Here is a 57,671-nt window from a genome sequence, read left to right on the forward strand (position 1 = left end):
AAAACGTTGCGGACTTAGGTGGAATTGCTGCAGCTCTAGAAGCTGCTAAGAGAGAACCAGACTTTTCAGCTGAAGAATTCTTCAACAACTTTGCGCGTATCTGGCGTATGAAAGGTCGCCCAGAGTTAATGAAACTTATGGCTAGCGTTGATGTGCACGCGCCAGCTAAACTACGTGTCAATGTCCAAGTACCAAACTTTGATGACTTCTTTACAACCTATGATGTCAAAGAAGGCGACGGTATGTGGCGTGCACCAGAAGACCGTGTGATTATTTGGTAAAGTAAGTCCTTAACCAAGTATCATCTTGGGATTAATGATTCATTTTTAAAGTTTATCCATTTGATAATACAATACTACCGAGGTTAACATGAAGAAATTTTTAATGATGCTTTCAGCTATTCTTTCGATTTCAGTTTTGGCATCTTGTGGTCTCAATAAAAATAATAGCAATACAGAACCTTCGTCTGCACTATCATCTGTATCCGAAGACGACAAGACTAGTGCATCAACAGAAGCAAAGACTGAGAATACTAGTGACTCTTCGACCAAGGCGTCACAATCGACTGCTGAAAATAAGAAGGAAACTGGACCAGATTTGTATAAAGAAGTGATTGAACGTTATACTCACTATACAGATCTTTTACATCAAGGGAATAGAGAAGATTTCGAAGAGGAAATCAAACAAAATGATATTGCTTCAGAGGAATATGGTCTGATCTTTTCACGAATGGATTATCAAAATGCACCAGACTTTAAATATGCTCTTGTTGATTTGAATAAGGATGGTCAAGACGAGTTGCTTATTGGGTATGAAAAAGTTGTTTCAGCCATTTACTATTTGGACAATCAAAAACCTAGTTTACTTCACACTGCTTATGTCCCTTCTGCAGGAGGTTTTCGTTCAGGATTTGTCATTTACGAAAATGGTCAAGTCTGTTATGCAGACTGGCATTCAACCCATCCAGAAATGAACCTGGCTCTATATTCGTTTGATAAAAAAGGAGTGCAGAAGGTTAAAGAAGCGACTCTTCAAATTGGTGGCAATGAGAAAGCAGAGCAAGTTTTAGATATTTCTTCTGAAAAGCTTGATTTGGCTAACATCGACTGGAAAGAATTAAATCCCGCCAATTAGTTTTGAATTATTTTTCTAGTCAATTTTGATTCTACCGAGCAAGTAATGATGTAAAAATTGAAGCTACAAAAAACCAAGGATGTTTGTCCTTGGTTTTTATATTTTAGAAAAATGGATTAAATACTTTTTCGTGAGAAATGGTCGTAGCTGGACCATGTCCTGGATAGACATCGTAGTTTGGGAGAGTGAAGAGCTGGGTTTGGATACTATGAAGGAGTTGTTCCATACTACCTGTAGGTAGATCTGTTCGGCCAATAGTTTCACGGAAAAGAGCATCACCCGTTAAGACTAGTTGGGCATCCGGAAAGACAAAGGATACTCCACCGATAGAGTGACCTGGAGTTGGGAGTACTGTAAAACGAAACTCCTCAATTTGATATTCTTCATGAAAGACAAAGGTCTGTTCAGCTGGTCTACATACGACGTCTGCCATATCATCATGACGAGGGAGACCTGAGAGATTGTCAACAGGAGTATAGAGCCAAGATTCTTCGCTTTCTGCCACATATACTGGAGGATTTCCAAAAGTATTTCTGACCAAGTCCAGACTCAAGATATGATCGTAGTGAGTATGGGTCAATAGAATCGCACAGACTGGCTTGTTGATTTTCTCGATAGTCTTGCGAATGGCCTCCCAATGGCTACCTGGATCGACTACAATCAGGTGTTGGTCTCCTTCGAGATAATAAGTGTTTTCATAGGCAACAGGATTTACGGTTTTATGGATTTTCATAGGATTTCCTCTTTCAAAGAATTTACAGTTTCTAGTATAACACAGAAGGACAAAATAAGGAATCAACAAGAAAGTCCCTCCACAAAGGAAAGGACTTTTAACTTTTTAAAAATGATTTTTCCAGGCTTGGAAGCGTGCATCTAGTAGGAGTTGTGTCAGGTTTCTTAAGACTTCAACTTGCTCGGGCTCTAGAGTTTGCGCCTGGGAAACTAGTTGACGAATGTGCTCGATGGCATTTTTAGAAGATAATTCATTAATGGAGCTAATTCCAGACTCTAGGATAGTTCCAAAGAAGAGATCAAAATAAAGTTCTAATTCCTCATCGGGAACACTATCCACCCATTCTTTAAGAGTGTCTTTGATTTGTAGACTTTCGCTACTGATTGCCTCTAGTTGGACAAAGTGGTGTCCTTCAGTTAGCCAGCTGAAAGTATTGTGTTGAGCGATGCCACCGAGAGCCGTAGATTTGACGACTGTAGGAGTATCAGGAACTTCCAGCATCATGCCAATGACAGAACCTTGTGGGACGAAACGATGAATTTTTGGAATCACTTCCTGATAGCCTGTGGTTTCAGTCAGTTCAGCTTGGAGGCCAGGGGCATCATAGGTATAAACTGCGGATATTTTTTCTTGCAACTCAGGTTGGATTTGACTAGCAGCGTAGACGGCTAGATTCCCGCCTTTAGAATGTCCAGCAACCATCACTTTCTGTTTTGGATGTTGGGTAAAGAAATCTTCCAAATACTCAAGAGCATGCTTTTGGGCAGGGATTTCCTTCATGTAGGTCATGTGGAAATCTTCCTTCCAGCCAATAATACTGTCGTCTGTGCCACGAAAGACAATGAGATAAGTATCTAGGTTCAGACGATAGGTCATAGCAGCGAACTGTTTCTGTTGCTCGGTATCAATTTCGTTAATAAAGTTTGATAGCTTGCTATTTTTAAAACGTTTGTGTTGGGCAAGCTGGTCTAAAAGTTGCAGACGTTCTTTATTAGTCAACATGGTGCTTTCTCGAGGAACACGGATTGCGACATCGCTTAAACGATTGACAGGCTGGTCCAATAGGTTATCAAAAGGTAGATAAGTCAGCTCTGTAAAAGCAAGTATATCTAGTTCATTTAAGGGAAGATCATAAAAAGAATCGTATTGAACATCAGTTAGGTAGTCAAAAATATTGGCCATGGAAACTCCTTTCTTAACTTTTATCATATCAGATTTGCATCAATTTCGCTAGTAGTGAGAAGAATTTTGCTATAATATAAAAAAAGGAGGAGCAGATGCACAAGATTTTACTAGTAGAAGATGATCCGGTAATCCGTCAACAAGTTGGGAAAATGCTCTCCGAATGGGGTTTTGAAGTAGTCATGGTAGAAGACTTTATGGAAGTTCTAACGCTATTTGTTCAGTCTGAGCCACATCTGGTTCTTATGGATATTGGTCTTCCCTTGTTTAATGGCTATCATTGGTGCCAGGAAATTCGCAAGATTTCAAAAGTTCCTATTATGTTTCTGTCCTCCAGAGACCAGACTATGGACATCGTGATGGCTATTAATATGGGAGCAGATGATTTCGTGACCAAGCCATTTGATCAGCAGGTCCTCTTAGCCAAGGTACAGGGATTATTGCGTCGTTCTTATGAGTTTGGGCGGGATGAGAGTCTATTTGAATATGCAGGAGTTATCCTCAATACCAAGTCTATGGATGTGCATGTTAATGGCAAAGCTATCAGTTTAACCAAGAATGAATTTCAGATTTTACGTGTCTTATTTGAGCATGCGGGAAATATCGTAGCGCGTGACGATTTGATGAGGGAGCTCTGGAATAGTGACTTTTTTATCGATGATAATACCTTGTCCGTAAACGTCGCCCGCTTGCGTAAGAAATTGGAAGAAGAAGGTTTGATTGGTTTTATTGAAACCAAGAAAGGAATAGGGTACGGATTGAAACATGCTTGATTTCAAAAGTTTTTTTCTAGCTTATATCCGTTCACGCAGCCGTTTTTTCGTGTTTATTCTCTTACTTACAGGTTTACTTTTTCTCTTTGAGGTCTTATTTGATAACCAAGTGCCTTACTTTAACTATTTCTTCTTTCTATCTACCTTTTTGACACTTCTGTTTTTGGTCTATGATTTCTTGATAGAATTGCAACGCTATCGTAAGGAATTGTTTTACGGAAAAAGAGAAGCCAAGTCACCAATGGAGGCACTACTAACTGAAAAATTAGAGAAAAGTGAAGAGGAACTCTATCAAAAAAAATCAGATGCGGAAAACCGCTATAATAATTTGGTGGATTACTATACACTCTGGGTTCATCAGATAAAAACTCCAATTGCGGCCAGTAAACTCCTCGTGAGCGAGGTGGCAGATCGCCAATTGAAGCAACAGCTAGAACAGGAGATTTTTAAGATTGATTCCTACACCAACCTCGTTCTCCAATACCTACGCTTAGAGAGCTTCCATGATGATCTGGTGTTGAAGAAAGAAAATGTGGAGGATTTGGTCAAGGAAGTTATTCGCAAATATGCCATTTTCTTTATCCAGAAAGGATTAAGTGTTAATCTGCATGACTTGGATAGAAGCATTGTGACGGATAAAAAATGGTTGCTAGTAGTCATTGAACAAATCCTTTCAAATAGCCTCAAATACACAAATGAAGGTGGAATTGAGATCTATATGGAAGATCAAGAACTTTGCATCAAAGATACTGGTATTGGCATTAAAAACAGTGATCAATTGCGAGTTTTTGAACGCGGATTTTCAGGCTACAATGGTCGCATGACCCAGCAGTCATCTGGACTTGGGCTCTACCTGACCCAAAAAATTAGCCAAGAATTAGGACATCAAATCCGTATCGAATCTGAACTTGGTCAAGGGACGACTGTGCGCATTAAGTTTTCAGAAGTAAACCTACTGATTGAGTGAAAAGAATTACTAAGAGCTTGGAAGAATCCTTTCAGGCTCTTCTTTAGACCTTGTTATGGTAAGAAAGCAGGCTTCAATCAGATAAAAAATTGTAATCTTACAAAAATGTAAGATTACAGACCTCTTTTGTAAGGTTATGTTATGGCAAGTCCTCTTTATTTGGAGTAAACTTATAGCATAAAGAAAAAGGAGAGAAACCATGAAAACAATCTTACAGAAGAAACAAACAAGTAAACCAAGTCCAAAAGAGATCGAGCGGGTTCAGCTCGGTTGCGCTATTATGCAGGCTCAGTTTCAACTAATGGGATATTAAAAAGGAGATTATCATGACACTATTAGATGTAAAACACGTTCAAAAAATTTATAAAACTCGTTTCCAAGGCAACCAAGTAGAAGCTCTAAAAGATATTCACTTTACCGTAGAAAAAGGCGACTACGTTGCCATCATGGGTGAATCTGGTTCTGGGAAGTCTACGCTACTCAATATTCTTGCTATGCTTGACAAACCAACTCGTGGTCAAGTCTTTCTAAATGGAACTGACACAGCGACCATTAAAAATTCAGAAGCTTCAAGCTTCCGTCGTGAAAAGTTAGGCTTTGTCTTCCAAGACTTTAATTTGTTAGATACGCTTTCTGTTAAAGACAATATCTTACTCCCTTTGGTATTGTCTAGAAAGCCTATTACAGAAATGATGAAAAAGTTAGTAGTGACAGCTGAAAATCTTGGCATCAATCAATTGCAGGAGAAGTACCCTTATGAAATCTCTGGTGGACAAAAACAACGGGTAGCAGTTGCACGCGCCATCATCACAGAACCAGAAATTCTCCTTGCTGACGAGCCGACAGGAGCTTTAGACTCTAAGTCATCTGCAGCCCTCCTTGATATATTTGATCAGATTAATGAGCAAGGGCAAACCATTCTCATGGTAACCCACTCAACAGCAGCAGCTAGCCGTGCTAAACGTGTCCTTTTCATCAAGGATGGCATTCTCTATAACCAAATCTACCGTGGTGAAAAGACTGATCGTCAGATGTTCCAAGAAATCTCTGACACCTTGACTGTTATGGCAAGTGAGGTGAACTAGTATGTTTCGATTAACCAATAAGTTGGCCATATCCAACTTAATCAAAAACCGCAAACTCTATTATCCGTTTGCTTTGGCTGTCATTTTGGCAGTCACTATCAGCTATCTCTTTTACTCTCTGACCTTTAATCCCAAGATTGCGGAAATCCGTGGAGGTGAAACGATTCAAGCTACTCTTGGATTTGGTATGTTTGTCGTCACCCTTGCGTCAGCCATTATCGTCCTCTATGCCAATAGTTTTGTCATGAAAAATCGTTCTAAGGAACTAGGAATTTATGGCATGTTGGGCTTGGAGAAGCGCCATCTGATTAGTATGACTTTTAAGGAACTCTTGATATTTGGGCTTGTAACAGTCACTGCTGGGATTGGGATTGGTGCCCTCTTTGACAATCTGATTTTCGCTTTCTTGCTCAAACTGATGAAATTAAAGGTTGAACTGGTCGCTACCTTCCAGATGAAAGTTGTCATTACAGTACTTGTTGTTTTTGGCTTGATTTTCCTAGGCCTCATGTTTCTAAATGCCCTTCGAATCGCCCGCATGAATGCCCTCCAGCTTTCACGTGAGAAAGCTAGCGGTGAGAAAAAAGGTCGTTTCCTACCTCTCCAAACTATTCTTGGTTCGATTAGTTTAGGGATTGGCTATTATCTTGCCCTTACGGTAAAAGATCCCCTTACAGCTCTCACAACTTTCTCCCTAGCTGTTTTGCTGGTTATCTTTGGAACCTATCTCTTGTTTAATGCAGGGATTACCGTTTTTCTTCAAATTTTAAAGAAAAACAAGAAATATTATTACCAACCAAATAATCTCATCTCAGTGTCTAACTTGATTTTCCGTATGAAGAAAAATGCGGTTGGACTAGCAACTATCGCTATTTTGTCAACAATGGTTCTGGTAACCATGTCAGCAGCGACTAGTATTTTCAATGCCTCAGAAAGCTTTAAAAAAGTTCTAAATCCTCATGATTTTGGGGTTTCAGGGCAAAATGTTGAAAAAGAAGATTTGGACAAACTCTTGAGCCAGTTTGCAAGTGACAAAGGTTATACGATTAAAGAGAAAGAAGTGCTTCGTTATACTTACTTTGGTGTTGCGAACCAAGAAGGAACTAAGTTAACCATTTTTGAAAAAGGACAAAACCGTGTCCAACCCACAACAGTTTTCATGGTATTTGACCAAAAAGATTATGAAAATATGACTGGTCAAAAACTGTCTCTATCAGGAAATGAGGTCGGACTCTTTGCAAAGAATGAGGGAGTTAAAGAACAGAAAGCTCTAACTCTAAATGATCATCAATTTTCTATAAAAGAAGAATTTAATAAAGATTTCATTGTCAACCATGTCCCAAATCAGTTTAATATTTTGACTGCTGATTACAATTACCTTGTTGTGCCTGATTTACAAGCCTTTTTGGATCAATTCCCAGATTCGGCTATCTATAATCAGTTTTACGGTGGCATGAATGTAAATGCCAGCGAAGAAGAACAACTCAAGGTCGCTGACGAGTATGAAAAATATCTACAAAAGTTTAATGCTCAATTAAACACTGAAGGTAGCTATGTTTATGGTAGTAATCTATCAGATGCTAGTGCTCAGATGAGTGCCCTCTTTGGTGGTGTTTTCTTTATCGGTATTTTCCTCTCTATCATCTTTATGATTGGAACAGTACTCGTTATCTACTATAAACAAATCTCAGAAGGTTATGAGGATCGTGAACGCTTTGTCATTCTGCAAAAAGTTGGCTTGGACCACAAACAAATCAAGCAAACCATCAACAAGCAGGTCTTGACTGTCTTTTTCCTCCCTGTAATCTTTGCTTTTCTACACTTGGCATTTGCCTATCATATGTTGAGTTTGATTCTCAAGGTTATTGGGGTAGTAGATACAGCTATGATGTTAAGCGTAACACTTTCAATCTGTGGTATCTTTGCCCTTATCTATGTTCTAATCTTTATGATTACTTCAAGAAGTTATCGTAAGATTGTTCAAATATAAAAATAAAGGATATAATGTAAAGTCTGAAAGTAATTTTGACGGAGGAATCCTAGATTATATTGGATACTCTATCTTAGTAGCCATAATTTGCGGGTTTACCTTGGGGATCACAACATCTTGGGAGATTTGCATGATACAAAATTGGAAAGCCAAACACACTCATGTTTAAACATTAAACTGCATCTTCTTATATAGGAGATGCAGTTTTTTGTTCTTAGAAAAAAGTAACTGGAATTTTTTCCTTTCTCTATCTTTTAAATTGATTGAGTTCTTCAGAGAAAGGTTGTAAAATTTTTGATATAATATCAAGGATGGACTGTGATGGGGATAGTTAAAAGATAATGTTCAAAAGAATGACAGGTGAGAATTAAAAATATGTAAGATTGGACAGATGTCTCTCTACCATCGTCTATACAGAAACAAGATTATATGAAATAAAAGGAGTAACCAATGACCGGAAACTATTCAACACGTGAATACCGTGAAAAATTATATGATGATCTTCATGTTCGATTAAGAGATACACTGATTTTGATGTGTTCGATTTTCATTGCCTCTATAGGTCTAAATATGAATTCAACAGCTGTCATTATTGGAGCCATGCTGATTTCCCCTCTTATGACACCGATTGTTGGACTGGGATTCGGTTTAGCTATTTTTGATACGCGTTTAATCAAGCAATCTCTAGAGGTTTTATTTACTCAAGTATTGGTCAGTTTGCTTGTCTCGACTCTGTATTTCTGGATTTCTCCCTTATCTTATGCAAGTAGCGAATTGATTGCACGAACCTCTCCAACAATTTGGGATGTTCTCATTGCTATTGCTGGTGGGATAGCAGGTGTTATTGGTTCAAGGAAAAAAGAAGCAAACAATATCGTGCCTGGAGTAGCTATTGCAACAGCTCTGATGCCACCTATCTGTACTGCAGGCTATGGTTTAGCTAATGGAAATGTACGATTTTTATTTGGGGCTCTTTATCTTTTCTTGATCAACTGTGTCTTTATCATGCTAATCAACATTGTTGGAACAAGAATTATGATGAGAAAATCTCCCTTAAGTTCATTTAAAGAGCTAAACATTAAAATGAGAATTGGGTTGATCTCCTTGATTGTATTATTGGTTCTTCCAGCCAGCTATTCAGCGGTCACTCTGACGATGGATCAAGCGCGAAAAGAAGGGATTAAACAGTTTGTAGGAAATGAGTTCGCCAATCATACGATCATTAATCAAGTTTACAAGTCAAGTAATAATGAATTGGTCTTGACAGTTGTTGGAGATCCGATTTCAGAAGAAGAATTAGAAACCATTCGCCAAAAGCAGGCCTCTTACGGTATTCAATCTGTTCAATTGAAAGTCAATCAAGTCCATAATTCGACAAAATTAGATAGTGAGACGACCAAGGAATTTTACGAAATCATTAACCAGTATATCGATCAAAAACTCTCTGAAAAAGATTCACAAAAAGACCTCGTAAAAGAAAATGAGGCAGACAAGGACTGAGGATAGTCAACTTATCTAACTCATGGAAGCAAATCTTGGGAGGATATCCTATATCCAAAAGTTAATGGATAGAAAGGATTGTTGATGAGGATACTATTTGTGGTGGTTTGATCAATCACTACGAGCTTAAGTTAAATAAAATATAAAAAAGCAACAACTGGAATAGTTGTTGCTTTTTCTTACTGAAAAATGTTTCCCAGACAGTGATCGTTTTATTTTTCCACACGAGATTTATTGGCGATATCAGCTAGGATAGCTGCTACAAACTCATCTACTGGGACAGTGTTGGTTTCTTTTTGTCCATAGCGACGAACGTTGACAGTTCCGTCTTCCATTTCCTTATCACCAACGATCAATTGGTAAGGAATCTTGCTAGTTTGTGAAGCACGGATCTTGAACTGCATTTTTTCATTGCGTTCATCCACATCAGCACGGACACCACGGTCACGGAGTTTCTTAGCCACTTCCCAAGCGTAGTCCACGTGTTTTTCGTTAGATACTGGGATGAGGGTTACTTGGTGTGGTGCAAGCCATGTTGGGAAGGCACCCTTGTAGTTTTCAATCAAGATCGCTGTGAAGCGTTCCATGGTTGAAATAACCCCACGGTGAATCATAACTGGACGGTGTTCTTCACCATCAGCTCCGATGTATTTAAGGTCGAAGCGTTCTGGAAGCAAGAAGTCAAGCTGGATAGTAGAAAGGGTTTCTTCTTTTCCAAGGGCAGTCTTAACCTGGATATCCAATTTTGGACCGTAGAAGGCAGCTTCACCTTCAGCTTCAAAGTAGTCAACACCCATCTCATCAAGGGCAGCACGAAGCATGGTTTGGGCATTTTCCCACATTTCATCGTTATCAAAGTACTTGTGAGTATCTTGAGGGTCACGAAGAGAGAGGCGGAAACGGTATTCATTCAAGTTGAAATCTTCATAAACATCGATAATCAACTGAAGAGCACGTTGGAATTCTTCTTGGATTTGTTCTGGAGTCACAAAGAGGTGACCGTCGTTAAGAGACATTTCACGTACACGTTGAAGACCAGTAAGGGCACCTGATTTCTCATAGCGGTGCATCATCCCGATTTCAGCGATACGGATTGGCAATTCACGGTATGAGTGAACATGGTGCTTGAAGACTTGGATGTGGTGTGGACAGTTCATTGGACGAAGGACGAATTCTTCCCCATCTCCCATATCCATAGTTGGGAACATGTCTTCTTGGTAATGATCCCAGTGACCAGAAGTCTTGTAAAGTTCTACAGAAGCAAGCGGTGGAGTGTAAACGTGTTGGTAGCCAGAAGCCAACTCTTTATCGACGATGTAGCGTTCTAATTCACGACGGATAGTCGCCCCATTTGGCAACCAGAATGGAAGTCCTTGTCCAACTTCTTGAGAAATCATGAAGAGGTCAAGCTCTTTACCAAGTTTACGGTGGTCACGTTCTTTGGCTTCTTCACGCATTTGAAGGTAGTTTTTCAAGTCTTTCTTGTCAAACCAAGCTGTACCATAGATCCGTTGCATCATAGCGTTGTCGCTATTTCCGCGCCAGTAAGCACCAGCTACATGGAGAAGGTGGAAGATTTGGATGCGACCAGTTGATGGGACATGTGGGCCACGGCAAAGGTCTACATACTCACCTTGACGGTAGATGGTCAAGCCACCCTCGTCTTCTGAGTGTTCTTCAATTAATTCAAGCTTGTATGGGTCATTTTTGAAGATTTCACGGGCTTCATCTTTGGTTACTTCTTCACGAATAGATGGGAAGTTTTCTTTAACGATTTTTTGCATTTCTTCTTCGATACGAGGAAGATCTTCGTTAGAGATTTGACCAGCTTGGTTGTCAGTATCGTAGTAGAAACCATCTTCGATAGCTGGACCGACACCCAAGTGGATATCTGGGAAGAGACGACGAGCGGCTTGGGCAAACAAGTGTGCAGCTGAGTGACGCAAGATGTCAAGAGCGTCTTCGTGATCAGGTGTCACGATTTCAATGCTTCCATCTTCAGTGATCGCACGAGTAGTGTCGATGAGTTTGCCGTTAAATTTACCAGCAAGAGCTTTTTTAGCAAGGGAATTGCTGATGGATTGGGCAATTTCAAAAGTTGTAACGCCAGATTCGAATTCACGAACAGCGCCATCTGGGAAAGTAATTTTGATCATGGTTTTCTCCTTATATTATTAGTTATCAATTATTTTTATAGCAGAAGTGTTTCCCTATTTTTGCAGACTTAAATCAAGAAAAACAAAAAGCGACATCCTCGAAAGGACGTCGCAACGTGGTTCCACCTTCATTTATGTACAACAAAAACTGTTGACACCTCTGATTGGCTCTAACGTGGCCACCGTTTTATGTTTGCATAAAAGATAGTAGAGTAGTATCAGTTTAGACTTCCTATGCGTTCTCAGCAACCACGCACTCTCTAAAAGAAAGATTCTAAGTGACTTGTCTCTATGCATTATTATAGCATGATTGCGAGATTTTTCAAGGATTTTGTGAAAGTTTTTTGTTTTTCAGTTTTTGAACCAGATACCTGATAATGGCACCAATAACTGTACCTAGTATAATAAGAATTTCATAGGCTAGGAAATAAACAATGATAAATTCTCTGAAAGGAATGATAGTAAATCCATAGAGTAAGCAACTACCTAAAAGCCAATGAAGTGAAAAACCAAATCGGTAGCTATAAAGAAGAGAGACTATAAAAACTACAACAGGCGAAATGATGAATATATTTAAAAGATAGAGCTCCGTTAGTTTTGGATTCTGTAATAGTAGTATAAATAATCCATAAAGTGGCCAATAAAAGAAAAATATGACCAGATAGTAGGGGAGATATTGCGAGAATTTACGCATGGTAATCACCTCACTTTTCAAGCTGTCACCTTAGATATCCTTCCTATAACTATTATAGCACTTTTGCGGTAAGAATAGTAAATCAGTTGACAAAGAACTTAGTTCTTGGTAGAATAAGAACTGTCGTAAAGACAAATAACTTCTTCTTGGTTACAGGCATGCCAACCTGTCACTCGGATGAAGCCAAATAAAAAGGAGAAACATCATGGCAATCTCAAAAGAGAAAAAAAATGAAATCATCGCACAATATGCACGTCACGAAGGTGACACTGGTTCAGTAGAGGTTCAAGTTGCTGTTCTTACTTGGGAAATCAACCACCTTAACGAACACATCAAACAACACAAAAAAGACCACGCTACTTACCGTGGTTTGATGAAGAAAATCGGTCGCCGTCGTAACTTACTTGCATACTTGCGTAAAAACGATGTTAACCGTTACCGTGAGTTAATCAACTCTCTTGGACTTCGTCGCTAATCTTGCGACTAAAACGTTTCTATACTTCGTTGGCTTCGCCTCGATGTACCATCAGTACAATCTTCGGCTTGTCGCCTAGTCTATAAACGTTTTATCCAGCAAAAATCAAGCCTTCTGACTTCAGAGGGCTTTTCTTTTTTCCGTGTTTAATTAACAAGATACAAAGGCCGTCAAAAGCACAAAGCAAAAATAGGAAAATTGACGAAGAAACTTCAGTTTCTAGGAGATTTTATCTTTTTTGCTAAGTGCTTAGGCCGTGTTCAATTGAGCATATCTTGAAATAAGGCTACTCGATTGGGTAGTCTTTTTGTTTTTTATGGATTTTAGCCCAAGCTCAAATTAGCTCTCTGACTTCAGAGGGCTTTTTTCTATATTTTTCTAGTCTTGTTCCTGATTTGGAAATGTGGTATACTAATTATGAAAATTGTCTAAATTTTTAATATTTGATTAAGGGAGGGTTTCATGCTTTCCAAATTTTCTGGAAGCCATCAAAACCTGCGATATTTTTTTCTCCTTGCTATTTTGCTCGGAGCACTGGGAGTCTCTCTGTTTTTAGCTGTTTCGATGGGTTCTGTTCAAATTAGTTTGAGTGATACCTATCGGATTATATTCAGTAAGATGGGAGCTCCGTTGGATATAGGAGACATTTCGAAGTCAACACTTGCTATTGTTTGGAATATGAGATTGCCACGGGTCTTTCTAGGTTTGATAGTTGGTGCAGGCCTTTCCATGTGTGGTAGTGTGATGCAGTCAACAGTCAATAACCCCATTGCTGAACCTTATGTGTTAGGGATTTCAGCTGGGGCAACCTTTGGTGCGACTTTGAGTATCATTCTTGGATTTAAGGTCATGATTGGTATTGGTTCATTCATTGGCGCACTTTTGGCAACAGTTGCAGTCCTTCTGATTGCTTCCATGCAAGGCAGGATGACAACTTCCAGTCTCATTTTATCAGGGACGGTAGTTAATGCACTCTTTTTGGCTTTTTCAAACTTTATTATCTCAATCGGTGCCAATGCTGACAGTGTCATGACGATTAAGTTTTGGACCATGGGTTCTCTAGCAGGAAGCTCCTGGGCTCACTTAATCCTACCAACAGTAGTCGTGGGAATAGCCTTTTTGTTTTTCTCTACTCAATATCGTGTTTTTAATGCCATGATGATGGGTGATGAGGCAGCCTTGACTTTGGGGATTCCTCTACGTTTTTACTGGTATCTCTATGTGGCTATTGTGGCTGTGCTGACAGCTATCTTGGTATCAACCTGTGGGATTATCGGTTTTGTCGGTCTTATTACCCCACATTTGGCGAGAAGTTTGGTGGGTACAAACTACAGAAGGCTTTTTCCGATAGCAACCTTGCTCGGCGCCCTCTTTGTTATCTGGGCAGATGTTCTTGCTCGTGTTTTAATCCAAAATGCTGAGCTGCCGATTGGGATATTCACAGCTTTAGTAGGTGCACCTTTCTTTATCTATATGGTTGGAAGTAGACGAAAGGAGGTGAAGGTCTGATATGGATTTAATGTGCCAAGACATCCACTTTGAAATTGGCGAGAAAAAAATTCTCAAAGGAGTCTCACTTAAACTTGAGGGAAACCAATTTCATACTATTTTAGGACCCAATGGAAGTGGGAAAACTAGCCTACTGAAACTCCTCTATCGTCAGGAAAAACCGAATCAGGGCTTGATTTCCCTAAATGGGAAACCCTTGGAACAAATGAGCGTTAAGGAAACAGCAAAACAGATGGCCGTCATCACCCAATTTAATCAACTCCAGTTTGATTGCACGGTTGAAGAAATCGTTATGCTGGGCAGAACACCCCATCTCTCTTTCTTACAAAAGGAAAAAGAAAAAGACTTTACCTTGGTTGAGGATGCTCTAGCCAAGGTAGATATGTTCGAAAAGAGAAATCGCCTTTACTCTTCTCTATCAGGTGGAGAGAAGCAGCGAGTTTTGTTAGCACGCGCCTTAGCTCAAGAACCTTCACTCTTACTCTTAGACGAACCGACCAACCATCTGGATATCAAATACCAGCTGGACTTGTTGACCATTGTCAAAAATCTCCAGATCAATGTGTTATCTGTCTTGCATGATATTCAGCTAGCTTGTCGCTATTCAGACTATCTCTATCTGATGAAAGAGGGGGAGATAGTTTACCAAGGTACTCCAAAAGAGACCATCACTCCTGAGTCTTTGCAGGCTGTCTATGGTGTCCAAAGTAAGGTTACTTGGACAGAAGATCAGCAAGCCATGATTCACTATTTATAAAATTTAAAGGAAATTAACATGAAAAAATCACTCAGTATTTTGCTCGTAACAGTAGCTACCTTAACTTTGGCGGCTTGTAGCAACACATCTAAAGAAACAGCAACTGCACCAGCTACAACAGAAGCTAGTCAAAAAACTACTACAGAAACAAGCTATCCTGTAACCATCAAAACATACGATGCCAAAGGAAACGAAGTCGAGCAAGTCTTTGAAAAGGCCCCTGAAAAGGTCATCACCAACAACCTTTCAACAACTGAAATTCTACTTGAACTTGGTTTGAAAGATAAAATTGCCGGTATGCTCAATCCTGATAATGCCGTAACTGGTAAATACAAGGATGCCATTGAAGCTATCCCTCATATTGGGGATAAGAAATCAGTCTCACAAGAAACGGTTCTTTCTTATGAACCAGACGCTTTGATGGGACGAAATATGATGTTCTCTGAAAAGTCAATGGGAACGATTAGTGCTTGGAATGAAAATAAAATCCCTGTTTATACGCAAAAAGCTTCACTATCAAACATCCAACAGGATTTGGGAAATATCGTAGAAGACGTGAAAAATCTTGGTACTATTTTCAATGTTCAAGACAAGGCTAATCAATACGCAGAGCAATTGCAAGCTAAAATCGATGCGGTTAAAAAAGCCAACCCAGAAACACAGGGTGAAAAGAAAAAAGCTTTAATTATGGTTGCCTATAACGATGAAACCTTTGGTGCCTATAAGTCAGCCCTTCAAGAAAGCTTGCTTAACCAACTTGGTTATACAAATGTCGCAACAGGAACATCTGGCTTGACCTTGGAAAATCTAGTATCTATGGATCCAGAGTTGATTATCTATGTAACTAGCGATCGCAACAAAAAATTGGATGAAAAAGCAGTGGATTTGATGAAGGCAAATACTGTTTTGGAAAATGTCCCAGCAATCAAGAATCAAAAAATCATGACTATCTCTTACGATGAGTTGATGGACTACGGTCCTGCAGTGATTGATTCCCTTGAAAAGATCAATGACTTTATCAAGAAATAAGGAGTTTAACTGGGAAGGAATTCAGGTTAGGGTCAGCCTTCCTTCAAACTATGACTCTAAACAAGCCTACCCAATTGTACTTCTAAACGATGGGGAACTGGACTATTTGTCAGACCTATCTCAATCTGTGATCTTAGTGGGTTTGATTCCAGAAAGCCGTCTGAATGACTTCACACCCTGGCAGGCTAGAGCTTTAAAAGAAGGGGCTCCAGATTTTGGTGGGAAGGTAGAAGCCTATCATGAGATGCTCTTTCAAGGAATTCTAACAATTCTAAAAAAAGACTACTTGATAGATGAAAACAGGATTGCTTATGGTGGTTATTCACTGGGTGGTCTTGCAGCTGTCTATAGTCTCTATAGCAATCATCTTCCCTTGGCCTGTATCTTCTCTATCTGTGGTTCTTTCTGGTATCCAGAATTTACAGAATTTTGTAGGGAACATGACCTGATACAGAGTCAAAGTCTGATTTATCTGCAAAATGGTCAGATAGAAGGTGCCAATCATTCCAATCGTCTGTCTAAGGCTCCGATGTTTGCAAGGGAACTACATAACCTGATTTCAGAAGCAGTTCCCTCAACATATTCTACATTTGATGCTTATGGGCATCATGAAGCTCTTAACGAACGCTATCATCATTTTTGTGATTGGCTAAAAAAAGAGTGGAAGCTCAAGTAACCTCTTATAACACTCCTTGTTCATGGTAACTAGGAGTGTTTCTCTTATATGCTTGTCCTTAGAATTTTCAAGCGATTACCCTTGACGGAAATCCCTCCCTGTAATAAACTAAATTATGGTATAATGAGAAGATAGATAGAATCGAGGAAATTATGTCATTTACACAATTTAAATTTAAGAAGTATATAGAAAAAGCTTTGGAAGAGTTGAAGTTTACGACGCCTACCGAAGTGCAAGAAAAGTTGATTCCTATTGTTTTGGCAGGTCGTGACTTGGTCGGTGAATCAAAAACAGGTTCAGGAAAGACCCATACCTTCTTGTTACCAATTTTCCAACAGCTAGATGAAGAGAGTGATAGTGTGCAAGCAGTTATCACAGCTCCAAGTCGTGAGTTGGCGACTCAGATTTACCAGGCAGCTCGCCAGATTGCGGAACATTCTGAAGTAGAAATTCGTGTTGCCAACTATGTTGGTGGAACAGACAAGGCGCGTCAGATTGAAAAACTTGCCAGCAATCAGCCCCATATCGTTATCGGAACTCCAGGTCGTATCTATGATTTGGTAAAATCTGGTGATCTAGCTATTCACAAGGCTAAGATTTTTGTTGTCGATGAAGCTGACATGACCTTGGATATGGGATTCTTGGAGACAGTTGATAAGATTGCAGGAAGTCTCCCAAAAGACTTACAGTTTATGGTCTTTTCAGCGACTATTCCACAAAAACTGCAACCGTTCTTGAAAAAATACTTGTCAAATCCTGTCATGGAGAAAATCAAAACCAAAACAGTTATCTCAGATACCATTGACAACTGGTTGATTTCGACCAAGGGTCGTGACAAGAATGCTCAGATTTATGAGTTGACTCAAGTCATGCAACCGTATCTAGCCATGATTTTTGTCAATACAAAAACTCGTGCGGATGAATTGCACACCTACCTAACAGCTCAAGGATTGAAGGTGGCTAAGATTCATGGAGATATTGCTCCTCGTGAACGCAAACGGATCATGAATCAGGTGAAGAACCTTGATTTTGAGTATATTGTTGCGACTGACCTGGCTGCGCGTGGGATTGATATTGAAGGTGTCAGCCATGTCATCAATGATGCTATTCCGCAAGACTTGTCCTTCTTTGTCCACCGTGTTGGACGAACTGGACGTAATGGTCTACCAGGTACAGCCATTACCCTTTATCAGCCAAGCGATGACTCTGATATTCGTGAGTTAGAGAAATTAGGAATCAAGTTTGTACCTAAGGTGGTTAAAGATGGAGAGTTCCAAGACACTTATGACCGTGACCGTCGTGCCAATCGTGAGAAGAAACAAGAAAAACTGGATATCGAAATGATTGGCTTGGTTAAAAAGAAAAAGAAAAAAGTTAAACCAGGTTATAAGAAGAAAATCCAATGGGCGGTCGATGAAAAACGCCGGAAGACTAAGCGGGCAGAAAGTCGTGCCCGTGGACGTGCAGAGCGCAAAGCTAAACGTCAAACTTTTTAAAAATGAAACAGTAGAACCAGAAGGTTTTACTGTTTTTTTAGAATAATTTAGAAGTATTATATCAGCAGATGTGGAGGCTATGATGAATTCTTCAGTCTACTGAATGAAGTTATCCTAAAATGAAATAAACACACTGGGACGAGTATCTCAGTGTGTTTTTGTGGTAAAATATAATAGATTAATAAATGAAAAGTACATATTTTTAGAAATATCAATCAATAAGAAGAAAGGTTGCTTTATGGCGATAGATATTAGTGAAGAACAGTTGGCTATGGAGTCTGCTGACTTATTAAAAATTCTTTTAAAAGATCGAACGACAAAGAAAAATATTGTTTTATAAAGATGTTTTAAAACTATGGTGATTAAAAATGAGAAAAATAATTTTTATTGGACAAAGCGGTGATGAAGCCGTCTACTATAACACTAGAACAAAAGAGGCTCTGGTAGCCAAAAAGAGTGCCTTATTAAATACGGAAGGGGCTAGGAAGAGCAATAATGCTATTATTCCTTTGATGTTGGTTTTTATTTTCTTAGGTTTGATAGGGGGAATGGTAGCTATACCAGCTTTTTCCGGTTTTAGATACAGTAGCTGGATGGTTCCGCCTTATATCGCTGCCCAGTTCTTTATTTGCTTTGGCTTTATATGGATGATGGAAGAAGCCTTGTATAAAGAAGTGAAGCAGGTTCAGGGGGCAAGTTCTCAACAGTTTGCGAAAGCTGTTGATTCAAATCTGTTTTGGGAAAATTTTAGCAAGAAAAAAGCGACGTTTGGGAAAATGTTTATTTTTATGATTGTCATGTTATTAGTTTTTATGACTACTATAGTAATATTTGCTGCTGCTATCCCGGGCATTATTGACTCATTCAATAAGCAGGAACCATTTGATATACAAATCTTTTTCTCGCTTTTGGCAGCCCTGTTTCCTGCCTTGTTGTACCTTTTCTTATTCCAAAACAACCCCATCCGCTGGTTGTTAGACGTGCGGAAGTATGAACAAGGGGAAGTGATATTTGCAGAAGACAAGGAGAAGAAATATGAGTGAGACACTATTACCATTGGGAACAGTGGTTAAACTAAAAGATCAAACAGAACTAATCATAGCAACACTGTCTTTAGCTATGAGTTTTACCTTGGTATCGGATTATTCTCCTTTACAACGCCAAAAAATTATCAAACAATTAGAAGAGGAGTATGCCTAATGTGTCAAAATTTACCATGCTATCTCAGGTTTAGGGAAAATATTAAGGTGTGTTGTTAGATGATTTTAAAAAAGAAAGATATACTTGTACAATTAGGACAGTATCAGAAAGGCCAAATACTCTTTTATAATAAAAAGACAAAATCCTTGTTAGCCATGGATGAAAAGGCCTCTTATCGCTCGATGAGCCAATTAACTCTTGCCAATAGTTACGTGATTGGATATGCTATTTTAGCATTTATCAGTGGACTTTTCACCCTACAAAATGTTTTTTTAAAATTGCTTCTATTGGTACTCTGTCAATGCGTCATGAGCTATTACGCTTACAAACTGCAAAACTTACAAATGAATGAAGCTACTTTTTACGCTGTTGATATTACTAAATTTGATACTCATGCTTTTACAAAGTGGTTTGCAAAAGCAAGGCAGTTGATATTCTGGTTGCTCCTAGGCGGAGGACTGTGTTATATCTTGTCTGCAATTGCTTTTTATCTCTGGGGAGATGTTAGAATACTAGCGATTTTTGCCTGCGCTTCCTTTGTTGAGACTATCATGATTTATAATGGTATGGCAGGAAATGTTTTACTGAAGGTTAACGATTTTTACACGAAAAAGAGAAACAACTAATAGAAAAATAAAATTTAATATAAAAAATCCCATCAGAAATATTTCTGGTGGGGTTTTTGGTGAGGAACCAATCAATTTTGAATGATTTTTAACCTTTTATAATAACAGAAATGCTGTTAAATCAAGGATTCTTAGCCTAAGTTACTCTTATATATTATTCCCACTCAACAGTTGCAGGTGGTTTACTTGTAATATCGTAGACGATACGGTTAACGTGGTCGACTTCGTTTACGATACGTACAGAGATTTTTTGGAGAACTTCCCAAGGAATCTTAGCGAAGTCAGCTGTCATTCCATCGATAGAAGTGATGGCACGGATAGCGATTGTGTAGTCGTAAGTACGACCATCTCCCATAACACCTACTGAACGAACTCCAGTGTTGACAGTGAAGTACTGCCAGATATCGCGGTCAAGACCAGCTTTAGCGATTTCTTCACGAAGGATAGCGTCTGATTCGCGAACTGTTTCAAGCTTTTCTTCTGTGATTTCACCCATGACACGGATAGCAAGTCCTGGTCCTGGGAATGGTTGGCGCCATACGATGTGGTCTGGCATACCAAGTTCAGTACCTAGTGCACGAACTTCATCCTTGTAAAGAGTGTTGAGTGGCTCAATCAGTTCAAACTGCATGTCTTCTGGAAGTCCACCAACGTTGTGGTGAGACTTGATAGTTTGAGCAGTATCCGTACCAGACTCAATCACGTCTGTATAGAGTGTCCCTTGAGCAAGGAATTTCACGTCTGTTAGTTTGCTTGCTTCGTCATCAAAGACATAAACAAACTCGTTACCGATAATCTTCCGTTTTTGTTCAGGATCAGATACACCAGCCAATTTATCAAGGAAACGTTTGGCAACGTCTGCTTTAACGATGTTGAGACCAAACTTACCACCAAGCATATCCATAACTTGGTCAGCTTCCCCTTTACGGAGAAGACCGTGGTCTACAAAGATACAGATCAATTGATCACCGATTGCTTTTTGGAGAAGAACCCCAACAACAGAAGAGTCAACACCACCAGAAAGTCCGAGAAGAACACGTTTATCTCCAACTTTTTCACGGATTTGTTTGATTTGCATCTCGATGAAGTTATCCATAGTCCAGTCACCTTTGGCACCACAGATATTCAAAGCAAAGTTACGCAAAATATCATAACCGTGAACTGAGTGGCGAACTTCTGGGTGGAATTGGATACCGTAAATTTTCTTATCAGGGTTTTCAATAGATGCATAAGGACAGTCTGCAGAAGTTCCAGTACGAACAAAGTCAGCAGGAATTTCCGTAACAGCATCACCGTGGCTCATCAAAACAAGTTGCTCATCTGGAGTACCCGCAAAAAGAGCTGATTCTGTGTGAGTCAATGTTGATTGACCGTATTCACGGTTACCAGCGTCACCTGCAGGAACAACTTTTCCTCCAAGCTTGTGAGTTAATAGCTGCATACCATAACAGATTCCCAAAATCGGAATTCCAAGTTCGAAAATCTCTGGGTCAATATCAAACGATCCTTCTTCGTAAACAGAGTTTGGACCACCTGAAAGTACAATCCCGATAGGATTGATAGCACGGACTTCGTCAGCCGAAATCTTGTGACTTTTTAGTTCTGAAAAGACACCAATCTCACGGATACGGCGTGAGATAAGTTGGTTATACTGGCTACCATAGTCCAGTACGATGATCTTTTCGACATCTTGCAAATCAGTTGAAATGTTGCTCATCTTTTCCCTTTCTTCAAAGAAATATCTTCTTGAATATTCTATCATAAAAGGGTTAGAATTACCAACCAAACAAGTGCGGTTTGACTTTTCCCTATGAGATACGGTACAATGGAAAAAATAAAGAAAAGAAGTGAGCAAGCATGTTACCAGCTTATATGAAAATCCATGACCAAATCAAAAAAGACATCGATGAGGGACATTGGAAGATTGGAGAGAGACTTCCTAGCGAGCGAGATCTAGCTGAGGAATTTGAGGTTAGTCGCATGACCTTACGTCAGGCTATTTCTCTTCTAGTCGAAGAAGGGGTTTTGGAACGTCGTGTCGGTAGCGGGACCTTTGTGTCTAGTACTCGCGTTCAGGAAAAAATGCGTGGAACCACTAGTTTTACAGAGATTGTTAAAGCTCAGGGGAAGACGCCATCTAGTCACTTGATTTCTTATCGTCGAACGATTCCAACAGAGGAAGAAGTGGAAAAATTAGGTGTGGAGCCAACTGAAAATATTATTCGTATGGAGCGTGTTCGCTATGCCGACAAAGTCCCTGTTGTCTATGAAGTGGCGTCGATTCCTGAGAAATTTATCAAAAATTTCAAAAAAGAAGAAGTAACCAAGCACTTCTTTCAAACTTTACAGAAACATGGTTATCGAATTGGGAAATCGCACCAGACTATTTATGCCCGCTTGGCCAAGGAAAAAATTGCTCATTATCTGGAAGTAGAAAAAGGGCATGCCATTTTAGGTCTGACTCAGGTTTCTTACTTTGATGACGGGACAGCTTTTGAGTATGTAAAGAGCCAATATGTTGGGGAACGTTTTGAATTTTATCTAGAAAATAATTAAGTGTAACATCTCTCTTAAAGTAGGAAATCCCTCTTACTTTAAGAGTTTTTTATTTGGTTGGGATTAGAAAACATTTTCCTATGAAGAAAAATAGTAATCATACGAGTATTTTTCAAAGATTCGTGTTATAATAGATAGGTTATATGGTCCCGATAAGGTGGTGGGATTGATTGTAAATACTCTTCCTACCAGTTCTTTGTAACTCTATAACGAATATTTTTTAAGGGGGGACATTTTTATGTCAGAACGTAAATTATTCACGTCTGAATCTGTATCTGAGGGGCATCCGGATAAGATTGCAGACCAAATTTCAGATGCTATCTTGGATGCTATTTTAGAGCAAGATCCAGAGGCGCACGTTGCTGCTGAAACAGCTGTTTATACTGGTTCAGTACATGTTTTCGGTGAAATTTCAACAAATGCTTATGTCGATATTAACCGAGTGGTTCGTGATACTATTGCAGAGATTGGCTATACCAACACTGAATACGGTTTTTCTGCGGAGACGGTGGGAGTTCACCCATCTTTGGTAGAACAATCTCCTGATATTGCTCAAGGGGTTAATGAAGCCTTGGAAGTTCGTGGAAATGCAGACCAAGATCCACTAGACTTGATTGGAGCTGGAGACCAAGGTCTCATGTTTGGTTTTGCGGTGGATGAAACAGAAGAACTCATGCCATTGCCAATTTCACTCAGTCACAAATTGGTTCGTCGTTTAGCAGAGCTTCGTAAGTCTGGTGAGATTAGCTATCTTCGTCCAGATGCCAAATCACAGGTCACTGTTGAGTATGATGAAAATGACCGTCCAGTGCGCGTGGATACAGTTGTTATTTCAACCCAACATGATCCAGAAGTGAGCAATGAGCAAATCCACCAAGATGTGATTAACAAGGTTATCAAAGAAGTCATTCCAGCTTCTTACCTGGATGATGAGACTAAATTCTTTATCAATCCAACAGGTCGTTTCGTTATCGGAGGACCTCAAGGAGACTCTGGTTTGACTGGTCGTAAAATCATCGTGGATACCTATGGTGGTTATTCACGTCACGGTGGTGGTGCCTTCTCTGGTAAGGATGCGACTAAGGTGGACCGTTCAGCTTCTTATGCAGCTCGCTACATTGCTAAAAACATTGTTGCTGCAGGTCTTGCTAAGAAAGCTGAAGTGCAATTGGCTTACGCGATTGGGGTGGCTCATCCAGTATCTGTTCGTATCGATACTTTCGGTACGGGAACAGTCGCTGAAAGCAAATTAGAAGCAGCAGCGCGTCAAATCTTTGACCTTCGCCCTGCAGGAATTATCCAAATGCTTGACCTCAAACGTCCAATCTACCGTCAAACAGCGGCTTATGGACATATGGGACGTACAGATATCGACCTTCCATGGGAACGCTTGGACAAGGTAGAAGCCTTGAAAGAAGCAGTTAAGTAAAATCAAAAAAAGATTGGTGTAATGACCAATCTTTTTTAGTTTATAATTACTTATCCAGGATTTTTACAAAAGCCCAGTTTCCAATTGATTTTGCTCCATATTCCAACATCATCGAATCCAGTAATTCATACTTGTTTTTTTCATAGAAGCACACATTTTTTTCAGTACTAGTAATCAAGCCCAAGCGTTTGCAGCCTTTGGATTTAAGATAAGGTTCAACACCTTCTTGTAGGAATGCACTACCGATACCTTGATGTTGACTAGAAGCATTGACTCCTAGTATCATCAAATACCAGTCAAAATTGCCCGATCTTTTTAAATGCTGTTCAGAACGTTCTACCAAATCTAGATATTTCAAGAGGTTCCGTGGTGTAATAAAACGGAAAAGCTTGACAATCCCATTTAATAAATAAGATAGAATAGAAAAATCCTTCTGTTGTAAAAGGGCGACTGCTAGGATTTCTCCGTCTCGTTCAGCGACTAGACAAGTCTCTCCCTTGATGTAGAGTCTGGCCAAAAGACTATCCAACAATTCTAGAAAGGATGGGTAGTATTCTGGTTTTTTTAAATCATCTTTGATAAGAGTCATAAAAGGATAGTCCATAAAGGCTCCAGCCAATACTTTTCCAATTTTTTGGTATTCATCTAGCTTGGCTTCTCTATATACTATTTCTTTCATTTCACACTCCTTCATAAAATCTCTCTAACTATTATAACTAAATTTCTCTCATTTTTCGATTGAAATGTGAAATATTCACAAAAAGTTTAAGAAAATGCAGTTTTCTAGAATTTCTATTAGAAAAGAAGGTATGAAAAGACCCCACAGGTTTAACCTTGCGGGGTAGATTTAAAGTCTAGTTAGAATCTATTTTGTTGGAATTGAAATTTCAATCAATTTATCAGAATAGAGGGTTTTGATATTTGCTTCATCAATAGCTTGTTTATCAATTTTACGATTTAAGAAGAATTCTTGGATTTTCTCGATTTCTTTTTCACGGATTGCACGGTGTTTATTGGAAATGAGGATTTCGTAATGAAGCGGTGCCTGAGTAAAAATAACATCTGTATTACCTGCAGAATAAACTTCTACAAGCGTTGCGTCAGTACTTTCTAACTGATTTTTAACAAGAAGCGAGTGTGAGTTTGTAGTATTGATGAGCTTCATAAGGTTTCCTCCTGTGTTTCTATGTCTATTATAGCACTTTTTAGGGAAATTGGAAAAGTTAGCTTAAATTTGATGCTGTTTTTTCCAAGCTTCGATTGCCCATTTATGACTGCCACGTTTCAAGTTTGCAATAGCTTCATCAATTGGGAACCAAGCTAGATGATTAAAGTCTTCTAAAGGTTTTTGAATTTCTTGATAAGAAGTGGCTTCATAGAGATAGGCTGGGTTATAGTAGTAGGTATCACGATGACTAGAATAGAAATACTCATCCGCTTGGCCATAATAGGTGCCGATTTCAGCAGTAAAACCCAACTCTTCAATCAGTTCTCGTTTGAGAGCTTCGAGATGGTTTTCGCCTGCTTCAATCTCCCCACCAGGTAAGAACCATGCACCATTTGGAGCTTGAACGAGAATAATCTTTTCATGGTTTTGGTCTGGAATGACTGCATAAACCCCATATCGATTTTTGTAGGTTACTCCCTCTTTTTTTTCTCCAAATGTTGGAATTGTCATAAGATTCTCCTTCGTGAGTGCGCTTTCTTTCTATAATAGTAAAGAATGCTCTCACTGTCAAGCAAGAACATTCTTTTGTATGTGAGGAACTAGTCGTTTGACTCGACCGTTTCCGTTTTATTTTTGGACTTAATCACGATTTTACCTTTACTTGTCATGACTGCCTTGAGGTCTTTTTCACTAGGATTTTCAAGGTAGTAGTCTGTAATGGCATCTTCGATATAGTCTTGGATGGTACGACGGAGTGGACGAGCTCCCATTTTTGGATCGTAACCAAGATCTACAAGTTTTTCTTTAACCTTTTCTGTTACATCTAAATGGATGTTATTACTTGAGAGACGTTTATTGACATCATCTAACATGAGGTCAACGATTTGAAGGAGATTTTCCTTGCTGAGAGCCTTAAATTCAATAATACCATCAAAGCGGTTCATGAATTCTGGACTAAAGAAGTTGCCTAATTCTCCAAGGACAGAGTTGGTACGACCTTCTCTAGCAGCACCAAATCCGACGCTTGCTTCAGCTTTTCCTGTACCCGCGTTTGAGGTCATGATAATGATGGCATCCTTAAAGCTAACAGTTCGTCCCTGACCGTCCGTTAAACGACCATCATCCAATACTTGAAGGAACATATGCATAACATCTGGATGGGCTTTTTCAACTTCATCCAAGAGGATCAGTGAGTATGGATTACGACGGACTTTCTCAGTCAATTGGCCAGCTTCATCATAGCCAACATAACCTGGAGGAGCACCGACGAGTTTAGCAACGCTGTGTTTTTCCATGTATTCACTCATATCAAAGCGAATCATGCTGTCAGCAGAACCAAAAAGCTCAATAGCTAGTTGTTTAGACAGTTCTGTTTTACCGACACCAGTAGGACCAACAAAGAGGAAGCTACCAATTGGACGGTTTGGTGTTCCAAGCCCAACACGGTTACGGCGGATAGCCTTAGCAATCTTATCAACTGCATCATCTTGACCAATGACATGAGCCTTGAGGTCGTCTGCTAGGTTGATCAGTTGAGACTGTTCTTTTTCTTTAAGGTCGCCAACTGGAATATTGGTCTTTTGTTCGATGATGTGCTCAATCGTCTTTTCACTGATGATTGGGGTATCTTGATCCGTTACCTTAGTCTTTTGCATTTCCTTATATTTAGCAATCTGGTCACGGAAGTAGGCTGCTTTTTCAAAGTCTTCATCGCGGGTTGCTTGAGCCTTGAGATTTTCCGCTTCGATTAAGCGTTGGTCGATAACCTTTGGATCCACAAAATTCAAGGTTAAGTTCATTTTTGAACCAGCTTCATCTAAAAGGTCAATAGCTTTATCTGGCAAGAAACGATCTTGGATGTAGCGATTAGAAAGAGTAGCAGCGGCTTCGATAGCTCCGTCAGTATAATGAACGTGGTGGTAATCTTCGTATTTCTTTTGAATACCTTTAAGGATAATAATAGTCTCTTCCACAGTTGGTTCATCAACTTTGACAGGTTGCATACGGCGCTCAAGGGCTGCATCCTTTTCGATGATGCGATATTCATTGAGGGTAGTAGCACCCACTAACTGAAGTTCGCCACGAGATAGGGCTGGTTTGAGGATATTGCCTGCATCCATATTCCCGTCTCCAGCAGAACCAGCACCGACAATTTCGTGAATTTCGTCGATAAAGAGGATGACATCTTTGCGCTCACGGATTTCTTCCATGAGTTTTTGCATGCGCTCTTCGAACTGTCCACGAATTCCTGTGCCTTGAACAAGACTCACGACATCTAGGCGGATGACTTCTTTCCCTTGAAGTTTGTGGGGAACATCACCGTCTACAATTTTCTGTGCTAAGCCTTCGACAACTGCTGTCTTACCAACACCAGGCTCCCCAATCAGTACTGGGTTGTTTTTAGTTCTACGGTTGAGGATTTCAATGACACGGATGATTTCTTCATCACGACCGATAACTGGGTCGACATTTCCACGACGGGCAATCTCAGTTATATTAATACCATACTCATCCAAGAGTCCTTTTTCTTGACTAGGAGGAGGTGTTTGAGCTGGTCCACGTTTTTGGGAACCATAACCCCCATTACCACCGTATCCACCACCTGACTGGGTTGGAGGAACATTATTATTAGAAGAAGGTCTAAAGTTGTTTAAATCATTGAAGAAGTCTCCAAATGGATCAAAATCGCGATTGTTTAAATCCGTAATGCCTTTGAATAAGCTATTGTTAGGATCTGTTTTGATAATTTTGTAGCAATTTTGGCAAAGATCAATTTGCTTTTGTTGCCCATTAAGATTAGTGTAAAGATGAATCGTTGAGTCATTGATTTTACAATTTTGACAGAGCATACCTCTACCTCGTTTCTTTCTTGGCTTTGACTAAAATAGAAAGGTCAAAAATAGTCAAAGTTCTTTAGTCTCATTATATCATGATTAAAGGGGAAAGCAAGCAAAAAGATTGCTTGTTACAATTAAACATTCCAGGCAATTCTTACTAGACTTTAGTGATAAAAATAAAAATCCCATTTGTCATGCAAAAAGGATTTTCATTGGTCAAAGCAGGAGTATTCTCCAGCCCATATTCAACTATTAGTATAAAAGTTCGTAGATTTCCATCGCAATGAGGTCGATGCTATCAAATGTATATGTTTCACGAGCTTCAACGTCACGAAGTGTAAAGAGTGGTCCGTTTTCTTCGTCGTGGTTAAAAGCAACCTCTGCGACAACAACTCCTTCGCGCTCAAAGTTACGTTTCAAGTTACCACCATCTTTAGTCATTGCTTCTAAGCGATTGATGATTCTAACCAAATGTGATTCCATTTTGATTCTCCTCCATTTCTTATCTTTACTATTTTACCATAAACAGACTCTACTTGACTAGAAAAAAACTAAGATTTCTCGCTATTTCTCTCGTCTTTGAAAATTTATTGAAAATATTAGGAGAAAATGTTGAATTTTTATGCAAAATATGTTATCCTTATACAAGTTTTAAGTTTAAATATTAAAAACAGAAAGTAGAGTATCCATGAATTTTTCTTTTTTACCGAAATACTTGCCATATTTTAACTATGGTGCCGTTGTAACAATTATCATATCTATCTTGGTGGTCTTCTTGGGAACAATTCTAGGAGTACTGTTGGCCTTTGCACAACGTTCAAAAATTAAACCACTTGCCTGGTTTGCTAATCTATATATCTGGGTCTTCCGTGGGACTCCGATGATGGTGCAGATTATGATTGCCTTTGCCCTGATGCATATTAGTGCTCCAACGATTCAAATTGGGATTTTAGATGTTGATCTTACTCGTTTGATCCCAGGGATTATCATTATCTCTATGAATAGTGGTGCCTATGTATCAGAAACTGTTCGTGCTGGGATTAATGCAGTGCCAAAAGGACAATTAGAAGCAGCCTATTCACTAGGGATTCGTCCTAAAAATGCTATGCGCTATGTTATTTTGCCACAGGCTATCAAAAATATCTTGCCTTCTTTAGGAAATGAGTTTATCACTATTATCAAAGATAGCTCGCTCTTGTCAGCTATCGGGGTTATGGAGTTGTGGAATGGAGCTACTACAGTATCAACAACCACTTACCTGCCTTTAACTCCACTTCTATTCGCAGCCTTTTACTACTTAATTATGACATCTATCTTGACACTAGCCTTGAAAGCTTTTGAAAATCGTATGGGACAAGGAGATAAGAAATAATGACTGAAACGCTAATTAAAATTGAAAACCTTCATAAAAGCTTTGGAAAAAATGAAGTTTTAAAAGGGATTGATCTTGAAATTAAAAAAGGTGAAGTAGTAGTGATTATCGGACCCTCAGGTAGCGGTAAGTCAACCCTCCTTCGCTCTATGAATCTCCTCGAAGAAGCTACAAAAGGAAAGGTTATCTTTGAAGGTGTAGACATTACGGATAAGAAAAACGACCTCTTTGCTATGCGTGAAAAGATGGGAATGGTTTTCCAACAATTCAATCTCTTCCCAAATATGACAGTTATGGAAAACATTACACTTTCTCCGATTAAGACTAAGGGTGAAAGGAAGGAAGTGGCTGAAAAGAGAGCGCATGAGCTCTTGGAAAAGGTTGGTTTGCCAGATAAGGCCGATGCCTATCCACAAAGTTTGTCTGGAGGTCAGCAACAACGTATTGCTATTGCGCGTGGTCTTGCCATGGAACCAGATGTCCTACTCTTTGATGAACCGACTTCTGCCCTAGACCCAGAAATGGTAGGGGAAGTACTAGCAGTTATGCAAGAACTTGCCAAGTCAGGTATGACTATGGTCATCGTGACGCATGAGATGGGCTTTGCGCGTGAAGTGGCAGACCGCGTCATCTTTATGGCTGACGGTATTGTTGTCGAGGATGGAACTCCAGAACAAGTCTTTGAACAAACACAAGAACAAAGAACCAAGGATTTCTTGAGTAAGGTTTTGTAAAATATTGTTTATTAGAAAAGCTCCAAAGGGGCTTTTTCTTATAGTTTCAGACTATAGGGAATCTTAGGTAAGAAGTGTTAGAATGCAGAACGATTTTTTGTTATAATAGATGATATTTGTTAGAAAAGAGAAAATACATGACACAGATTATTGATGGGAAGGCTTTAGCAGCCAAGCTACAAGGACAACTGGCTGAAAAAACAGCTAAACTAAAGGAAGAGACAGGCTTGGTTCCTGGTTTGGTGGTTATTTTGGTTGGGGACAATCCTGCTAGCCAGGTTTATGTTCGTAACAAGGAACGTTCAGCTATCGCAGCGGGCTTCCAAAGTGAAGTTGTACGTGTTCCAGAGACCATTACTCAAGAGGAATTGTTGGAGTTGATTGCCAAATACAACCAAGATCCAGCTTGGCATGGGATTTTGGTCCAGCTTCCATTACCAAAACACATCAATGAAGAAGCTGTTTTACTAGCTATTGACCCTGAAAAGGATGTGGATGGTTTTCATCCGCTCAACATGGGGCGTCTCTGGTCTGGTCACCCAGTGATGATTCCTTCAACTCCTGCTGGAATTATGGAGATGTTTCATGAGTACGGAATTGAGTTAGAAGGTAAAAATGCTGTCGTCATTGGTCGTTCAAATATCGTTGGGAAACCAATGGCCCAGTTGCTCTTGGCTAAAAATGCAACTGTTACCTTGACCCACTCACGCACCCACAATCTAGCCCAAATAGCTTCTAAAGCCGATATTCTTGTAGTAGCAATCGGTCGTGCTAAGTTCGTGACTGCTGATTTTGTCAAACCTGGTGCAGTTGTCATTGATGTGGGGATGAACCGAGATGAAAATGGCAAGCTTTGTGGAGATGTTGACTATGATGCTGTTGCACCAGTCGCTAGCCATATCACACCTGTACCTGGCGGAGTAGGACCTATGACCATTACTATGCTAATGGAGCAGACCTATCAGGCTGCTTTAAGAACGCTGGATAAAGACTAAGTATACTATGAAAAATAGTTGAGATAGTAATATCTCGACTTCTTATTTGCTGTGAAAATACTTTTTTAATTGAGGCTTCTTTCTATTATTTTGTTGTATAATGAAGTAGAGGTGATTAGATGATTGTAAAAGTTTGTAATGCAGATTATAGTCTCCAGTGGGATGGAATTTATCAATTTGCTCTTGAAAACTATCCACAGATTCAAGAATGGGAATTGGAGAAGCTAGCAAAGTTTATTGCTTATGAACAGGACCATCATCGTCAGACCATTGTGGAATGTGAGAATCATGAATTAAATATACAAATTCATGATTACTTGCAAGAGCATAGCTATTTTCCTCCGTACAGGCCAAGTCATCGGCTTGTAGCTTCTACCTATGATATCCATAGGAAGTTGGTTACTTCAAATTATTGTAGTCATACTTGTACAGTTGAGGTGGCTCAGGCTATTTTTCAGATTGGAAAACTCATGTCGGCGGTAAAAGTATTTGGTAAAAGTGGGGCTGAGTTAGTTACAGATAGTCGTAATGCAGCTTCTGATCCAGCAGACTATTTTGACTATATCATGTTCGGATGGCCTAATACGACTTCAGGTTACCGACTCGCTATGGAGCGCTTGTTAGGACGGGCACCGTCTGAGGAGGAATTACAAGAAAAGTTCATTCCTGGTGTTAGTTTTCATTTTCTGTATGAAGAATTAATTCAAGCACCAGGCTATATGTTTGATGGCTATCATGTTGCGAAGGTAAGAGGTAGTTTAGATTTGGATACCTTTCTTCATTTGTGTGTTATTCCTTCAAAAGATAAGGCTTGTTTTGAAGGTTTGATTCCTTGTCAATTACAAGATAGAGTGATTTACCTAGACTATGAGGGAGAAGGGTTACAGGCTTGGAATATTAAGGTTAATCAAGTACTACATGGTAAGGATAATTTGAAGGAGTAGTGTATGAAAGTCATTGATCAAGCTCTACTAAAAAAAGTTATTATTGAGCGTCCTCGTTCTAGTCATAAGGGAGACTACGGGCGTCTTCTCTTGATTGGGGGAATGTATCCTTATGGGGGAGCCATTATTATGGCTGCCTTAGGGGCTGTTAGAAGTGGTGCAGGCTTAGTGACCGTAGCAACGGACAAGGAGAATATTCCAGCTCTACATAGCCATCTGCCGGAGGCTATGGCTTTTGGCCTTGATGATGAGCGATTACTTGAGCAACAGTTGCAGAAGGCTAACATTGTCTTGGTTGGACCTGGACTAGTGGATGATGAGCGTGGAGAACAGCTACTTCAAACAGTCTTTCATCATTTAAATCAAGAACAGACTCTCATACTGGATGGTGGTGCCCTATCTATTTTTGCTAGAATGGGAATGAAATTTCCTAAAGCCCACCTTGTTTTAACTCCACATCAAAGGGAATGGCAAGTCTTGTCAGGCTTAGATTTGACTTCTCAAGGAGCTGAGGAAACAAGAGAGGCTTTGAAGAGTTTCCCTTCAGGAACGATTCTAGTCCAAAAAGGTCCTGCGACTCGAATCTGGCAAGCTGGTCAAGCTGATTTTTATCAGTTAGAGGTTGGAGGTCCCTATCAGGCGACTGGGGGTATGGGGGATACTCTGGCTGGGGTGATTGCTGGCTTTGCAGGCCAATTCCCACAAGTTAGTCTCTATGAAAGAGTGACAGTAGCGACCTATCTGCACTCAGCAATTGCTCAAGAACTAGCTGATGTCAACTATGTAGTCTTGCCGACCATGATTAGTCAACATATTCCTGCATTCATGAAGAAAATACAAAAAGACACCTGAAAAACTCGGGTGTCTTTTGACTATTAGAAGAGGCCTTTGACCTTATCAACAAGACCGTCAAGTCCTTCTGATCCTGAAACCAAAGCTTGAGCTTGGCTAAGGTAGTCCCCTAGTTGATCCTTGTTTTCTTCGACAAATGTTTTTGCTGCAGAAAAATCTTTTTTCTCAACGAGTTCTTTTACTTGATTAAACAAATCTAATGGGTTCATGAGTTCCCTCCTTTTCTACAATTCTATTCAATCATTTTTGTTCAAATCTTGCAAGAAACTTGACTCTTCAATTAAAGTTCATGGGTGTCAAATGATGTAAATTTTGATATAATTTTTAGTGATGAATTTTAGAAATAATCGGTACGTGGTTGTAGATTTAGAAGCAACAAGTACCGGAAGCAAGGCAAAAATCATCCAAGTGGGAATTGTAGTTATTGAAGATGGTGAGATTGTTGACCAATATGCCACTGATGTCAATCCGCATGAACACTTGGATTCTCATATCAAAGAATTAACGGGTTTGACTGATAAGCGTTTAGCAAAGGCACCAGAGTTTTCCCAGGTAGCTGGAAAGATTTTTGAGTTGGTCAAAGACGGTATTTTTGTTGCGCACAATGTTCAGTTCGATGCCAATTTGTTGGCAGAATTCCTATTTTTGGAAGGTTATGAATTGCGCACCCCACGTATCGATACGGTTGAGTTGGCTCAAGTATTTTATCCTCAACTTGAAAAGTATAATCTTGGAATTCTCTGCCAAGAGTTGGGAATTCCCTTGGAGCAAGCACATACAGCCCTTTCTGACGCCCAAGCAACTGCAGAACTCTTTCTTTGTATGAGGCAAAAGATGTTTCGGCTTCCAAAAGGTTTGTTGGAACGCTTATTAAGTCTGTCTGATAGTTTATTGTACGAATCATACATGGTCATCGAGGAAGTTTATCAGAAGCAGTCTCTCTTAGTTGAACATGACTTGGTAGAGGTGCAAGGTCTATTTTTAAGAAAAGAAAAATCAGCCCTTTCTCCACGAAAACTATCTAAAGATTTCCAAACCAATATTGCCTTGTTGGGGTTGGAGGAGAGAAACTTGCAGGAACGCTTCGCCCAAAAGGTACACGAATTTTTAAAAGGGGAAGACATTTCTTTTATTCAGGCTCAAACGGGAATCGGAAAAACTTATGGCTATCTCTTGCCAGCCTTGTCTCTTGAGAATGAAAGTGGGATCCTACTTAGTGTTCCAACTAAAATCCTTCAAAATCAAGTGATGCAAGAGGAAGCAAAAAGACTCGAGGAGATTTTTCATATCTCTATTCACAGTCTCAAAGGACCACAGAATTACTTGAAGTTAGATGCCTTTCATGCAGCACTAGAGGAAGAAGAGTCCAATCGTTTGTATACGCGTTTCAAGATGCAACTCCTAGTTTGGCTGACTGAAACGGAAACTGGAGACTTAGACGAAATTGGTCAACTTTATCGCTTTCAGCAATTTTTACCAAACTTGGTGCATGATGGAAATCTTCACAAAGATTCTCTCTTTTGGTTAGAGGATTTTTGGAGACGTGGTCAGGAAAAAGCGCGATCTTGTAAGTTGCTAGTGACCAATCATGCTTACCTCGTTACTCGACTTGAAGATGATCCGAGTCTTCTGGAGGGACGTCTCTTGATTTTGGATGAAGCCCAGAAAATCTTGTTGACCTTGGAAAATCTTTCTCGAAAATCTTATTTGCTTACAGATTTGCTAGAACAATTAGACCAAGCTCTATCTACAGAAGAAGGCATGCTTGAAAGACGCTTGCTAGAGAGTATTCGTTTTGAACTTTCTTATCTGCTGGAGCAGTTTCTATCTGGTAAACGTAAGATGTGCCCAGCTAGTAGCATTGATAAGCTCCGACAGGATTTTTCAGAGTTGAATCTTATAGAATTTAAAGATTATCAGAGATTTTTCTCGTCTGAAGGAGAATTTTGGTTATCAGTTTCCGAACTCTCTAGTAAAAAAATCGAGATTACTTCTAGTCGCGATCAGCGTTTGCTATTTTCTCAGATATTTCCAGAATCCTGCCAGCTTCTCGGAATCTCTGCAACCCTAGAAATTAGTAGCAGAGTTTCTTTGCCAGAATTGTTAGGATTCCCGCAAGCAACCATTTATTACCTAGATGAACAGTTTCAGGAAAATCAGGAAATTTTGTTGGTGAATGATTTTCCATTGGTGACTGAAGTTTCGCTTGAGGAGTATGCACAAGCAGTTGTGGAAGTTCTAGAAGATTTGTCCTACCTTGAAGAACCCATTCTAGTCTTATTTACTGCAAAAGATTTATTGTTGCAGGTATCTGATACTTTAAGAATTCCCCATTTAGCCCAATATAAGCATGGGGAACCAGCTCAATTGAAAAAACGCTTTGAAAAAGGAGAGCGTGAGCTCTTACTTGGAGCAGGGAGTTTCTGGGAAGGTGTCGATTTTTCCAGACATCCTCGGGTGATTGAAGTGGTGACACGTTTGCCTTTCCAAAATCCAGAGGATCCATTTGCCAAAAAGATGAATCAAGAACTCCGTCTTGAAGGGAAAAATCCTTTTTATGATTACCAACTTCCTATGGCGATTATTCGTCTCAAGCAAGCGATAGGTAGGACCATGCGCCGAGTTGGTCAACGCTCCGCAGTTTTGATTTTAGACAGCCGTATGTCAAGTAAACGATATGGCAAACAAATCAGCAAGGCCTTGTCTCGCACTAGTCGAGTAAGGAACATTAGCCGAGAGCAAGTATTTGTCAACGTTCAAGATTTTTTAAAGAAACAATGAAATGAATACCAGAAAGAATGAAGGAGGCCGTTATGAAACGTTCATTCGACTCTAGGGTCGATTATAGTTTAATATTACCAGTGTTTTGTTTATTGGTAATTGGAGTTGTAGCGATTTATATAGCAGTTAGTCATGATTACCCAAAAAATGTTTGGCCTATACTTGGACAACAACTGGCATGGATAGCCCTAGGGATTATCTTCAGTTTTGTAGTCATGTTTTTTAACACAAAATTTTTATGGCAGTCCACCCCCTATCTATATGGTCTTGGTCTAGCCTTGATGGTCTTACCCTTGATCTTCTATAATCCAAGTTTGGTAGCTGCAACAGGTGCAAAAAACTGGGTATCAATCGGTGGTTATACGCTTTTTCAACCTTCCGAATTCATGAAGATATCTTACATCTTGATGCTGGCTTATGTGATTGTAACCTTCACTAAAAAATACAAGGACAAAGCACGGACCATCGGTTTAGATTTCCTTTTGATTCTTTGGATGATCGTTTTCACGATTCCAGTTTTAGTGTTACTAGCCTTACAAAGTGACCTTGGAACGGCAATGGTTTTTGTTGCGATCTTTGCAGGTCTTGTCTTGTTGTCAGGTGTTTCTTGGAAGATTATCATTCCAGTCTTTGTAACAGTTGTGTCAGCCATTACAGGATTTTTAGCCATCTTCATTACAAAGGATGGGCGTGCCTTTCTGCACCAACTTGGTATGCCGACTTATCAGATTAACCGTATCTTGGCTTGGCTCAATCCCTTTGATTATGCTCAAACAACTACCTATCAACAGGCACAAGGTCAAATTGCCATCGGTAGTGGTGGAGTATTTGGTCAAGGCTTTAACGTGTCCAATCTCCTCATTCCAGTCCGTGAGAGTGACATGATCTTCACAGTTATCGCTGAAGATTTTGGTTTTATTGGTTCAGTAGTAGTGATTGCACTCTATCTGCTCCTCATCTATCGCATGTTAAAGATTACTCTCAAATCTAACAATCAATTTTACACCTATATCTCAACTGGATTTATCATGATGCTCTTGTTTCACATCTTTGAGAATATCGGTGCGGTAACAGGACTCCTTCCTCTAACAGGGATCCCTTTGCCTTTTATTTCCCAAGGGGGATCAGCCATTATCAGTAATCTCATCGGTGTTGGTCTTCTTTTATCGATGAGCTACCAAACACACCTAGCTGATGAAAAGAGTGGTCGAACAAAATTTAAACGTAAAAAGGTTGTCCTAAAAAAAGTAAAATAAGGAGGTCACTATGCCTAAAGTTGCAGTTATCCTAGCGAATGGTTTTGAAGAAATCGAAGCCCTGACAGTCGTAGACGTCTTGCGTCGTGCAAATATTACCTGTCATATGGTCGGATTTGATGAAAAAGTGACAGGTTCACATGCTATTCAAGTTCAAGCTGATCGTGTATTTAACGGTGATTTATCTGATTATGACATGATTGTCCTTCCAGGAGGCATGCCTGGTTCTGCCCACTTGCGGGACAATGAGTCGCTAATCTCTGAACTCCAAAAATTTAATCAAGGTGGGAAAAAGCTAGCAGCCATCTGTGCAGCACCAATTGCTTTAAATCGGGCAGGCCTACTTGAAGGAAAAAACTTCACCTGCTACGATGGTGTTCAAGAACAAATTGCTGACGGTCACTACCATAAAGAAACAGTCGTTGTAGATGGCAATATCATTACGAGCCGTGGTCCAGCAACAGCTTTGGCTTTTGCCTATCACTTAGTTGATACGCTTGGCGGAGATGCGGAATCTCTGAGAAATGGGATGCTCTATACAGACGTATTTGAAAAATAATAAGGAAACTGAGAAGGATCTTTCTTACTTGAGAAGATTCTTCTCTTTTTTAATGTCAAAAACAAGCTAAACGTCGCTTTTTTCGTAAAAAAATGCTATAATGAAGGGTATGAAATATCACGATTACATCTGGGATCTAGGTGGTACTCTGCTTGATAATTATGAAACTTCTACAGCAGCTTTTGTAGAAACCTTAGCAGAGTTTGGAATTGAGCAGGAGCACGACAGTGTCTACGAAGCTTTGAAGGTTTCGACTGCCTTCGCCACCGAAAAGTATGCTCCAGGTATTGAAAACTTTCTTGAGAAATATAAGGAAAATGAAGCCCGTGAGCTTGAACACTCAGTATTGTTTGATGGGATTCCTGCGCTCTTGGAAAAGATTTCAGACCAAGGTGGCCGTAATTTCTTGGTTTCTCATCGAAATGATCAAGTGTTGGAGATTCTTTCAAAAACAAAGATAGCACCATACTTTACAGAAGTAGTGACAGCTAGTTCAGGATTTAAACGTAAACCAAATCCTGAATCGATGATTTATTTGCGTGATAAGTATCATATAACATCAGGGCTGGTTATTGGTGACCGTGCTATTGATGTAGAGGCAGGACATGCTGCAGGCTTAGATGCCTATCTCTTTGAGAACGTTGTAGCGTTAAAACAAGCAATAGACATGTAAGAAAAAGGGGAAACATGACAGAAGATATTAAAAACCAACAGGCACAAGATTATGATGCCAGTCAAATTCAAGTTTTGGAAGGTCTGGAAGCCGTTCGTATGCGTCCAGGTATGTACATCGGTTCAACTTCGAAAGAGGGTCTTCACCACCTAGTCTGGGAAATCGTAGATAACTCTATCGACGAAGCCTTGGCTGGATTCGCTAGTCATATCGAAGTTTTTATTGAGCCAGATGATTCAATTACAGTTATTGACGATGGGCGTGGTATCCCTGTTGATATCCAAGAAAAAACAGGTCGTCCTGCAGTTGAAACAGTCTTTACCGTTCTTCACGCAGGAGGTAAATTCGGCGGTGGCGGATACAAGGTATCTGGTGGTCTCCACGGTGTAGGTTCATCCGTTGTAAATGCTCTTTCAACTCAGTTGGATGTTCGCGTTCACAAAAACGGAAAAATTCATTACCAAGAATACCGTCGTGGTCATGTTGTGGCTGACCTAGAGGTGATTGGAGAAACAGATAAAACAGGAACAATCGTTCACTTTACTCCAGACCCAGAAATTTTCACAGAGACAACAACATTTGACTTTGATAAATTAAATAAACGGATTCAAGAGTTAGCCTTCTTGAATCGTGGACTTCAAATCTCTATCACTGACAAACGTGAAGGACTTGAGCAGACCAAGCATTATCACTACGAAGGTGGGATTGCGAGCTACGTTGAGTACATCAACGAAAACAAGGATGTTATCTTTGATACGCCAATCTATACAGATGGTGAAATGGATGATATCACAGTTGAAGTCGCGATGCAGTACACAACTGGTTACCATGAAAATGTCATGAGTTTCGCTAATAATATTCATACCCATGAAGGTGGAACACATGAGCAAGGTTTCCGTACAGCCCTAACTCGTGTTATTAATGACTATGCTCGTAAAAATAAACTTCTAAAAGATAACGAAGATAATCTAACTGGGGAAGATGTCCGTGAAGGATTGACAGCGGTTATCTCTGTGAAGCATCCAAACCCTCAGTTTGAAGGACAAACTAAGACCAAACTTGGAAATAGTGAAGTTGTGAAGATTACCAATCGTCTTTTCAGCGACGCATTTTCTGATTTCCTTTTGGAAAATCCACAGATTGCTAAGCGCATCGTAGAAAAAGGTATTTTGGCTGCGAAAGCGCGTGTTGCTGCCAAGCGTGCGCGTGAAGTTACTCGTAAAAAATCTGGCTTAGAGATTTCAAATCTTCCAGGGAAACTAGCTGACTGTTCATCAAATAATCCTGCTGAAACTGAGCTTTTCATCGTCGAAGGAGACTCAGCGGGAGGTTCTGCAAAATCAGGACGTGACCGTGAATTTCAAGCTATCTTGCCTATTCGTGGGAAAATACTTAACGTTGAAAAGGCAAGCATGGATAAAATACTAGCCAATGAAGAAATACGTAGTCTTTTCACAGCTATGGGAACAGGATTTGGTGCAGAGTTTGATGTTAGCAAGGCTCGATACCAAAAACTGGTTATCATGACGGATGCCGATGTCGATGGAGCTCACATCCGTACCCTCTTGTTAACTCTGATTTATCGTTATATGAAACCTGTTTTAGAGGCGGGCTATGTTTATATCGCACAACCACCAATTTACGGTGTTAAGGTCGGCAGTGAGATTAAAGAATACATCCAACCTGGAGCAGATCAAGAAATCCGTCTACAGGAAGCTTTAGCTCGCTATAGTGAAGGACGTTCAAAACCAACCATTCAACGTTATAAAGGTCTTGGAGAAATGGATGATCATCAACTTTGGGAAACTACTATGAATCCTGAACATCGCCTCATGGCCCGCGTTTCAGTAGATGACGCTGCTGAAGCGGATAAGATTTTTGATATGCTCATGGGTGATCGAGTGGAACCACGTCGAGAATTTATTGAAGAAAACGCTGTGTACAGTACCCTTGACGTATAAAAAAATTGGGAAATAGTTCCCAAGGCTTGAAAAATATGATATAATCATTACAATTGTGTCAAGTATAAAAGGAGTTTGATATGTCAGATAATCAGTTGATTATTACCTTGATTGGAATTGCAGTTCTGCTTCTGATTGCCTTTGCAGTAGCAATTTTGCTTCGTAAACGTAATGTAAGTAGACTTGCAACATTAGAAGAAAGAAAAGAAGAACTTTATAACCTTCCTGTGAATGACGAGGTGGATGCTGTAAAAAACATGCATCTGATTGGTCAAAGTCAGATTGCTTTTAGAGAATGGAATCAGAAATGGGTAGATTTATCCCTCAACTCTTTTGCGGATATTGAGAATAACCTCTTTGAAGCTGAAGGTTACAATAGTTCATTCCGTTTTTTAAAGGCAAAACACCAGATTGATCAAATTGAAAGTCAAATCAAACTCGTTGAAGAAGATATTACGGAAATTCGTAATGCTTTGTCTGATTTGGAAAAACAAGAATCAAAAAATAGTGGACGAGTATTACATGCTCTAGATTTATTTGAAAAACTACAAAATACAGTAGCAGAAGATTCTGAAAAATATGGTCAAGCTCTTCCAGAAATTGAAAAACAATTGGAAAACATCCAATCTGAGTTTTCTCAATTTGTAACCTTGAATTCATCAGGGGATCCGGTTGAAGCAGCAGGTATTTTGGATAACGCTGAAAATCATATTCTTGCGTTGACACATATCGTTGAAAGAATTCCAGCGATTGTGACCAAACTTACTAGTGAATTGCCAGATCAGCTTGAAGATTTAGAAGCTGGTTACCGTAAACTTTTAGATGAGAATTATCATTTCTCTGAAACAGATATCGAATCTCGTCTTCAACTTCTCTATGAAGCCTTAAAAAACAATCACGAGAATATTCGCAAGTTAGAATTGGACAATGCAGAGTATGAAAATACTCAAATCCAAGAAGAAATCAATGCGCTTTATGATATTTTCACTCGTGAAATTGAAGCTCATAAAGCATTCGAGAAGTTGGTAACTACCTTACCTACCTATCTTCAACACTTGAAAGAAAACAATCAAGTTTTGGTTAAAGATATCGAACGTCTTGGAAAAACTTACTTGATTTCAGAAAGTGATGTGAATCGAGTTCGTCGCCTGCAAGCAGATATTGCAGCCTTGAACACTACAATCGAAGAATTGACAAACGACCAATCAGAAGTTTCAGAAGCATACTCAGTCTTGCAAGAACGTTTGGAAAATCTCCAATCTACTTTGAAAGATATTGAAGATGACCAAATCGGTGTCAGCGAACGTCTTGTTCAGATCGAAAAAGACGATATCAATGCTCGCCAAAAAGCAAATGTATACGTCAATCGTCTCCATACGATTAAACGCTATATGGAAAAGAGAAATCTTCCAGGAATTCCACAAAAATTCTTGAAACTCTTCTTTGATGCAAGTCATAGTACAGAAGACTTGATGGCTGAGTTGGAACAAGCGCAAGTAAATATTGAATCTGTCAATCGTATTCTTGAGATTGCAACAAATGATATGAACATGTTGGAAGAAGAAGCATACAGTATCGTTCAAAATGCAACATTGACAGAACAATTGCTTCAATATTCTAACCGTTATAGATCATTTGATGATCGTATTCAACAAGCTTTCCAAGAAGCTTTGAATATCTTCGAAACAACTTTTGATTACCAAGCATCTTTCGAAAAAATCTCTCAAGCTTTAGAAGTCGCTGAGCCAGGAGTATCCAGTCGTTTCGTTACTTCCTATGAGAAAACAAGAGAAAGTATTCGTTTCTAATCTTTAAAAGAACCCTAGAATTAGCTAGGGTTCTTTTGCTTGTCTTTTCCTATAAAAAAAGACTTTCTTCAATATTTTCATTGAAATTATAGCTCTGATTTGATATGATAAAACTATGACAAAAAAGAGATCATTTCAAAAGACAGTTAAGAAGGAAAATAATAAAAAATTAGGAATCCTTGTGTTGCTTTTGTTCTTCACAATGTTGGCGCTCGGTAGTGTGATTACATATAAAGTGCTAAGTAAACAAGTCTTTGAACAGAAAATTGAGAGCCTCAAGAAGGAAAAAGATGACGCCTACTCACAGGGGAGTCAAAAAGAGCATTTCCGCAAGGAAAAATCAGAGATTATCACCTATTATCCAATGGTTGGAGATAGTGTTATCTCCTCTGTTAAGAATGAGATTATAAAGGATATCACTGACAAGGTAGAGGGAAAGGATCAATTGATTTTTTATTACTCAGAAAAAGGGGACTCCTCTTTAACTGGAGTTGAAAATCGATTAATTAAAAAGCAGACTTTTGACATCGCAAATTCGAATGTCGTCGAATTAGAAAATACCACACTCAATCAGCTTTATCTAAAAGAGAATGGCTCCGTCTTTACACTGGATCAACTTTTCACAGATACAAGCAAAGCCAAGGAAAAATTATTCGAAGATCTTAAATCTACTCTTCAGGATAAAAAAGTAGAGCAATCGGTTGTGGATCAAATTTCAGCTGATTTCTCAGCAGCAGAATTAACAACTTGGAAATTTGCTTATAAAGATAGCCAATTGGTTCTTTATCCAGTCAAAGCAACGGCTAATGTTGAAGAAATAGCGATGCCTATTTCAGACTTCTTTGATTTTATTCAGACATCCTATCTAACAGAAAAAGATGCTGAACTCTATAAAAAAGTTCAAGCGGAAAAACATAAAAAAGTTGTAGCCTTAACCTTTGATGATGGTCCTGATGGCAATACAACACCACAAGCCTTGGATATTTTAGCTAAGTACAAAATAAAAGCAACCTTCTTTGTACAAGGAAAGAATATTGCAGGCAATGAGTCAATCCTTAAACGTATGCAGTCTGAAGGCCATGAAGTTGGAAACCATAGTTGGAATCATCCAATTTTAACAAAACTGTCATTGGAAGATGCCAAGCAACAGCTCACGGATACAGAAGATGCTATTACAAAAGTTCTTGGGAAAAGCTCTAAATTGATGCGTCCACCGTATGGTGCCATTTCAGATGATATCCGCAACAGCCTGGATTTAAGCTTTATTATGTGGGATGTCGATAGTTTGGACTGGAAGAGCAAGAATGAAGCTGCTATTTTAACTGAGATTCAACGTCAGACGACTGATGGTTCTATTATCCTCATGCATGATATTCATCAGACGTCGGTAAATTCACTACCAAGGGTTATCGAGTATTTGCAAGGACAAGGCTATAGCTTTGTGACTGTATCAGAACTACTCAATATAGGTTTGAAACCACATGGTATTTATTATTCTCGTAACTAATAGTTGGAGTAAATTAAAATAATATAAAAAAAGATTATTTTTATCTTGACAAGTAGGGGAAAACTTGATATCATATACAAGATGAGAAAAGCAGAAGTGAGAACTTCTCGCCTTGCGACTAACGTTGTCTGGCCCCTACAGATCAAGTTTCAGAAATGAAATATAATCATGTAGTGCGGATTTGCGTTAGCAAGTCCGCTCTTGTTTTTCTCTAAACTAAAAAAAGAGGTGAAAACCATAGCAAAGCAAGACTTATTCATCAATGATGAAATTCGTGTACGCGAAGTTCGCTTAATCGGTCTTGAAGGTGAGCAATTGGGTATCAAACCACTAAGCGAAGCGCAAGCACTTGCGGATGAAGCTAACGTGGACTTGGTTCTCATTCAGCCTCAAGCTAAACCTCCTGTTGCGAAAATTATGGACTACGGTAAGTTCAAATTTGAGTACCAGAAGAAGCAAAAAGAACAACGCAAGAAACAAAGTGTTGTGACCGTGAAAGAAGTTCGTTTGAGCCCAGTTATCGACAAGGGTGACTTCGAAACTAAACTTCGCAATGCTCGCAAGTTCCTTGAAAAAGGGAACAAAGTGAAGGTTTCCATTCGATTTAAGGGTCGTATGATTACCCATAAAGAGATTGGTGCAAAAGTTTTAGCCGACTTCGCTGAAGCAACTCAAGATATTGCAATCATCGAACAGCGTGCTAAAATGGATGGTCGTCAAATGTTCATGCAGTTGGCGCCAGCAACTGACAAAAAATAATTGTCAGAAAGTTAAATAAAGGAGAAAAAATCATGCCAAAACAAAAAACACACCGCGCATCAGCTAAACGTTTCAAACGTACAGGTTCTGGTGGACTTAAACGTTTCCGTGCTTATACATCTCACCGTTTCCACGGAAAAACTAAAAAACAACGTCGTCATCTTCGTAAAGCATCTATGGTGCATGCAGGAGATTTCAAACGTATCAAAGCAATGCTTACTCGCTTGAAATAATCGCGTATTTGTAAGTAAACAATTCTAGGAAATATTTGGAGGAAATATAAATGGCACGTGTTAAAGGTGGCGTTGTATCACGCAAACGTCGTAAACGTATTCTTAAATTAGCTAAAGGTTACTATGGAGCTAAACACATCTTGTTCCGTACTGCAAAAGAACAAGTAATGAACTCTTACTACTATGCATACCGTGACCGTCGTCAAAAGAAACGTGACTTCCGCAAATTGTGGATCACACGTATCAATGCGGCAGCTCGTATGAACGGACTTTCATACTCACAATTGATGCATGGTTTGAAATTGGCTGAGATCGAAGTTAACCGTAAAATGCTTGCTGACTTGGCTGTTAACGATGCAGCAGCTTTCACAGCTCTTGCAGATGCAGCTAAAGCAAAACTTGGTAAATAATTATTCATAAGACTGGTGCAAATTTGTCCCAGTCTTTTTTAAACAAAGGAGAAAAATATGGCTTCAAAAATGTTACATACTTGCTTGCGAGTAGAAAATCTTGAAAAATCAATTGCTTTTTACCAAGATGCTTTTGGATTTAAGGAATTACGTCGCAAGGATTTTCCAGACTATGCTTTTACGATTGTTTATCTAGGTCTTGACGGTGATGATTATGAATTGGAGTTGACTTACAACTATGATCATGGGCCTTATGTTGTGGGTGACGGCTTTGCTCACATCGCTCTAAGTACACCTGACCTTGAAGCTCTTCACAAAGAACATAGCGAAAAAGGTTATGAAGTAACGGAACCTAAAGGACTTCCAGGTACTCAACCAAACTATTACTTTATCAAAGATCCAGATGGATACAAGGTAGAAGTGATTCGTGAAAAATAATAAAAACTCCTCATTTGTCAAATTGAGTTAGACAATTTCACCTGACTCAGAAAAACTTGATACGGAGTAGTGTAGGTCATTTATGTTAGTTTCTTTCAGACAAATGTGAGCGTTTGTCTGAGACTAACATAGATGGCTTTTTTCTATCTAGCTTAATGTGACAAATTGGGCTATAATAAAGGTAATTAAACAAATTAGTGGGAGAAAAAAATGTCAGACCAAAATCCAAATGTAGAGCTAAACAAAGAAGAAGATAAACTAATTGTAGAAAATAATTCGGTGGAAGATATGAAGAATGGTCCAAAAGCAGTCAAGAAACCCTCGGCTCTTCTATCTTTCTCATTTTATTTGGCGCTTACCTATATTCTTCTATTTATATCTCTTGCTTTAGTTGCTGGTCCATGGGGAATTGTATTCTTGATTTTTCTAGGTCCTAATTTAATTGCTTACGCTATAGCAACTGTCTTAACACAGATAGGAATCAAGAAAGTAAATAGAAATTTCTTGTATGCGAGTGCAGGATTTTATTTGCTTTCAGGACTTTTAGCATTCGACCCGGATTGGCAGATTTTTAGGATTTTTCCTTTTCTCTCCCTAGTTCTAGTTTTAATCGGTATATTTTTAACGAAAGATACAAGTAATTAAATTAAAAAAGCTAGGCGCAACTCTTCTTTGAACTTATTTCATATCATAAAACCATAGCCTTTAAGGCTGTGATTTTTTAGTTTGATAAGAACAAAAGTATCTGTTTTTCTATTTTTTAAATGGTATAATAGAGAAAGAATAAGGGAGGTGAGAAAGAATGATTGCCCAACTGGATACAAAAACTGTCTATAGTTTTATGGAGAGCATGGTTTCAATTAAGAGATATGTCTGCCAAGGGAAGGAATATGGCTATTCATCACTTGGAATCATGGATGAAGACAATCTCTACGGGGCCTATTACTTTATCAAAGAATGCCATAAACAGGAGATCCAGCCTTTATTAGGTCTTGAAATGACTGTTCATCATAAAGACGAATGGATCAATCTACGTTTTCTAGCCCTGTCAAACAGTGGTTATCAAAACCTGATGAAGTTGTCGTCTTTAAAGATGACAGGTAAAAAAGAATGGACTGATTTTTCTTCTTACCTAGAGGATATTTGTGTTATTGTTCCCTATTATCCTGAAATTGCTGGTTTAGATTTAGGGCATGACTACTATATCGGAGTGTATCCAGATACACCTCAATCCAATTTTTCTCACCCCATTCTCCCTCTTTATCGTGTTAACTCTTTCGGATCTGATGATTTAGAAGCTCTACAGATGCTTAAAGCGATTAAAGAGAATGTGACCTTGATAGAGGTTGATGTTCAATCTCAACAGGGCTTGTTTTTGCCTGCTGACCGTTTAGAACAGGTTTTTGTAGAGAAGTTTCCACAAGCACTCGAAAACCTAGCAAGATTGACCAAGGGGACTTTCTACGAGATTGATAGTAGTCTCAAGCTTCCTCGTTTTAATCCGGAGAGACCAGCTGTTGAGGAACTTCGGGAAAGAGCTATCAAGGGCTTGGAGCAAAAAGGTTTGCTAGATTCAGTCTATCAGGAACGTTTAGAAGAAGAACTATCTGTGATTCATGATATGGGATTCGATGACTATTTCTTGGTTGTCTGGGACCTCTTACGTTTTGGCCGTTCTCAAGGTTATTATATGGGGATGGGACGCGGCTCCGCAGTTGGAAGTTTAGTAGCTTACGCCTTAGATATTACTGGAATTGATCCTGTAGCTAAGAACCTCATCTTTGAGCGTTTCTTGAATCGTGAACGTTACACCATGCCAGATATCGATATTGATATCCCAGATATCTATCGCCCTGAGTTTATTCGTTATGTTCGTGATCGTTATGGTAGTATCCATGCTGCGCAGATTGTCACTTACTCTACCTTTGGAGCCAAGCAAGCCATCCGAGATATTTTTAAACGGTATGGTGTCCCTGAGTATGAATTGACGGCCATTACGAAAAAAATAGGCTCTAAGGATACTCTTACGACAGCTTATGAAGGCAATCTAGGTTTTAGACAACTTATTCAGAGTAAGATCGAGTACCAAAAGGCTTTCTCTATTGCCAAAAAGATTGAAGGTTATCCACGACAGACTTCTATCCATGCAGCTGGTGTCGTTATCAGTGATAAAAATCTAACAGATTATATTCCTCTCAAGTATGGAGAGGATATGCTGATTACCCAGTATGATGCCCATGGAGTTGAAGGAAATGGCTTGCTCAAGATGGATTTCTTGGGCCTTCGAAACCTAACCTTCGCTCAAAAAATGCAGGAGCTCTTATATGAAACTCAAGGTATTTCACTAAGAATTGAGGATATTGATCTTCAAGATAAGGAAACCTTAGCCCTCTTTGCTACAGGTAAGACCAAGGGAATCTTTCAGTTTGAACAACCTGGGGCCATACGATTATTGAAACGCGTGAAACCACAAAATTTTGAAGAAGTAGTGGCAACGACTTCCCTCAACAGGCCAGGTGCAAGTGACTATATCGATAACTTTGTGGCCAGAAAACATGGCAAAGAAAAAGTTACAGTACTTGACCCTATACTAGAAGATATTTTAGCTCCGACCTATGGCATCATGCTTTACCAAGAACAGGTGATGCAAGTAGCTCAACGCTATGCAGGTTTCAGTCTTGGAAAAGCCGATATCTTGCGTCGTGCTATGGGAAAAAAGAATGCGGCTGAAATGCACCGAATGGAAGAAAGTTTCATCCAAGGGGCCCTTGAAAAAGGGCATGGACAAAAACAGGCTCAAGAAGTTTTTGCTGTAATGGAAAAATTTGCCGGTTATGGATTTAACCGTTCGCATGCATATGCATATGCAGCTTTAGCCTTTCAGCTTGCCTACTTTAAAACACATTTTCCAGCAATCTTTTATCAGGTCATGCTCAATTATGCTAGCGGAGATTATATTCTAGATGCGCTTGAAATGGGATTTGAACTAGCTCCGCTTTCTATCAACACGGTTCCATATCAAGATAAGCTAGCAGATAAGACAATCCATCTAGGACTCAAGAGTATCAAGGGAATGCCTCGTGATTTTGCCTACTGGATTATAGAGAATCGTCCTTTTAGTAGTGTTGAAGATTTTATCACACGCTTACCCAAAAATTATCAGAAGCTTAGCCTCCTAACTCCTTTAGTAGAAGTTGGCCTCTTTGATGGATTTGATAAAAATCGGCAAAAGATTTTAGCCAATCTACCAACTCTATTTATTTTTGTAGAAGAATTAGGTAGCCTCTTTGCGGATTCTAGCTATAGTTGGACAGAAACAGAGGACATTTCAAATATTGAAAAATTCCAAAAAGAGCAGGATTGGTTAGGTGTTGGAATTAGCCAACATCCATTGCTGGTTTTAGCGAAGAATCCTTTGTATCCAATTGCGAGTTTATCTGAGCTTTCCGAGGGACAGACAGCTACAGTGCTTGTTGAGGTTCAATCTATCCGGGTGATTCGAACTAAAAAAGGTGAAAATATGGCTTTTTTGAAAGTAAGTGATAGTAAAACAAATCTGGAAGTTACTGTTTTTTCTGATCAGTATCGCCAATTTAAAAATCTCTTACATGAAGGAAGATTTTACTACCTAAATGGAAAAGTACAGGCAAGAGATGGTCGCCTTCAATTAGTGTTAAATAATCTAAAAGAAGCAGTGAGTGAACGTTTTTGGATTCAAGTTGCTAATCATAACCATGATTCTGAAATTTATCATATTTTAGAGCAATACAAGGGACAAATTCCTGTTGTCATTCGCTATGAGGATGAACAAAAAAATGTCCTTTTGCCAGGTTATTTTGTAACAAAAGACGCAAGCTTACAAGAATCTTTAAATCAAATCACAATGAAAACGATTTATCGTTAAAAATCAATGAAAATAAAAGAATTTTAACTTTAAATATGGTATAATCAGTTAGAATGTTAAAAGAAAAAGGAGCAAAACCAAATGAAACGTATTGCTGTTTTGACTAGTGGTGGAGACGCCCCTGGTATGAATGCTGCTATCCGTGCAGTTGTTCGTCAAGCAATCTCAGAAGGAATGGAAGTATTTGGTATCTATGATGGATATGCTGGTATGGTTGCTGGTGAGATTTATCCACTTGATGCTGCTTCAGTGGGAGACATCATTTCACGTGGTGGTACTTTCCTTCACTCTGCTCGTTACCCTGAGTTTGCACAGCTTGAAGGTCAACTTAAAGGGATTGAGCAGTTGAAAAAACATGGTATCGAAGGTGTCGTAGTTATCGGTGGTGATGGTTCTTATCATGGAGCTATGCGCTTGACTGAGCATGGATTCCCTGCTATTGGACTTCCAGGTACAATCGATAACGATATCGTAGGTACTGACTTCACAATCGGATTTGATACTGCAGTTACGACTGCAATGGACGCGATTGATAAGATTCGTGATACATCATCAAGTCACCGTCGTACTTTCGTAGTTGAAGTAATGGGACGTAACGCTGGAGATATCGCTCTTTGGGCAGGTATCGCAACTGGTGCTGACGAAATCATCATCCCTGAAGAAGGCTTCAAATTTGAAGATATCGTAGCAAGCATCAAAGCTGGTTATGAACACGGTAAAAAACACAACATTATCGTTTTGGCAGAAGGTGTTATGTCAGCGGCTGAATTTGGTCAAAAACTAAAAGAAGCTGGAGATACAAGTGACCTTCGTGTAACAGAACTTGGTCACATCCAACGTGGTGGTTCACCAACTGCTCGTGACCGTGTATTGGCGTCACGTATGGGAGCACACGCTGTTAAACTTCTTAAACAAGGAATCGGTGGTGTCGCTGTTGGTATTCGCAATGAGAAAATGGTTGAAAATCCAATTCTTGGAACTGCAGAAGAAGGAGCTTTGTTTAGCCTAACAGCTGATGGTAAGATCGTTGTTAATAACCCTCACAAAGCTGACCTTGAACTATCTGACTTGAATAAGAGCTTGTCATAATCAACTTTAACTAATCTGGTAAAATGACCATAAAAGGTCGAATTATATAAAGGAGTCACAAAAATCATGAACAAACGTGTAAAAATCGTTGCAACTTTGGGTCCTGCGGTAGAAATCCGTGGTGGTAAAAAATTCGGTGATGACGGATACTGGGGTGAAAAACTTGACGTTGAAGCTTCAGCTAAAAACATTGCTCAATTGATTGAAGCAGGAGCTAACACTTTCCGTTTCAACTTCTCACACGGTGACCACCAAGAACAAGGTGACCGTATGGCAACTGTTAAACTTGCAGAAAAACTTGCAGGTAAAAAAGTTGGTTTCCTTCTTGACACTAAAGGTCCAGAAATCCGTACTGAATTGTTCGAAGGTGAAGCTAAAGAGTACTCATACAAAACTGGTGAAAAAATCCGTGTTGCAACTAAACAAGGTATCAAATCAACTCGTGAAGTGATTGCATTGAACGTTGCTGGTGCTCTTGATATCTATGATGACGTTGAAGTTGGTCGCCAAGTATTGGTTGACGATGGTAAGCTTGGTCTTCGCGTTGTAGAAAAAGACGACGCAAATCGTGAATTCATCGTTGAAGTTGAAAACGACGGTGTTATCGCTAAACAAAAAGGTGTAAACATCCCTAACACTAAAATTCCTTTCCCAGCTCTTGCTGAACGCGATAACGCTGATATCCGCTTCGGTCTTGAACAAGGTATCAACTTCATCGCGATCTCATTCGTTCGTACTGCAAAAGACGTTAACGAAGTTCGTGCTATCTGTGAAGAAACTGGTAACGGTCACGTTCAATTGTTCGCTAAGATCGAAAACCAACAAGGTATCGATAACTTGGACGAAATCATTGAAGCTGCTGACGGTATCATGATTGCTCGTGGTGACATGGGTATCGAAGTACCATTCGAAATGGTTCCAGTTTACCAAAAAATGATCATCACTAAAGTTAACGCTGCTGGTAAAGTTGTTATCACTGCAACAAACATGCTTGAAACAATGACTGAAAAACCACGTGCGACTCGTTCAGAAGTATCAGACGTATTTAACGCTGTTATCGACGGAACTGACGCTACAATGCTTTCAGGTGAGTCTGCAAACGGTAAATACCCACTTGAGTCTGTTCGTACAATGGCTACAATCGACAAGAACGCTCAAACTCTTCTTAACGAATACGGACGTTTGAACTCAGATACATTTGAACGTAACTCTAAGACAGAAGTTATGGCATCAGCAGTTAAAGATGCAGCAAACTCAATGGATATCAAATTGGTTGTTACATTGACTAAGACTGGTCACACAGCACGTTTGATCTCTAAATACCGTCCAAATGCTGACATTTTGGCAATTACTTTCGATGAATTGACTGAACGTGGATTGATGTTGAACTGGGGTGTTATTCCAGTAACTACTGAACGTCCTTCAAACACTGATGATATGTTTGAACTTGCTGAAAAAATTGCTGTTGAACAAGGTTTGGTTCAATCTGGTGACGATATCATCATCGTAGCTGGTGTGCCACTTGGAGAAGCAGTTCGTACAAACACAATGCGTATCCGTACTGTACGTTAATCAAAAAATGAAAACCTATCACATCAAGCTTTCGAGCTTGGGTGATAGGCTTTTTTTGTTATTGGAATTAAAAATGATTTTTTAAAAAATAAAAAGCTTTCTGGAAAACCAGAAAGCATGAGAGGCATCTCCATGTGAGAAACCGGTTCACACAATTTCTCAAGGTCCGCTCCTGCGTTAATGACCTCCTTTGCGCAATTGTAGCTCTCGCTACATATCGACTCATCGCAGACTTTATTTTACTACAGGGGCAATAGTTTGTCAAGAAAAAAACAGTCCCTAAAAAGGAACTGACGAATGATGCTAATTGCCGGGATCGAACCGGCGACCTCATCCTTACCATGGATGCGCTCTGCCTACTGAGCTAAATCAGCTTACTTTGAAAGTATACTATAGATTTAGCCTTTTGTCAATATGTTGAAGAGTATCTTAACTCATTGAAAAAAGCCCAAGTAATCAACTTAGACTTGTGAAGATTGGATTATTGTAGTTGTTTTCTCTTTTTATCTGGGTCCCAAACAAAACTTGCTACAAAGGTAAAGAGAATTGTCAGAATTCCGATAATAATTGCGAGAATCAAGGCAGGTATACGGATGAACCACCAGAGTGGATTTGGTTTTTTGTTATTGTGCCATTGTTTTGTTTCTTCGTCTAAACGTTGAAATTCAGATTGGATGCGGTCTGCAACCATCTCAATTCCCTCATCATTCATCTTTTTAATGTCCGAGATATTGATAGGATTTCCGAAGTTCATATCAATACGTTCACGGCTGACAAGCCCTTTTAGAGTCATAGGACCAGTATAGGTAACAGGCATGATGCGAACCTTGGCCATCTTTGCAATGAGAGCTACACCACCCTTAACATCATTGGAATGACGACTACCGCTTGGAAACATAATCAGTGAACGATTACTTTTTTTAAGAACATTGATTGGATACTTGATGGCAGAAGAATTTGGATTTTCTCGGTCAATCGGGAAGGCACCACACATGCGAATCCACCAACCAAAGATGCGATTTGAAAAGAGTTCTTTTTTGGCCATAAAGACAAATTGTTTCGGTTTGGTCGCAAAGGCCATGTAGACTGGATCCCACCAAGTACGGTGTGGGGCAACAAGGATATAGTTCTCATCTAAACTTGGAATTTTTTCAGTATTGTGAAAGTGAGCATTTCCATTGATCGACCATAAAATCAACATAACTAGCCCACGTAGATAAGTATAAAACATGGTGTCTCCTTCAGTTTTCTTTCTTTTATTATACCTTATCATACTAGGACAGGCAAATGTTTTTTGTAAAGGCTGAAAAGCTCTTTATTTGAAATTAGAATTATTCAAAAAAAAATGATATGATAGAATTTATGGATAAAAATAAAATTATGGGCTTAAGCCAATCAGAAGTTAAAGATCGTCAGAAACAGGGACAGGTCAATGATTTCAAAGCTTCAGCTAGTACGAGCACCTGGCAGATTGTAAAGCGAAATGTCTTTACTTTATTCAATGCATTAAACTTTGCCATCGCCTTAGCACTCGCTTTTGTTCAAGCATGGAGCAACTTGGTCTTCTTTGCGGTTATCTGTTTTAATGCTTTTTCAGGAATTGTAACTGAATTACGTGCCAAGCATATGGTTGATAAACTCAATCTCTTGAATAAAGAAAAGATTACGACTATTCGTGATGGACAGGAGATTGCTTTAGACCCTGAAGAGCTTGTTTTGGATGATGTGATTCGCTTGTCTGCAGGGGATCAGATTCCAAGCGATGCAGTTGTATTAGAAGGCTTTGCTGAAGTCAATGAGGCCATGTTAACAGGTGAGAGTGACTTGGTTCAAAAAGAAGTAGAAGACTTGATGCTGTCAGGAAGCTTTCTTGCAAGTGGGTCTGTCTTAGCACAGGTCCATCATGTTGGAGCAGACAACTATGCTGCTAAACTCATGCTTGAAGCTAAGACCGTTAAACCAATCAATTCCCGTATCATGAAATCACTTGATCAACTTGCAGGCTTTACTGGGAAAATCATCATTCCATTTGGAATTGCCCTCTTGCTTGAAGCTTTGGTCTTAAAAGGTTTACCCCTTAAATCTTCTGTAGTGAATTCCTCTACAGCTCTTTTGGGGATGTTGCCTAAGGGAATCGCACTCTTGACCATTACCTCTCTTTTAACCGCTGTTATTAAGCTGGGTTTGAAAAAGGTTTTGGTGCAAGAGATGTACTCTGTTGAAACCCTTGCGCGCGTGGATATGCTTTGTTTGGATAAAACAGGTACCATCACTCAAGGGAAGATGCAGGTTGAGACTGTTCTTCCTCTGACCCAGGCTTATGACAAGGATGCTATTGCAAAAATACTAACCAGCTATATAGCGCACAGTGAGGATAAAAATCCAACTGCTCAAGCTATTCGTCAACGTTTCCAGGGTGAAATATCCTATCCGATGATTTCTAGTCTTCCATTTTCTAGTGATCGAAAATGGGGAGCGATGGAATTGGAAGGTCTTGGAACTGTTTTCCTAGGTGCACCTGAGATGTTGTTGGATGCTGAAGTTCCTGAAGCTAGGGAAGCTCTTGAACGAGGATCTCGTGTCTTGGTATTAGCGCTCAGTCAAGAAAAACTTGACCATCACAAACCTCAGAAACCATCGGATATGCAAGCCTTGGCTCTGCTTGAGATTCTAGACCCTATCCGAGAAGGGGCTGCTGAAACTTTAGACTATCTTCGTTCTCAGGAAGTAGGGCTGAAAATTATTTCTGGTGATAATCCAGTTACCGTTTCAAGTATTGCTCAAAAAGCAGGTTTTGCAGATTATCATAGCTATGTAGATTGTTCAAAAATCACGGATGAGGAATTGATTTCTATGGCTGAGGAGACAGCGATTTTTGGACGTGTTTCTCCTCATCAAAAGAAACTAATCATCCAAACTTTGAAAAAAGCAGGTCATACGACTGCCATGACAGGAGATGGTGTCAATGATATCCTTGCTCTCCGCGAGGCAGATTGTTCCATCGTTATGGCTGAAGGAGATCCCGCGACTCGTCAGATTGCAAATCTGGTTCTCTTGAATTCAGACTTTAATGATGTTCCTGAGATTCTCTTTGAGGGGCGTCGTGTAGTCAATAACATTGCCCACATTGCTCCAATTTTCTTGATTAAGACCATCTATTCATTCTTATTGGCAATCATCTGTATTGCGAGTGCATTGTTGGGACGTACTGAATGGATTTTAATTTTCCCATTCATTCCAATTCAGATTACCATGATTGACCAGTTTGTGGAAGGATTCCCACCGTTCGTATTGACCTTTGAACGAAATATCAAACCTGTGGAACAAAACTTCCTCAGAAAATCCATGCTCCGTGCACTACCGAGTGCCTTGATGGTAGTCTTTAGCGTTCTATTTATTAAAATTTTTGGAACCAGTCAAGGTTGGTCAGCCATTGAAATTTCAACACTTCTGTATTATCTATTAGCCTCAATTGGTTTCATGTCTGTAGTTAGAGCTTGTTTGCCATTTAGTCTATGGCGTGTTCTCTTGATTATTTGGTCAGTTGGTGGCTTCCTTGGAACAGCTCTATTTCCAAGAATTCAAAAACTACTTGAGATCTCAACATTGACAGGACAAACATTACCTGTCTATGGTATTATGATGGTCATCTTTGCTGTCATTTTCATCCTGACAAGTCGTTATCAAACTAGAAAATAAAGAAAGGCTGCAATCCTAGATTGCGGTCTTTTTTGGGTACAGGATTGCTAGCTAAAATATGGTATAATAAAGGGAAATAGAGTTTTGGAAAGTGAGAGAAAATGATTTCAAAGAGATTAGAAACGGTAGCTTCTTTTGTTCCGCAAGGAGCCGTTTTACTTGATGTTGGGAGCGACCATGCTTATTTACCGATTGAATTAGTTGAAAAGGGTCATATCGAACGTGCTATTGCAGGAGAAGTTGTAGAAGGTCCCTATCAATCTGCAGTTACAAATGTTGAAAGTCATGGTTTGACTGAGAAAATTCAGGTTCGTTTAGCCAATGGTTTAGCAGCTTTCGAAGAAAGTGACCAGGTCTCTGTCATCACTATTGCTGGAATGGGTGGCCGTTTAATTGCTACGATATTAGAAGAAGGATTGGACAAACTAGCCAATATTGAGCGTTTGATTCTTCAACCGAATAACCGAGAAGATGAGTTGCGTTCTTGGCTACAAGAGCATGGTTTTCAAATCATAGCAGAAAGTATCCTAGAAGAAGCTGGGAAATTCTATGAGATCATAGTTGCAGAAGCTGGTGAAATGAATTTATCAGCCACTGATGTTCGCTTTGGCCCCTTCTTGTCCAAAGAAGTCAGTCCAGTCTTCATCCAAAAATGGCAAAAAGAAGCTACTAAGCTTGAGTTTGCCCTTAGTCAAATTCCAGAAAAAAATCAAGAAGAACGTCAGGTTCTAGCAGATAAAATTCAAGCCATCAAGGAGGTGCTCCATGAAAGCAAGTGAAGTGATTAAGCGTTATGAAGCCTATTGCCCACAAGAATTTTCTATGGAAGGTGATAGTCGTGGTCTGCAAATTGGTACTCTAGATAAGGATATCCAAAAAGTCATGGTTGCTCTTGATATCCGTGAAGAGACAGTCGCTGAAGCTATTGAAAAGGATGTTGATTTGATTATCGTTAAGCACGCCCCTATCTTTCGTCCGATCGAGGATTTGGTAGCTAGTCGTCCTCAAAATCAGATTTATATCAATCTCATCAAGCATGATATCGCTGTCTACGTCAGTCATACTAATATCGATATTGTTGAAAATGGTCTTAATGATTGGTTCTGCCAACTATTGGGTATTGAGGATACAACTTATCTGCAGGAAACAGGTCCCGAACGTGGGATTGGTCGTATTGGCACTATTAGACATCAAACATTTAAGGAATTTGCTGACCATGTTAAGGAAGTCTTTAATCTAGATAGCCTTCGTATGGTGTATTATCAAGAGAGCGATTTGCAAAAAACAATCTCAAGAGTGGCTATCTGTGGTGGAAGTGGTCAATCATTCTATCCTGATGCATTAGCAAAAGGAGCGGATGTCTACATTACTGGAGACATATACTACCACACTGCCCAAGATATGCTGTCAGATGGTTTGTTGGCTCTAGATCCGGGACACTATATCGAAGTACTTTTTATCGAAAAAATTGCAGAGCTCTTGAACGAATGGAAGAAAGAGAATGCTTGGTCTCTCGAAGTTATCGCAAGTCAGGCATCGACCAATCCTTTCCACCATATCTAATTAGAAGGTATAAAAAATGAAAAAAGTTGCCATTGTAGGAGCAGGGATTGTAGGGGCAACAGCCGCCTACTATCTCTCTAAAGAAGCAGATGTCGAAGTAACTGTCTTTGATCATGGGCACGGACAAGCGACCAAGGCAGCTGCAGGAATCATCAGTCCTTGGTTCTCTAAACGACGTAATAAAGCTTGGTACAAGATGGCGCGCTTGGGAGCGGATTTTTATGTAGATTTATTGGCTGATTTAGAAAAAACTGGTCAAAAGGTTGATTTCTACCAGCGCTCCGGTGTCTTTCTTCTCAAAAAAGATGATTCCAAGCTTGAGGAACTCTATGACTTAGCCTTGCAACGTAGAGATGAATCTCCCTTAATTGGCGAATTAGCCATTTTGAACCAAGCTGCTGCAAGTAGTCTATTCCCTGGATTAGAGGGATTTGAGAGATTGCTCTATGCTTCTGGAGGGGCTCGAGTAGATGGGCAACTTTTAGTTAGTCGCTTGCTTGAAGCCAGTCAAGTGAAGGTGATAAAGAAAGAGGTCAGTCTAAATCCCTTAGCATCGGGTTATCAAATAGACAACCAAATGTTTGACCAAG

Annotated in this window: 54 protein-coding genes, 1 tRNA gene and 1 other annotated feature (2 of these 56 only partly in view); of the genes, 42 read left to right on the plus strand and 13 right to left on the minus strand. The window is 39.5% G+C overall.

The window, feature by feature from the left end; translation table 11 throughout:
• Window positions 1–281 carry the 3' end of a M13 family metallopeptidase gene (locus TZ94_RS06880; RefSeq protein WP_045615575.1) on the plus strand. 1,612 nt of this gene lie to the left of the window's left edge, so only the last 281 of its 1,893 coding nucleotides appear in the window; the start codon falls outside the window, past its left edge; the stop codon is at window positions 279–281.
• An 88-nt stretch (window positions 282–369) separates the two neighbouring features.
• The gene (locus tag TZ94_RS06885) at window positions 370–1,134 is read left to right on the plus strand and encodes a hypothetical protein (protein WP_045615394.1); all 765 of its coding nucleotides are present in this window, start codon (window positions 370–372) and stop codon (window positions 1,132–1,134) included.
• 103 nt (window positions 1,135–1,237) lie between these two features.
• On the opposite strand, the gene TZ94_RS06890 is transcribed toward TZ94_RS06885, so the two are convergent.
• Both TZ94_RS06890 and TZ94_RS06895 read right to left on the minus strand, forming a co-directional pair.
• The gene (locus tag TZ94_RS06890) at window positions 1,238–1,867 is read right to left on the minus strand and encodes an MBL fold metallo-hydrolase (RefSeq protein WP_045615395.1); all 630 of its coding nucleotides are present in this window, start codon (window positions 1,865–1,867) and stop codon (window positions 1,238–1,240) included.
• 105 nt (window positions 1,868–1,972) lie between these two features.
• Complete coding sequence (locus TZ94_RS06895) at window positions 1,973–3,049, minus strand: DUF2974 domain-containing protein (RefSeq protein WP_045615397.1); 1,077 nt, start codon at window positions 3,047–3,049, stop codon at window positions 1,973–1,975.
• Window positions 3,050–3,144: 95 nt separating this feature from the next.
• On the opposite strand from TZ94_RS06895, the gene TZ94_RS06900 reads away from it, so the two are divergent.
• The 5 genes from TZ94_RS06900 (at window position 3,145) to TZ94_RS06920 (ending at window position 9,364) form a co-directional block, all read left to right on the plus strand.
• On the plus strand, window positions 3,145–3,822 hold the full coding sequence (locus TZ94_RS06900) for a response regulator transcription factor (protein ID WP_045615399.1): 678 nt from the start codon (window positions 3,145–3,147) through the stop codon (window positions 3,820–3,822).
• Window positions 3,815–4,789 (plus strand): ATP-binding protein, encoded by a 975-nt coding sequence (locus TZ94_RS06905; RefSeq protein WP_045615401.1) that lies wholly within the window; start codon window positions 3,815–3,817, stop codon window positions 4,787–4,789. The genes TZ94_RS06900 and TZ94_RS06905 overlap by 8 nt, the downstream gene beginning before the upstream one ends.
• Before the next feature lie 326 nt (window positions 4,790–5,115).
• Entirely contained in the window at window positions 5,116–5,874 is a 759-nt protein-coding gene (locus TZ94_RS06910; protein WP_006152604.1) for an ABC transporter ATP-binding protein, read from the plus strand.
• A gap of 1 nt (window position 5,875) precedes the next feature.
• Window positions 5,876–7,864, plus strand: coding sequence for an ABC transporter permease (locus tag TZ94_RS06915; protein WP_045615403.1), 1,989 nt, complete (start codon window positions 5,876–5,878; stop codon window positions 7,862–7,864).
• A gap of 450 nt (window positions 7,865–8,314) precedes the next feature.
• Window positions 8,315–9,364, plus strand: coding sequence for a DUF389 domain-containing protein (locus TZ94_RS06920; protein WP_045615404.1), 1,050 nt, complete (start codon window positions 8,315–8,317; stop codon window positions 9,362–9,364).
• 212 nt (window positions 9,365–9,576) lie between these two features.
• Here the strand turns inward: TZ94_RS06920 and thrS are convergent, their stop codons facing one another.
• Both thrS and TZ94_RS10035 read right to left on the minus strand, forming a co-directional pair.
• Window positions 9,577–11,520, minus strand: coding sequence for a threonine--tRNA ligase (gene thrS / locus TZ94_RS06925; RefSeq protein ID WP_045615405.1), 1,944 nt, complete (start codon window positions 11,518–11,520; stop codon window positions 9,577–9,579).
• Between the two features lie 322 nt (window positions 11,521–11,842).
• Window positions 11,843–12,214, minus strand: a complete 372-nt coding sequence (locus TZ94_RS10035; RefSeq protein ID WP_045615406.1) for a hypothetical protein — start codon at window positions 12,212–12,214, stop codon at window positions 11,843–11,845.
• 205 nt (window positions 12,215–12,419) lie between these two features.
• Between TZ94_RS10035 and rpsO the strand changes: the two genes are divergently transcribed.
• From rpsO to TZ94_RS06970, 9 genes are all read left to right on the plus strand, one after another.
• Window positions 12,420–12,689 (plus strand): 30S ribosomal protein S15, encoded by a 270-nt coding sequence (gene rpsO / locus TZ94_RS06935; protein WP_001018251.1) that lies wholly within the window; start codon window positions 12,420–12,422, stop codon window positions 12,687–12,689.
• A gap of 462 nt (window positions 12,690–13,151) precedes the next feature.
• The gene (locus TZ94_RS06940) at window positions 13,152–14,198 is read left to right on the plus strand and encodes a FecCD family ABC transporter permease (RefSeq protein WP_045615408.1); all 1,047 of its coding nucleotides are present in this window, start codon (window positions 13,152–13,154) and stop codon (window positions 14,196–14,198) included.
• Window position 14,199: 1 nt separating this feature from the next.
• Entirely contained in the window at window positions 14,200–14,955 is a 756-nt protein-coding gene (locus TZ94_RS06945; protein WP_045615411.1) for an ABC transporter ATP-binding protein, read from the plus strand.
• A gap of 18 nt (window positions 14,956–14,973) precedes the next feature.
• Window positions 14,974–15,984, plus strand: a complete 1,011-nt coding sequence (locus tag TZ94_RS06950) for an ABC transporter substrate-binding protein (protein WP_045615413.1) — start codon at window positions 14,974–14,976, stop codon at window positions 15,982–15,984.
• The gene (locus tag TZ94_RS06955) at window positions 15,965–16,660 is read left to right on the plus strand and encodes an alpha/beta hydrolase-fold protein (RefSeq protein WP_045615415.1); all 696 of its coding nucleotides are present in this window, start codon (window positions 15,965–15,967) and stop codon (window positions 16,658–16,660) included. Before TZ94_RS06950 ends, TZ94_RS06955 begins: the two co-directional genes overlap by 20 nt.
• 152 nt (window positions 16,661–16,812) lie before the next feature.
• Window positions 16,813–18,156, plus strand: a complete 1,344-nt coding sequence (locus tag TZ94_RS06960; protein ID WP_045615417.1) for a DEAD/DEAH box helicase — start codon at window positions 16,813–16,815, stop codon at window positions 18,154–18,156.
• A gap of 368 nt (window positions 18,157–18,524) precedes the next feature.
• Window positions 18,525–19,199, plus strand: coding sequence for a hypothetical protein (locus TZ94_RS06965; protein ID WP_045615419.1), 675 nt, complete (start codon window positions 18,525–18,527; stop codon window positions 19,197–19,199).
• Window positions 19,192–19,356 carry a DUF4176 domain-containing protein gene (locus TZ94_RS09815; RefSeq protein WP_142321363.1) on the plus strand — a complete coding sequence of 55 codons (165 nt, stop codon included), beginning with the start codon at window positions 19,192–19,194 and terminating at the stop codon, window positions 19,354–19,356. The genes TZ94_RS06965 and TZ94_RS09815 overlap by 8 nt, the downstream gene beginning before the upstream one ends.
• A 59-nt stretch (window positions 19,357–19,415) precedes the next feature.
• Complete coding sequence (locus TZ94_RS06970) at window positions 19,416–19,982, plus strand: hypothetical protein (RefSeq protein WP_045615420.1); 567 nt, start codon at window positions 19,416–19,418, stop codon at window positions 19,980–19,982.
• A gap of 154 nt (window positions 19,983–20,136) precedes the next feature.
• On the opposite strand, the gene guaA is transcribed toward TZ94_RS06970, so the two are convergent.
• Window positions 20,137–21,699, minus strand: coding sequence for a glutamine-hydrolyzing GMP synthase (gene guaA, locus TZ94_RS06975; protein WP_045615422.1), 1,563 nt, complete (start codon window positions 21,697–21,699; stop codon window positions 20,137–20,139).
• A gap of 140 nt (window positions 21,700–21,839) precedes the next feature.
• Between guaA and TZ94_RS06980 the strand changes: the two genes are divergently transcribed.
• Complete coding sequence (locus TZ94_RS06980; RefSeq protein ID WP_045615425.1) at window positions 21,840–22,538, plus strand: GntR family transcriptional regulator; 699 nt, start codon at window positions 21,840–21,842, stop codon at window positions 22,536–22,538.
• 238 nt (window positions 22,539–22,776) lie between these two features.
• The gene (gene metK / locus TZ94_RS06985) at window positions 22,777–23,967 is read left to right on the plus strand and encodes a methionine adenosyltransferase (RefSeq protein WP_045615426.1); all 1,191 of its coding nucleotides are present in this window, start codon (window positions 22,777–22,779) and stop codon (window positions 23,965–23,967) included.
• 46 nt (window positions 23,968–24,013) lie between these two features.
• Here the strand turns inward: metK and TZ94_RS06990 are convergent, their stop codons facing one another.
• The 5 genes from TZ94_RS06990 to TZ94_RS07010 form a co-directional block, all read right to left on the minus strand.
• Window positions 24,014–24,646 carry a GNAT family N-acetyltransferase gene (locus tag TZ94_RS06990; RefSeq protein ID WP_045615429.1) on the minus strand — a complete coding sequence of 211 codons (633 nt, stop codon included), beginning with the start codon at window positions 24,644–24,646 and terminating at the stop codon, window positions 24,014–24,016.
• A 186-nt stretch (window positions 24,647–24,832) separates the two neighbouring features.
• Window positions 24,833–25,132 (minus strand): DUF1827 family protein, encoded by a 300-nt coding sequence (locus TZ94_RS06995; RefSeq protein ID WP_045615431.1) that lies wholly within the window; start codon window positions 25,130–25,132, stop codon window positions 24,833–24,835.
• Between the two features lie 63 nt (window positions 25,133–25,195).
• Window positions 25,196–25,645: an NUDIX hydrolase gene (locus TZ94_RS07000; RefSeq protein WP_045615433.1), complete on the minus strand. Its 450-nt coding sequence runs from the start codon at window positions 25,643–25,645 to the stop codon at window positions 25,196–25,198.
• 89 nt (window positions 25,646–25,734) lie between these two features.
• Window positions 25,735–27,984 (minus strand): ATP-dependent Clp protease ATP-binding subunit, encoded by a 2,250-nt coding sequence (locus TZ94_RS07005; RefSeq protein ID WP_045615434.1) that lies wholly within the window; start codon window positions 27,982–27,984, stop codon window positions 25,735–25,737.
• Between the two features lie 240 nt (window positions 27,985–28,224).
• Complete coding sequence (locus tag TZ94_RS07010) at window positions 28,225–28,455, minus strand: DUF1797 family protein (RefSeq protein WP_004253825.1); 231 nt, start codon at window positions 28,453–28,455, stop codon at window positions 28,225–28,227.
• Window positions 28,456–28,660: 205 nt separating this feature from the next.
• On the opposite strand from TZ94_RS07010, the gene TZ94_RS07015 reads away from it, so the two are divergent.
• From TZ94_RS07015 to TZ94_RS07035, 5 genes are all read left to right on the plus strand, one after another.
• Window positions 28,661–29,344: an amino acid ABC transporter permease gene (locus TZ94_RS07015; protein ID WP_045615436.1), complete on the plus strand. Its 684-nt coding sequence runs from the start codon at window positions 28,661–28,663 to the stop codon at window positions 29,342–29,344.
• Window positions 29,344–30,078, plus strand: a complete 735-nt coding sequence (locus TZ94_RS07020) for an amino acid ABC transporter ATP-binding protein (protein ID WP_045615440.1) — start codon at window positions 29,344–29,346, stop codon at window positions 30,076–30,078. The genes TZ94_RS07015 and TZ94_RS07020 overlap by 1 nt, the downstream gene beginning before the upstream one ends.
• A gap of 137 nt (window positions 30,079–30,215) precedes the next feature.
• Complete coding sequence (locus tag TZ94_RS07025) at window positions 30,216–31,073, plus strand: bifunctional methylenetetrahydrofolate dehydrogenase/methenyltetrahydrofolate cyclohydrolase (RefSeq protein WP_045615442.1); 858 nt, start codon at window positions 30,216–30,218, stop codon at window positions 31,071–31,073.
• A 119-nt stretch (window positions 31,074–31,192) separates the two neighbouring features.
• Window positions 31,193–32,017 carry a hypothetical protein gene (locus TZ94_RS07030; RefSeq protein WP_045615445.1) on the plus strand — a complete coding sequence of 275 codons (825 nt, stop codon included), beginning with the start codon at window positions 31,193–31,195 and terminating at the stop codon, window positions 32,015–32,017.
• 3 nt (window positions 32,018–32,020) lie between these two features.
• The gene (locus TZ94_RS07035; RefSeq protein WP_045615448.1) at window positions 32,021–32,869 is read left to right on the plus strand and encodes an NAD(P)H-hydrate dehydratase; all 849 of its coding nucleotides are present in this window, start codon (window positions 32,021–32,023) and stop codon (window positions 32,867–32,869) included.
• 23 nt (window positions 32,870–32,892) lie between these two features.
• Here the strand turns inward: TZ94_RS07035 and TZ94_RS07040 are convergent, their stop codons facing one another.
• Window positions 32,893–33,078 (minus strand): hypothetical protein, encoded by a 186-nt coding sequence (locus TZ94_RS07040; RefSeq protein ID WP_006149832.1) that lies wholly within the window; start codon window positions 33,076–33,078, stop codon window positions 32,893–32,895.
• A gap of 121 nt (window positions 33,079–33,199) precedes the next feature.
• Between TZ94_RS07040 and TZ94_RS07045 the strand changes: the two genes are divergently transcribed.
• The 15 genes from TZ94_RS07045 to pyk all read left to right on the plus strand — a co-directional run bounded on the left by TZ94_RS07045 (window position 33,200) and on the right by pyk (window position 51,819).
• A complete protein-coding gene (locus TZ94_RS07045) occupies window positions 33,200–35,650 on the plus strand; it encodes a bifunctional DnaQ family exonuclease/ATP-dependent helicase (protein ID WP_045615451.1) in 2,451 nt (816 codons plus the stop codon).
• Between the two features lie 32 nt (window positions 35,651–35,682).
• Window positions 35,683–36,906: an FtsW/RodA/SpoVE family cell cycle protein gene (locus TZ94_RS07050; RefSeq protein ID WP_045615456.1), complete on the plus strand. Its 1,224-nt coding sequence runs from the start codon at window positions 35,683–35,685 to the stop codon at window positions 36,904–36,906.
• A gap of 10 nt (window positions 36,907–36,916) precedes the next feature.
• Complete coding sequence (locus TZ94_RS07055) at window positions 36,917–37,465, plus strand: DJ-1 family glyoxalase III (RefSeq protein WP_045615462.1); 549 nt, start codon at window positions 36,917–36,919, stop codon at window positions 37,463–37,465.
• A gap of 109 nt (window positions 37,466–37,574) precedes the next feature.
• Window positions 37,575–38,138, plus strand: coding sequence for an HAD family hydrolase (locus TZ94_RS07060; RefSeq protein ID WP_045615576.1), 564 nt, complete (start codon window positions 37,575–37,577; stop codon window positions 38,136–38,138).
• Window positions 38,139–38,152: 14 nt separating this feature from the next.
• Window positions 38,153–40,099 carry a DNA topoisomerase (ATP-hydrolyzing) subunit B gene (gyrB, locus tag TZ94_RS07065; RefSeq protein WP_045615466.1) on the plus strand — a complete coding sequence of 649 codons (1,947 nt, stop codon included), beginning with the start codon at window positions 38,153–38,155 and terminating at the stop codon, window positions 40,097–40,099.
• An 80-nt stretch (window positions 40,100–40,179) separates the two neighbouring features.
• A complete protein-coding gene (gene ezrA, locus TZ94_RS07070) occupies window positions 40,180–41,907 on the plus strand; it encodes a septation ring formation regulator EzrA (protein ID WP_045615468.1) in 1,728 nt (575 codons plus the stop codon).
• A 115-nt stretch (window positions 41,908–42,022) separates the two neighbouring features.
• On the plus strand, window positions 42,023–43,414 hold the full coding sequence (gene pgdA, locus TZ94_RS07075) for a peptidoglycan-N-acetylglucosamine deacetylase PgdA (RefSeq protein ID WP_045615471.1): 1,392 nt from the start codon (window positions 42,023–42,025) through the stop codon (window positions 43,412–43,414).
• A gap of 82 nt (window positions 43,415–43,496) precedes the next feature.
• Window positions 43,497–43,627: a sequence feature (ribosomal protein L20 leader region), on the plus strand.
• A 15-nt stretch (window positions 43,628–43,642) separates the two neighbouring features.
• A complete protein-coding gene (gene infC / locus TZ94_RS07080; RefSeq protein ID WP_006149857.1) occupies window positions 43,643–44,173 on the plus strand; it encodes a translation initiation factor IF-3 in 531 nt (176 codons plus the stop codon).
• 32 nt (window positions 44,174–44,205) lie between these two features.
• Window positions 44,206–44,406, plus strand: a complete 201-nt coding sequence (gene rpmI / locus TZ94_RS07085) for a 50S ribosomal protein L35 (RefSeq protein WP_003003453.1) — start codon at window positions 44,206–44,208, stop codon at window positions 44,404–44,406.
• Between the two features lie 50 nt (window positions 44,407–44,456).
• Complete coding sequence (rplT, locus tag TZ94_RS07090; RefSeq protein ID WP_000124834.1) at window positions 44,457–44,816, plus strand: 50S ribosomal protein L20; 360 nt, start codon at window positions 44,457–44,459, stop codon at window positions 44,814–44,816.
• A 57-nt stretch (window positions 44,817–44,873) separates the two neighbouring features.
• Complete coding sequence (gene gloA, locus TZ94_RS07095; protein WP_045615477.1) at window positions 44,874–45,254, plus strand: lactoylglutathione lyase; 381 nt, start codon at window positions 44,874–44,876, stop codon at window positions 45,252–45,254.
• Between the two features lie 210 nt (window positions 45,255–45,464).
• A complete protein-coding gene (locus TZ94_RS07100; protein ID WP_045615478.1) occupies window positions 45,465–45,899 on the plus strand; it encodes a hypothetical protein in 435 nt (144 codons plus the stop codon).
• A 157-nt stretch (window positions 45,900–46,056) separates the two neighbouring features.
• Window positions 46,057–49,158: a DNA polymerase III subunit alpha gene (locus TZ94_RS07105; RefSeq protein ID WP_045615479.1), complete on the plus strand. Its 3,102-nt coding sequence runs from the start codon at window positions 46,057–46,059 to the stop codon at window positions 49,156–49,158.
• Window positions 49,159–49,239: 81 nt separating this feature from the next.
• A complete protein-coding gene (pfkA, locus tag TZ94_RS07110) occupies window positions 49,240–50,247 on the plus strand; it encodes a 6-phosphofructokinase (RefSeq protein ID WP_000820878.1) in 1,008 nt (335 codons plus the stop codon).
• Window positions 50,248–50,313: 66 nt separating this feature from the next.
• Complete coding sequence (gene pyk, locus TZ94_RS07115; RefSeq protein ID WP_045615481.1) at window positions 50,314–51,819, plus strand: pyruvate kinase; 1,506 nt, start codon at window positions 50,314–50,316, stop codon at window positions 51,817–51,819.
• Between the two features lie 301 nt (window positions 51,820–52,120).
• Here the strand turns inward: pyk and TZ94_RS07120 are convergent.
• Together TZ94_RS07120 and TZ94_RS07125 are read right to left on the minus strand one after the other, a co-directional pair.
• Window positions 52,121–52,193 (minus strand) — tRNA-Thr (locus TZ94_RS07120).
• Between the two features lie 107 nt (window positions 52,194–52,300).
• Window positions 52,301–53,050 carry a lysophospholipid acyltransferase family protein gene (locus TZ94_RS07125; RefSeq protein WP_045615482.1) on the minus strand — a complete coding sequence of 250 codons (750 nt, stop codon included), beginning with the start codon at window positions 53,048–53,050 and terminating at the stop codon, window positions 52,301–52,303.
• Between the two features lie 131 nt (window positions 53,051–53,181).
• Between TZ94_RS07125 and TZ94_RS07130 the strand changes: the two genes are divergently transcribed.
• The 4 genes from TZ94_RS07130 to TZ94_RS07145 all read left to right on the plus strand — a co-directional run.
• Entirely contained in the window at window positions 53,182–55,518 is a 2,337-nt protein-coding gene (locus TZ94_RS07130; RefSeq protein WP_045615483.1) for a cation-translocating P-type ATPase, read from the plus strand.
• 101 nt (window positions 55,519–55,619) lie between these two features.
• A complete protein-coding gene (locus tag TZ94_RS07135; protein ID WP_045615484.1) occupies window positions 55,620–56,297 on the plus strand; it encodes a tRNA (adenine(22)-N(1))-methyltransferase in 678 nt (225 codons plus the stop codon).
• Window positions 56,284–57,081, plus strand: a complete 798-nt coding sequence (locus TZ94_RS07140) for a Nif3-like dinuclear metal center hexameric protein (RefSeq protein WP_045615487.1) — start codon at window positions 56,284–56,286, stop codon at window positions 57,079–57,081. Before TZ94_RS07135 ends, TZ94_RS07140 begins: the two co-directional genes overlap by 14 nt.
• 16 nt (window positions 57,082–57,097) lie before the next feature.
• Window positions 57,098–57,671, plus strand: the 5' portion of a protein-coding gene (locus tag TZ94_RS07145) for an NAD(P)/FAD-dependent oxidoreductase (RefSeq protein ID WP_045615489.1). Its footprint extends 527 nt past the window's final position; only the first 574 of its 1,101 coding nucleotides appear in the window; its start codon is at window positions 57,098–57,100; the stop codon falls past the right edge of the window.

It is taken from the genome of Streptococcus infantis, assembly GCF_000960085.1.
GTDB lineage: Bacteria > Bacillota > Bacilli > Lactobacillales > Streptococcaceae > Streptococcus > Streptococcus infantis_C.

What these genes read in the sequence shown, in the direction of transcription:
- TZ94_RS06885 (WP_045615394.1), top strand. Translation starts at nt 370, where the DNA reads ATGAAGAAATTTTTAATGATGCTTTCAGCTATTCTTTCGATTTCAGTT.
- TZ94_RS06890 (WP_045615395.1), bottom strand. Translation starts at nt 1,867, where the DNA reads ATGAAAATCCATAAAACCGTAAATCCTGTTGCCTATGAAAACACTTAT.
- TZ94_RS06895 (WP_045615397.1), bottom strand. Translation starts at nt 3,049, where the DNA reads ATGGCCAATATTTTTGACTACCTAACTGATGTTCAATACGATTCTTTT.
- TZ94_RS06900 (WP_045615399.1), top strand. Translation starts at nt 3,145, where the DNA reads ATGCACAAGATTTTACTAGTAGAAGATGATCCGGTAATCCGTCAACAA.
- TZ94_RS06905 (WP_045615401.1), top strand. Translation starts at nt 3,815, where the DNA reads ATGCTTGATTTCAAAAGTTTTTTTCTAGCTTATATCCGTTCACGCAGC.
- TZ94_RS06910 (WP_006152604.1), top strand. Translation starts at nt 5,116, where the DNA reads ATGACACTATTAGATGTAAAACACGTTCAAAAAATTTATAAAACTCGT.
- TZ94_RS06915 (WP_045615403.1), top strand. Translation starts at nt 5,876, where the DNA reads ATGTTTCGATTAACCAATAAGTTGGCCATATCCAACTTAATCAAAAAC.
- TZ94_RS06920 (WP_045615404.1), top strand. Translation starts at nt 8,315, where the DNA reads ATGACCGGAAACTATTCAACACGTGAATACCGTGAAAAATTATATGAT.
- thrS (WP_045615405.1), bottom strand. Translation starts at nt 11,520, where the DNA reads ATGATCAAAATTACTTTCCCAGATGGCGCTGTTCGTGAATTCGAATCT.
- TZ94_RS10035 (WP_045615406.1), bottom strand. Translation starts at nt 12,214, where the DNA reads ATGCGTAAATTCTCGCAATATCTCCCCTACTATCTGGTCATATTTTTC.
- rpsO (WP_001018251.1), top strand. Translation starts at nt 12,420, where the DNA reads ATGGCAATCTCAAAAGAGAAAAAAAATGAAATCATCGCACAATATGCA.
- TZ94_RS06940 (WP_045615408.1), top strand. Translation starts at nt 13,152, where the DNA reads ATGCTTTCCAAATTTTCTGGAAGCCATCAAAACCTGCGATATTTTTTT.
- TZ94_RS06945 (WP_045615411.1), top strand. Translation starts at nt 14,200, where the DNA reads ATGGATTTAATGTGCCAAGACATCCACTTTGAAATTGGCGAGAAAAAA.
- TZ94_RS06950 (WP_045615413.1), top strand. Translation starts at nt 14,974, where the DNA reads ATGAAAAAATCACTCAGTATTTTGCTCGTAACAGTAGCTACCTTAACT.
- TZ94_RS06955 (WP_045615415.1), top strand. Translation starts at nt 15,965, where the DNA reads ATGACTTTATCAAGAAATAAGGAGTTTAACTGGGAAGGAATTCAGGTT.
- TZ94_RS06960 (WP_045615417.1), top strand. Translation starts at nt 16,813, where the DNA reads ATGTCATTTACACAATTTAAATTTAAGAAGTATATAGAAAAAGCTTTG.
- TZ94_RS06965 (WP_045615419.1), top strand. Translation starts at nt 18,525, where the DNA reads ATGAGAAAAATAATTTTTATTGGACAAAGCGGTGATGAAGCCGTCTAC.
- TZ94_RS09815 (WP_142321363.1), top strand. Translation starts at nt 19,192, where the DNA reads ATGAGTGAGACACTATTACCATTGGGAACAGTGGTTAAACTAAAAGAT.
- TZ94_RS06970 (WP_045615420.1), top strand. Translation starts at nt 19,416, where the DNA reads ATGATTTTAAAAAAGAAAGATATACTTGTACAATTAGGACAGTATCAG.
- guaA (WP_045615422.1), bottom strand. Translation starts at nt 21,699, where the DNA reads ATGAGCAACATTTCAACTGATTTGCAAGATGTCGAAAAGATCATCGTA.
- TZ94_RS06980 (WP_045615425.1), top strand. Translation starts at nt 21,840, where the DNA reads ATGTTACCAGCTTATATGAAAATCCATGACCAAATCAAAAAAGACATC.
- metK (WP_045615426.1), top strand. Translation starts at nt 22,777, where the DNA reads ATGTCAGAACGTAAATTATTCACGTCTGAATCTGTATCTGAGGGGCAT.
- TZ94_RS06990 (WP_045615429.1), bottom strand. Translation starts at nt 24,646, where the DNA reads ATGAAAGAAATAGTATATAGAGAAGCCAAGCTAGATGAATACCAAAAA.
- TZ94_RS06995 (WP_045615431.1), bottom strand. Translation starts at nt 25,132, where the DNA reads ATGAAGCTCATCAATACTACAAACTCACACTCGCTTCTTGTTAAAAAT.
- TZ94_RS07000 (WP_045615433.1), bottom strand. Translation starts at nt 25,645, where the DNA reads ATGACAATTCCAACATTTGGAGAAAAAAAAGAGGGAGTAACCTACAAA.
- TZ94_RS07005 (WP_045615434.1), bottom strand. Translation starts at nt 27,984, where the DNA reads ATGCTCTGTCAAAATTGTAAAATCAATGACTCAACGATTCATCTTTAC.
- TZ94_RS07010 (WP_004253825.1), bottom strand. Translation starts at nt 28,455, where the DNA reads ATGGAATCACATTTGGTTAGAATCATCAATCGCTTAGAAGCAATGACT.
- TZ94_RS07015 (WP_045615436.1), top strand. Translation starts at nt 28,661, where the DNA reads ATGAATTTTTCTTTTTTACCGAAATACTTGCCATATTTTAACTATGGT.
- TZ94_RS07020 (WP_045615440.1), top strand. Translation starts at nt 29,344, where the DNA reads ATGACTGAAACGCTAATTAAAATTGAAAACCTTCATAAAAGCTTTGGA.
- TZ94_RS07025 (WP_045615442.1), top strand. Translation starts at nt 30,216, where the DNA reads ATGACACAGATTATTGATGGGAAGGCTTTAGCAGCCAAGCTACAAGGA.
- TZ94_RS07030 (WP_045615445.1), top strand. Translation starts at nt 31,193, where the DNA reads ATGATTGTAAAAGTTTGTAATGCAGATTATAGTCTCCAGTGGGATGGA.
- TZ94_RS07035 (WP_045615448.1), top strand. Translation starts at nt 32,021, where the DNA reads ATGAAAGTCATTGATCAAGCTCTACTAAAAAAAGTTATTATTGAGCGT.
- TZ94_RS07040 (WP_006149832.1), bottom strand. Translation starts at nt 33,078, where the DNA reads ATGAACCCATTAGATTTGTTTAATCAAGTAAAAGAACTCGTTGAGAAA.
- TZ94_RS07045 (WP_045615451.1), top strand. Translation starts at nt 33,200, where the DNA reads ATGAATTTTAGAAATAATCGGTACGTGGTTGTAGATTTAGAAGCAACA.
- TZ94_RS07050 (WP_045615456.1), top strand. Translation starts at nt 35,683, where the DNA reads ATGAAACGTTCATTCGACTCTAGGGTCGATTATAGTTTAATATTACCA.
- TZ94_RS07055 (WP_045615462.1), top strand. Translation starts at nt 36,917, where the DNA reads ATGCCTAAAGTTGCAGTTATCCTAGCGAATGGTTTTGAAGAAATCGAA.
- TZ94_RS07060 (WP_045615576.1), top strand. Translation starts at nt 37,575, where the DNA reads ATGAAATATCACGATTACATCTGGGATCTAGGTGGTACTCTGCTTGAT.
- gyrB (WP_045615466.1), top strand. Translation starts at nt 38,153, where the DNA reads ATGACAGAAGATATTAAAAACCAACAGGCACAAGATTATGATGCCAGT.
- ezrA (WP_045615468.1), top strand. Translation starts at nt 40,180, where the DNA reads ATGTCAGATAATCAGTTGATTATTACCTTGATTGGAATTGCAGTTCTG.
- pgdA (WP_045615471.1), top strand. Translation starts at nt 42,023, where the DNA reads ATGACAAAAAAGAGATCATTTCAAAAGACAGTTAAGAAGGAAAATAAT.
- rpmI (WP_003003453.1), top strand. Translation starts at nt 44,206, where the DNA reads ATGCCAAAACAAAAAACACACCGCGCATCAGCTAAACGTTTCAAACGT.
- rplT (WP_000124834.1), top strand. Translation starts at nt 44,457, where the DNA reads ATGGCACGTGTTAAAGGTGGCGTTGTATCACGCAAACGTCGTAAACGT.
- gloA (WP_045615477.1), top strand. Translation starts at nt 44,874, where the DNA reads ATGGCTTCAAAAATGTTACATACTTGCTTGCGAGTAGAAAATCTTGAA.
- TZ94_RS07100 (WP_045615478.1), top strand. Translation starts at nt 45,465, where the DNA reads ATGTCAGACCAAAATCCAAATGTAGAGCTAAACAAAGAAGAAGATAAA.
- TZ94_RS07105 (WP_045615479.1), top strand. Translation starts at nt 46,057, where the DNA reads ATGATTGCCCAACTGGATACAAAAACTGTCTATAGTTTTATGGAGAGC.
- pfkA (WP_000820878.1), top strand. Translation starts at nt 49,240, where the DNA reads ATGAAACGTATTGCTGTTTTGACTAGTGGTGGAGACGCCCCTGGTATG.
- pyk (WP_045615481.1), top strand. Translation starts at nt 50,314, where the DNA reads ATGAACAAACGTGTAAAAATCGTTGCAACTTTGGGTCCTGCGGTAGAA.
- TZ94_RS07125 (WP_045615482.1), bottom strand. Translation starts at nt 53,050, where the DNA reads ATGTTTTATACTTATCTACGTGGGCTAGTTATGTTGATTTTATGGTCG.
- TZ94_RS07130 (WP_045615483.1), top strand. Translation starts at nt 53,182, where the DNA reads ATGGATAAAAATAAAATTATGGGCTTAAGCCAATCAGAAGTTAAAGAT.
- TZ94_RS07135 (WP_045615484.1), top strand. Translation starts at nt 55,620, where the DNA reads ATGATTTCAAAGAGATTAGAAACGGTAGCTTCTTTTGTTCCGCAAGGA.
- TZ94_RS07140 (WP_045615487.1), top strand. Translation starts at nt 56,284, where the DNA reads ATGAAAGCAAGTGAAGTGATTAAGCGTTATGAAGCCTATTGCCCACAA.